Source organism: Nostoc sp. DedSLP03, from assembly GCF_034530815.1.
GTDB lineage: Bacteria > Cyanobacteriota > Cyanobacteriia > Cyanobacteriales > Nostocaceae > Nostoc.
The window spans coordinates 1-57671 of record NZ_JAVRCK010000026.1; the positions used below are offsets into that span (position 1 = coordinate 1).

Consider the following 57671-nt stretch of genomic DNA (forward strand, 5'->3'; position numbering starts at 1 on the left):
TTTTATCACCCAGTCAGTTTAAAAGATGTTGGTAATGACAAGCCTTTATAAGGGGGGACTAAGGGGGGTAATTGGACTTGTGTGTACGCTGTAGCCGATGCCTTGGGCAGGGAAGCGTTTGCTTTACTCAAATGCGGGGTAGGGTTCTTTATTTTTATTTATGCAAGAGACTTCATGAGTGGAACTCACAAGGAACAATAAAAATATCTCTTCCCCAGTCCCCAGTCCCCAGTCCCCAGTCCCCAGTCCCTATTTTTAAGGCAGGTTTAATCTAGACTCGATGCGGCAATGAATCTAAATTTCTAATTATCTTTGCCATTACTCGAAAAATTTAACGATTGCTCGTCATTGACCCAAATTGCTTGTTGAGGTACAGAGATGGAAATTCCCGCTTCGTCTAGGGCAACTTTTAGGCGGCGGCGAAATTCTCGTGCTACATCCCATTGTTTGAGGGGCAGTGTTTTAATCCAAACACGAATAATCAAACCGCGATCGCCAAATTGATCTATTCCCAAAACTTGCGGCGGTTCCAAAATTTTACTCTGCCATTGCATTTCTTGATTCATTTGATCGGCGATAGTTGCAATCAAGTTCAAAGCCTCTTCTGTATCGGCTTGGTAGGCGATGGGAATTGTTAAATCGGCTCGCGACCAACGACTAGAAAGATTGGCAACAACTTTAATTTCACCATTGGGAATTGTAATCAAGCGCCCTTCAGAATCCCGCACTTGGGTCATCCGCAGATTCAGATTTTCTACTAAGCCTCCCACGTTTCCGACATTAATCACATCGCCTAAAGCATACTGGTCTTCTAAAATAATCAAAAAACCGTTAATCGCATCTTTAATTAAGTTTTGCGATGCTAAAGACAATGCAACACCAACTAAACTCGCACCCGCTAGTAAAGGAACGATATCTATCCCCAAGGATACCAGCGCAATCAAGAAACCTACTCCTACCCAGATAACAGTAGTGATACTTTTAGTTACACCAGAAAATGTGGAAACACGCAGTTGCAACCGTGCAGAACTTTCTGGAGTGAGGAAAGCACTACTGCTAATCAGTGTGGAGGCAAAGCGGTCAATCAGGGCGTAGGTCAAACGAATTGCTACATAGGTTGCCAAGCAGACAACACCTAATCGCACAGGAAATTGGGCGGCTGTGAGAATTGCTACCTGAAAACCTCTTGTATAAGGAAATAGACCCAAAATAAAGAAGCTTCCACCTGCCCAAATTCCGGCTTGACTAAGCTGAAATAATCGTCTTTTGGCTTCTTGGAGATGTTGCTGTTGTCGTTGATTTAGTTGTGTTGTAATTGCTTGATCTGCTGGTTTTGAGTAGTTGAAGAGTTCCCTTTGGGATTGGGAGGCAATGGAGTTTTCTAAATTCTTTTGGGAACGCCGCTGCCAGCTATATACCCCCCAACTCATGACAATCATTGCTAGTCCGATACCGCCAGCAATTTTACCTTGGTCGATTAAAGATTGAATTTGCCTTTCTTGTTTGGCTTGTTGCAAGTCTTCTTGTAATGATTCGGCGACTTGATTTGCCGATGTCGATACATCTACTTGTCGCAGTTCCGCATCTTCCGAAGTAACGGTCATCAGATATTGACCGTTGACATAAATTACTGGTAATTCGTTTACTTTGCGAACTTCTACCTTGACTGGTGTGTTTGCTGGTGATTGAAAGTAATTTTGACCAATTTTCTCCAACTTCTTTTGAATATCTTCTGAACGCTCAGGAAAGTTGGTTCTTGTTGCCGCTATTTGAAATAACCGACGGCCATCTAAATAAATCCAGCCCGAAACAACTCTGTTATCTGAATCATTACTAATACTGCTGGGAGCTTGCAGTTGCGGTAACAAAGGTATCTGGGCTGTGGCTTTTGGCACAGATACAATGCCTATAGCCATTGAACTAGCGATGCCTACGGCGGGCAAAGCCAACGCCAAAAATTTAAAGCGCACTTAAACACCTCCTTAAGTAAAATCTATCAATTACTACTTTAACTATCCTGCTTAATACCTTTGGGTAGATGTACCTATCTAAAGTTGAAGTTTTCCCTTGAGTTGATGAAAATTTGATGTTTTTTTCTTTGTCTTCTATCTTGAGATAGATGACGAAAATTAGCAGGTCAGGGCAAAAAGAGTCTTACTCTTACCAAAGATAAAACAAAAAAGAAGAAGCTGGAGAGGAAGTTGACATTCCGGCGATCAAACGTCAAGCTAGTTTTGAGGATTCTTGACTAGTGATTTGCTTTTATCCAAGCAAAAATCGCCAGTAGTAGAATAACCTAGTAGAGTGCGTAAAACTTACGTAGCTTTTTTAATTTTTTGAGGTAACTTTTGATGACCGCAACTTCTCCCCGATTAAAGCACGAGGTTAAAGACCTCGGCCTAGCTGCCTTGGGAAGACAGCGCATTGAATGGGCTGGACGCGAAATGCCAGTTTTGAAGCAAATCCGCGATCGCTTTGCAACCGAAAAGCCCTTCGCTGGTTTACGCCTTGTAGCTTGTGCCCACATTACAACTGAAACAGCACATTTGGCGATCGCTCTGAAAGCCGGTGGTGCAGATGCGCTTTTAATTGCTAGCAATCCCTTATCAACTCAAGATGACGTAGCAGCTAGTCTCGTCGTCGATCATGAAATTCCCGTCTTTGCTCAAAAAGGCGAAGATAACGCCACTTATAACCGCCACGTCCAAATAGCTTTAGATCATCGCCCCAACATTATTGTTGATGACGGTAGCGATGTAGTTGCAACTTTAGTACAAGAACGCCAACACCAAATTGCTGATTTGATTGGTAGCACCGAAGAAACCACCACCGGGATCGTGCGGTTACGCGCCATGTTTAGAGAAGGCGTTCTCACCTTCCCCGCAGTCAACGTCAACGACGCGGACACCAAGCACTTCTTTGATAATCGCTATGGTACTGGGCAATCAACCCTAGATGGCATTATCCGCGCCACCAATATTTTGTTGGCTGGGAAGAATGTTGTGGTTGTCGGTTATGGCTGGTGTGGTAAAGGTACAGCCCTCCGCGCCCGTGGCATGGGTGCTAACGTCATCGTCACCGAAATCGACCCCATCAAGGCAATTGAAGCCGTAATGGATGGCTTCCGCGTCCTGCCAATGGCTGAAGCTGCACCCCAAGGTGATATATTTATCACTGTGACTGGTAACAAGCACGTCGTTCGCGGCGAACACTTCGATGTCATGAAAGATGGTGCGATCGTTTGTAACTCCGGTCACTTTGACTTGGAACTTGATTTGAAATACTTGGCTGCACAAGCTAAAGAAATCAAAGAAGTTCGGCCTTTCACCGAAGAATATAAATTGAAAAATGGTAAATCAGTTGTCGTTCTCGGACAAGGACGCTTGATTAACCTAGCTGCGGCTGAAGGACACCCCAGCGCGGTAATGGATATGAGTTTTGCCAACCAAGCTTTGGCTTGTGAATACCTGGTGAAGAATAAAGGTAAGTTGCAACCTGGTTTGCACTCGATTCCGGTTGAAGTCGATCAAGAAATTGCTCGGTTGAAGTTGCAGGCTATTGGGATTACCATTGATAGCCTAACAGCCGATCAAATTGAGTACATCAATTCTTGGACAAGTGGAACTTGATAGATTGATTAGTTGATTTTTGGAGGGATAAGCGTTTTGCTTATCCCTTTTTTTATAGCCATTTTTCTTTCAAATATTTGGTTTAATTTTGCTTATAAGGAGTTCATCAATATGCAATTTATTTTCGGAATTGTTATAATTGTATTGTTTTTATTTGTTTTCTTTTTGTATTCAATTCCATTATTATTCATAGAAATTTATCACAGTTCTATAGGCATAATTAAGTTAAGAAAAGCTGATGCATTTAAAGAAAGAGATTTTACTATTTATAGAAATAATGTAATAATTACTAGGACAAAAAATACTTATTATGACTCCTATTATTACCGTGAATACAATGGCATAGAATTTATTTTTGAAAATAGAAATAATAGAAGCGTAAAATTGCAATTTTTTTCAGGTACGTTTTTCGGATATGAAATTAAACCTTCATCTCAATATTTTGATATTATACTCAAACCAGGTGAAATGAAAAAATATCAATCAACCTTTACTGATGAAGACCATGATAGAGTAAAAATTACTATTTTGTAATTTTTATTTGCTTGAGCGAGTATTATATTTAGCAATATCTAAAGACATTTATCAAGAGTTTTTTATAGATTATTTTATTCAAAGTGTACTAGAACGGTATGAAATCAAATTATTCGTTTTTCATGCTCAGAAACAGGAGATAGTATTATGGAAAAATTAAATTATCAGGAATTAGTAAAAAGAATCATCTATAAATATGCAAATGAGCAACCCCAAGAAAATTTAGAAAATACTGAAATTGTTTTTGATACAGAACGCGATCGCTACTTATTAGTATATGTGGGATGGCATGATGAAGAAAGAGTGTATGGATGCCCAATTCATCTTAGTATCAAGGATGATAAAATTTGGATTCAGCGCGATTTTACAGAAGAAGGAATAGCTAATCAATTAGTAGAATTAGGTGTGCCGACAACCGATATTGTTTTAGGTTTTAGATCCCCTTATGTCCGGCAATTTACTGGTTTTGCATCTGTTTAAATTTTCTGTATTCTATCCCCTCTCCCATCTGTTAGAGGGGAGCTAGACATTCAATTCCCCTTCTCCCAAGGGAGAAGGGGTTAGGGGATGAGGGTGTAAGGGATTTGCAAAACGCCTGTCTGATATAGTTTTCGGCTTAAGTTTACACCAATGGCTTTTCGACCCACTGCACAAAATATTGAGAAAATTTTCATCTGCAAATTAGATGTGTTTTAGCTTATCTGAGTTTTGCACTTTGTACTTCTAGATTCTGTCGGTTGTATTCGCATCAAAATTGCAATATTCTTCATCAAGATTGCAATATGAATCATCAACATTGCAATCTTCCTCATCAACATTGCAACGTTCTTCATAAATATTGCAATGTTCCTCATCAAAATTGCAACGTTCCTCATCAACATTGCAATGTTCCTCATCAACATTGCAATGTTCCTCATCAATATTAAAGCAATTGCAAAGAAAAACAGCTAATAACTGGAAATATCGAGAAATTACTCAAATTGGTTGATTTTTTTTTAACAAATATAATGATCGCTAATTTTACTGAACCAAAAAACAGCTTTAGTAAGCCAAAGTAGCTTTAGAAACCTCTCTAAGGAATATATTGATGTCTCGTAAAAAACGTACATCCCGTGTTCTCGAAAAAGCTGAGTTGAGATCCGCTGGACTAAAAGCAATTGATTCAAATATGAGTTTTGGTGATGATTGCGATTTGCAAAACTTGAGTCAAGCAATTGAACAGCTAAGATCCATGCTTGATGCTTATAACACTGCCTTAACTGTAATTGATTCTTCTAAAACTAAAATTGATGCGATGGAGAAAACCCTAAGTAATCTTACAGATAAGATGGTTCGAGGGGTTGCTTTTAAATATGGCAAAGATAGCAGCGAATATGAAATGGCGGGTGGGATTCGGGAGAGTGAACGGATTCGCAAAAGCAGATTGAGCCGCTTGAAAGCTGCTGGTGGAGAAGCATCAGATAAAAATCCGAAAACTACCTAATACAGCCCGGATAAAAGCATAAAACAGCAGGGAAAGCAATGTTCTTACAAGGGATCTAGGGAAGGAACAAAGGCACTTGGCTGATTAAAATTATTTTCTCAATTATTGCAATTGTTTATGGTAAAGCATAACCTATTGCAATTTTTTATATTTACTAACGGTCTTTGATAAACAATAATTATATACAGCTACTATCATGCATCATCATGCATATTAGATCGGGCATTTTGTAGTTATATCTAATATTTTAGAATACTGAGACTCTTGCTGTATAGTGTTTTCAACCATTTTACTTGTCTAAATACTGATTAGAGTTTATAGTGATACGGTGTTTTCCGTTCCTTGTCTCGGCAGATTCATAACATGATTTATTCTGGCAAATTACACAAGTATTTTGCGGGCATTTCTTTGTCTGTAATTTTAGTAGGTGACTTAGTTCTCATACAAAAAACTGCTCCAGTTTTAGCTGAAACCATAAATACATCGGTCGGCGAACCTGTGACATTCAGTTGCAATGATAGTGAAGCGACAATCGCAGCTAAAAATGGCCCCAAAGTAGCTAATGGATCAGCAAGAATTTACATTGGTTATCAGCAATTCTCAAATAACAAAAACCCTATAACTATCCGCTTTAATAATGGGATAAAAGCATGGTGTCGTGATGATTACGAGACAACAGGCGATGATGGTACAGGTTACGGATTGTATTGGAATGGAAGTGATGTTTTATATGGCATTTACTCTTCTACAGGCAGTCAGACAGGTAATAATTTCAGCCGTTTTGCCAGTGGTCGATGGTTGTCTAGCTATGGTAATGGAGGCGGGCCAAAAGTCGCAGTGATAGCCCGAATTAATCCAGCGAATGGGCAGGTTAATTATGCCACATTTTTATCTTCTAAAAAGCCAGATAATGGACAAACGAACTCTTTACTCGTCCAGTCTCTATCATGGAATGGCGCAAATTTGACTGTGAAAGCAATGTCATGGTGGAATCCCCGTAACACCTATACAAATTCCATGAATTGCTCTGGTTCATCACCTTATCAATACACAGCCGCATTTACAAGCGATTTAAGAACAATGACCTCAGCTTCAGCCAGTACTTGTAGATAAAAGGAAAAAATTTAGCTTTCAAATTAAGGAAACATATTGTTTCCAGTTGTTTAATAATTAACAACAACCCTGGCAAATCGAATTTACAACCTTAAATCCCCAACTTCTTATGGATTTAAGGTTTTCTTGTTGTTCGCAAATGATTTAAAATTGACTTTGTAGAAACAGCGATTCATCGCGTCTCTTGCCTTAACCGAATTGAAAGTAACGCTTCATTTAGGGACACGAACGAAGTTTTGCGTCGGTTCGTGCCCTAGACACAATGGAATAACTATTGCTCCAGAATTCCCAGAGGTACCAACATGACTGTTATCACTCCTGATAGTCTCATCGTGGAGGAAAGTCCCTCTCACGCCGCGCATAAACCAAATCGTATGCTCTGGATCAGCGAAGCAGGAGGACTTACCCAGTTCGGCGCGTTCATCGAAGTCTTGCAGCCTGGCTCTCGTTCTTCAATCAAACATTGGCATAGTGCTGAGGATGAAATGGTCTATGTCCTCGAAGGCGAGATCGTGCTCATCGAAGGAGACACAAAGACTGTACTACGTCCTGGCGACGCCGCAACTTTTCAAGCAGGAGTGCCGATAGGCCACTTTCTCGAGAATCGTAGCTCCAAGGCAACGCAATGCCTGATAGTCGGCACTCGAGCGGAAGTAGACACAATCACGTATCCTGACCACGATCGGGTTTGTCACCGTGACCGATCGCTGCCAGACGACATTTGGACTAACGGCGCGGGAGAACCTGCCTCGAGTCCCTACTAGAAATGATTGCTGGATGCTTTTTGTACGCGCAGCGTGCGGCTGTGTAGAAATGCCCGACAATGTTCTCGCTAGGTGCACTATCAAAGCGTCGCCTAACAAGTTGCTGCACCGGAACGCCACAAGTTGGTCGGTTGAGTTGCCAAGGTTGTCTGCGTCCGGTGAGTTTGGTCGTTAAACACCCAGATTTTGCTGCATCTGTTCCTAATTGTTCCCATTTGGACGCTGAATAATTGTCTCCACCACACGCCGCTTGGCTTTGGGATCGATACCTACTAAGCGCACATACTCACCGCTATATTCTGCCAGAGTTGCCTCCAAATTTGAGATGGCATCAGTCTCAGCATCAATGTGGCTATGAACACAAGTTTGCCAAGAACCTGTGCGGAAGCGGCGCTCATCTACGTGTTCAATACTAATTTTGTAACCTTGAGCCAATAATTCCCTAATTTGAGCTTGTGTATCTAGAGTCAAATGTGGACTGGATGCTTCCTGTTTCTGAAATCCATTTGTTTTTACTTCTTGGGTTGGGCTATTTAACGGCTGACTAATTGGTTTAATTGGTGTTACTACAGCAGGTGGTGTGGATTGAGAATTTCTACCTCGATTGAGTCGATTGTAATCATCAACCAAATGAGAATTTTCCACCCGTTTTTGTTCGCCAACCAGGAAGTTACCAGACTCGATTAAGTGAGACAGTCTGAAATCTGGCTTTTGAAATTGTGGCGGGCCTTTAGCGCTGTTAACGACACTCAAGGATATCTGCTCAAAACCTACTTTATGAATGTAGTTGCGGATTTGTTCGTCATAAATGCGCGATCGCAAAGCGCTAAAAAAGTCAATGGACTGATTGACAAAAGTATCAACTAGCTGTTCAACTTCCTTCTGTGAGAGTCCATCCTGTTCAAAAATCCCCTTGACAATTCCCACTTTATCGTCTCTATTTGGTTCCCAGTAGAATTTCTCCATCCGTCCATCCCGAATTAACGGTGCATAGAGGGTGGAAAAATCATTACCTGTGACAATAATCGGCACACGATGTAAAGGTGTGGAATCATAGCTTCCCGGCAACTGCACATCTGTGGGATTATCAGCAATATTCATCAGTGTGGCATTCACCAACTGCGTGTTTACAGTATATTGAGTCCCTTCATCAAAGCGTCCAGCACCAGCATCTAAATCGTTAATCATCAGTACGCACATTTTGCCGCGTACTTTGATCAGTTCTGCTGTTTCCCGATAGCGCAACCGAATCAACCGCGCTGGATCTCCGGCATCTGGACTTTCCAATTCGCCACCAGATATGTTAGTGACTTCGATACCCATTTTCTCGAAGACTAATTGACATTGAAATGTTTTACCTTCTCCTTTGCGTCCATGAATACCTAGTATCACGGGAACTCGCACGCCAGGAAGCTTCAGGAAGTTTTTGGTAATGTGGACAGCAAGTTTGTCCAAAAAGCGGGGAGCGATGTAGTAACCCATGAGTTTATGTGATAAAAAATTAACACTTCTAAGGTTAATGTTAATTTTTTTTGGGGATAGCGATCGCTTTTCTTTCAAACAAGCTTGTGTTTGTTCATCTGTTGGGTTGATTAGACATCTCGCAAAAGTAACAAATGCCAAGATATTGGAGAAAGGTTACTGGGTTTGGGAAAATTCCATACCTTTACCCTTTTCCCCACAATGACAAGAAGTCTATTATCTGTTGCCAAAGTTGAACGCACACCCAAGTATGGAAGGAGTGAAAACTGCTGTTATTTGGTAGTGCCAAAGATTTGATTACAATATCAAATGACTTTAATAAGCCATTTGTATAATTCCAGAATTACTTATATTAGCCTATTTTTGAGAATAGAGCGTGTTTTCAAACACGCCCCAGTATTGCATATCACTACAGTTAATGGAAATCGTTTGTATCTCCTAAGTAGGTAGACATAATATAAAATAAACTCCTAGTTTGTAGTGAGCGATTTATCGCTCAGAGTAAGGATTATCAGGACTAAAGTCCTTACTACAAACTTGTAATTTATTTCTGCCTAGAGACTTACGTCTCATTACCCGAAATTTCTTTTAAAGCAGACAACGCCTCTTCTGTTAATATGTCTGGGTTGTTAGGATCTTTAGGCAATATAATACCACGCTTTTCAAGAGCAGCAAGAATTTCAGGCGTTAGTCGCGAAACAGGAGGCGTTGCGCCACCGTATACACTTTTCAATTCCTGCTCGTCTATTACTTCTTCAATAAACATAACTGGAGCTAGATTTAAATCGACGTTATATTTGATTTTGTTTTTAGTCATAAATCACATTTCAATTACGCATTGTTAGCTAATTATTGAATGCATACTTAATGTATCATTTCAAAAAAGCAAAAATCAAGGGTTGATATCGAAAAAACCTACTTTTATAACTAATTTTGCTATTTTTTGGATTAATGTAATTAGGCAAGGTCTGAGGACGCGATCGCGCTTTTTGGCAGTGTGCCAGTTGAAAAATGTTTAGCCCAATGCTGTCGGTGGCTTTTCATATTATGGCAAAAACGATTGTAAAAAACCTTGAAAGTGTAGTCTCAACGTTAAAATTGATCCAATACTTTATTTGCACTTGTTGTGCTTTAACATCACTTTTGATTTAATTTTACTTCTGTAATGCTGATGGATACTTATAATATGGTAATTAAAATTTAACTATGGAAACACAACCGATAGAAGTAATTGGAGGTGGACTAGCTGGGACAGAAGCAGCTTGGCAAATAGCGCAAGCTGGAGTGCCAGTAATTCTGCATGAAATGCGTCCAAAGCGATTTAGTCCGGCTCATCATACAGAACATTTAGCAGAATTAGTGTGTAGTAATTCCTTTGGGGCAATGGCAAGCGATCGCGCGGCGGGATTATTGCACGAAGAGTTACGCCAACTCGGTTCGATTGTGATCTCAAAAGCTGATGAACACGCCGTACCGGCTGGTGGGGCGCTAGCCGTAGACAGGGGACAATTTGGCCAAGATTTAACAGAAACTTTAGCGAGTCATCCTTTAGTTGAATTCCGTCGGGGTGAAGTGTCTGCGATTCCTGAAGGAATTGTGGTTTTAGCAACCGGGCCTTTAACTAGTCCCGACTTAGCAGAAGATTTGCGCCGCTTTACGGGCATGGAATACCTCAGCTTTTTTGATGCAGCCAGTCCGATTATCGTCGGAGAATCGATTAATCGTGACATTGCTTTTATGGCATCACGTTATGACAAAGGTGAAGCTGCTTATCTCAACTGCCCAATGAATAAAGAGCAGTACTTGCACTTTCGGGAAGAACTCTGTAAAGCTGAACAAACAGAACTCAAGGGTTTTGAACGAGAAACGGCGAAATTTTTTGAAGCCTGTTTGCCCATAGAAGAACTAGCCCAGCGCGGGGAAGATACCATGCGTTACGGCCCTCTAAAGCCAGTGGGATTGTCAGATACTCGCACAGGAGAACGTCCTTATGCTGTGGTGCAGTTACGACAAGAAGATAAAGCTGGTCAATTGTGGAACATGGTAGGATTTCAAACTAATCTGCGTTGGGGCGAACAAAAGCGAATCTTTCAATTAATTCCCAGTTTAGAAAAAGCAGAGTTTGTCAGGCTGGGAGTAATGCACCGCAACACTTTTATTAATGCTCCCCAATTAATGCATCCTACTTTGCAATTTAAAGAGCGTCCGACATTGTTAGCGGCTGGACAATTGATTGGTACTGAAGGTTATACTGCGGCGGCTGCGGGTGGTTGCTTGGCGGGAATTAATGCCGCGCGATTAGCCTTGGGTAAAGAAGCTTTGGTTTTACCACCAACAACAATGATTGGTGCATTATTAGAATTTATTAGTTCTGCTTCCCCCAAGCATTTCCAACCAATGCCGCCTAACTTTGGGATTTTCCCCGATTTAGGAATGAAAATCAAAAGTAAACCAGAGCGTTATGGACGTTACCGCGATCGCTCTTTAGCTGATTTGGCAACCTGGAAAGCTAATTGTAATTAATGGGCATTGGGCATGGGGTAAGGGGAAAGGGTAAGGGGAAAAGGGGAAAGATTAAATTTATTCCTTTTCCCTTTAACCTTTAACATGCACCCCTGCTCCGGCTGCCCCCATTTCCCCATCTCCCCATCTCTATCTATTTTTTAATAGTGACTAATCCATGTATGCCAAGCGCTGTAATTACACCTCCTAGCAATCCCCAGGTACCATCGGCAAATACGTTAATGCGATGAATGTAGGTGCGATGATAGGCATACTCCAACTGTCTATCATTTACTTTTCCGACCTCTACCAGGTTTTCCACATACTTTTCAGCTTTGATCAGTGCTGCATAATCGAGATTAAACCAATACAACGATACTCCCACCACCGCCAAACCTGGAAAAACTAAGGTAATTAAAAGAATTGCTATGCGTGCGTTCATACATCTCAGCTGCTAATAAACCTGCTCAATGCTGACATACTTAGAATTCTTGTGTTACAACTTGGCAGGCCAATTTGATAATGCGTTGGAGTAAGTGAATCAGATTTTGGGAATAATCCTCATAGTGTTTGAAAGCATCGTTTTAATTAGGTTCGCACTATGAGAGGGCGATTTCTAGAAAAAAAGCAGATTTATTGCTGTTTATCTATTGCATTTTGCTGTATTTTGTGGATTTGTTTGGCATTAATTCCAGCCGACGCAACATCTACAGAGTCTATTGAGACTCTGCGACAACAGCAGCAACAAATGAACCAGCAGCATCAGGGTGTAGTTGGAGAGCGCGATCGCTTAACTAATCTCCAACAAGAGGCGCAGAAACACCTCACTGGTTTGAAGCAAAATTTGCAAACTACAGATAGCTATCTTCAAGAGAGCGAATCACGATTACAACTTGCTAGCCAACGCCTCCAGCAATTAGAAGCTGATTTAGATGTGGCAGAACGTTCGTATCAGGAGCAGCAAATCGCAACAGTAGCACGATTGCGTTACCTCCAGCGATCGCCTGCTTTTGCGGGATGGGCAGTTTTGCTCGAAAGTGAAAATATCAGCGACTTTTTCAGCCGTCGTCATCAGTTGAAGTTAGTGTTTCAAGCAGACCAGAAAATTTTGGTAAAACTCAACACCCAAGCAAACTCAATCGATAAACAAAAAACGGAAGTAGAACAGCAAAAAAACGAAATTGGCTTAATTCGCGAGCAACTGTTGGCACAAAAAGCTGATTATCAAACCCAGGCGCAATCGCAATCAGAATTGATTCAACGCCTGAATAGCGATCGCCTCGCCTTGGAAGCAGCGCAAAATCAGCTAGAAAGAGAATCCAAAAATCTAGAAGTCTTGATTCAACAAAAGGTAGCAGAAGCCCAAGCAAAAACCAACAGCCGAACAAGTATCATCATTCGGGGAACTGGTATAATGGCATATCCTAGCGATGCTCCTACTAGCAGTCCCTTCGGCTGGCGGATACACCCAATTCTTGGCTATCGTCGCTTTCATGCCGGGTTAGATTTTGCCGCCAGCTATGGTAGTAAAATTCGAGCAGCCGATTCAGGAACAGTAATTTTTGCTGGCTGGTATGGTGGTTATGGCAGAGCGGTAATTATCGACCACGGCAATGGTATGACTACACTCTACGGGCATACCAGCGAGTTATATGTTTCTGAGGGACAAGCAGTTGAACGCGGACAAGCGATCGCAGCTGTCGGTTCCACAGGTTTCTCAACTGGCCCCCACCTCCACTTTGAAGTTCGTCGCAATGGTACACCCGTAGACCCAGCTAATTATCTTTAAAGCTGCGAATTTGATCGCAGACGTGCTATAATATTGAAGAATGAGGGCGCGTGGCTCAGTGGATAGAGCAACAGATTCCGGTTCTGTGGGTCGGGGGTTCAAATCCCTCCGCGCTCGTTACCTTTACAGACAAACCACAAAATCGAGAGGTCATTTTCTCTCATAGGCTAAACCTAATTTACCCTATGAGACAGAATCGCAATGGATAGTCTGGAATACAAAAATTAGTGTACGTATGTGGTGATTGATATAACGCTACACTACAGGTTTTGTTTTCTCATTCAGTCTCTCACCCGAATGGCACGCTTGTAAAGCCCAAAGGCTTGTATCATCTTGTTCCTAGCCTGGAGGCTGGGAATCTTTTAAAAGAGGCTCTGCCTCTTGTCAAGCTACTGGAGGCGGCAGCCCTTCCAGAATGGGTTTCCTGCCTAGAGGCTCTTAACCAGTCAGAGCAAGGGCTGTATCTTTTCTTCGTGCCATTAGTCTCTCACCCCTATTACCTACCTCAAAATTGTTTTAAAAAATCAAACAATGGGGCATTTGTTGGAGAAATTCTTAAAGTAGAGGTAGATGTTAATCTTCTCTATTAGTAGCACATGGATTTGATGCAACTAGGATTTTTGTGGAGCGTAATTAATTATGACTGCTTTAACCTTACAATTACCTGCTAATCTGCAATTTACTGATGAGGAATTTGCACAAATTGTCGCTGTGAATAAAGAATTACGACTAGAGTTAACTGGTGAAGGGGAATTAATTATCATGTCACCTACTGGGGGAGAAACGGGAAACCGTAATTTTGAACTGTATCTTGATTTAGGAGTTTGGAACAGACAGAACAAGCTCGGAAAAGCTTTCGATTCTTCTACTGGGTTTAAACTGCCAAATGGCGCAACTCGTTCACCTGATGCTTCTTGGATAAGGATAGAAAGATGGGATGCTCTTACTCCAGAACAAAGAAAGAAATTTCTTCCTTTGTGTCCTGATTTTGCAGTGGAATTAGTTTCTGAAACTGATGATGTGGAAGATACTAAAGCCAAAATGACAGAATATTTAGCAAATGGCTTACAACTGGGTTGGTTAATTAATCCTAAAGAGAAACAAGTAATAATTTATCGCCCAAATCTGGTACCTGAAGTTTTACAATCTTCCACAAATTTGTCGGGTGAAGATGTTCTCCCTGGTTTTGTTTTAAATTTACAGCAGATTTTTGCATAGATAACTGATTATCTTGATTTTATTTCTACTCAAATTCGCTTAAACCATCGACACTCCCTTTAAAGCTCAAACCAGATTCGACACCGCCACAAGCGCTGAGTGTAATAACTTTAGAAAAGTGAAAATCTTTTTTGATGGCGATCGCACTTCTTCAGCAAAAAAATCAACTAATTTAAAGCCAATATGGGTTTCCAGTACACTAACGCATTTGTCACCATAGCATCAGTTAATTTTGAGAAGTTAGTGAATTTCTATACCAACTTGCTGGAGCAAAAGCCAGTTATTTTGATTCCGAATGTTTATGCTGAGTTTAATTTAGTTAGTATGCGATTAGGTATTTTTAAACCAAAGAACACAAACGAATCAGAATTTGAAGCGATCGCCAAAAGTAAGATAAGTTTGTGTTTAGAAGTAAGTAACTTAGAAGATGCGATCGCTCACCTAACTGCTTTGGGCTATCCTCCATCAGGAGATATTTCCATTGCTTCCCACGGCAGAGAAATATATGCTTATGACCCTGATGGCAATCGTCTGATTTTACATCAAGCTGCTAGAGGGAGTCATTAGTCATTGGTCATTTGCAAAGGACAAATGACTAATGACAAAGGACAAAAAACAAATAACAAAGGACAAATAAAAAAATGGCTATAACTCAAAACTATAGATTAAACCTGATTCAATGGTATCCAGGTCATATTGCGAAAGCTGAAAAGAAGCTCAAAGAACAGCTAAAGCGTGTAGATGTGGTGTTTGAGGTACGAGATGCTCGGATTCCCTTAGCAACTCACCATCCCCAAATAGGTGAGTGGGTAGAAGGTAAAAAACGGGTGTTGATACTTAACCGAGTAGATATGATTACACCACAAATGCGATCGCTGTGGATCGATTGGTTTAAACGTCAAGGAGAAGTCCCTTATTTTACCAACGCTCAACATGGTAAAGGTATAGCAGAAGTAGCGCGGGCAGCGCAAGCTGCTGGGGTAGAACTCAATCAAAGAAGAAGCGATCGCGGGATGTTACCCCGTCCAGTCCGAGCTGTGGTGATTGGTTTTCCCAATGTCGGTAAATCAGCTTTAATTAACCGCCTGTTGGGAAAGCGAGTTGTGGAAAGTGCAGCTCGTCCTGGGGTAACTCGCCAACTACGCTGGGTGCGAATTTCCGAACATTTAGAATTGCTTGATGCTCCTGGTGTCATCCCTTTAAGATTAGAAGACCAAGACGCAGCCTTGAAATTAGCTATTTGTGATGATATCGGTGAAGCATCTTACGATAACCAGCTAGTAGCAGCAGCCTTAGTGGATTTACTCAACTATTTAGAAGCTGTAGCAGGAGATTTATTACCAAAAAAACCATTACAGTCTCGTTATCAACTCGATTCCACATCAGACACCGGAGATATCTATTTACACGCCTTGGCAGAGCATCGTTACAAAGGTGATGTAGAGCGAGCAGCAAGGCAACTTTTAACAGATTTTCGTAAGGGATTGTTGGGTGAAATGAGTTTAGAATTACCACCAAATTAAATCTAAATTCAAATAGTAAAAATTAGGAAATCTATTTGATTTTTAACAGGACTTACGCAAGTGTCACAAGCAATGGCGCGGCTATGTTGTCCTGCGCGCCAAACAACTAGGCGATAAACATGATAACGTCTTGACTTTTAATTGCAAAGATAAATAATTTGATAAATATTTTGACCAGTTTTATAAGCTAAATCTTTGAGTTTAAACCAGACTAAAATAACACAGTCAATATGATTTATGGGAGTAGCACATAGTTACTGAAAAATGCGATCGCGCGCGTTAGATACTGCCACTCACTAACTAAATTAGAGATTTCCAAGAAATAAATTATCCAAATAAACGCAGACGCATACTTCTACAAAGAAGCAAGCTACGTAAAGCGTCTCTCTGCGACACACTGTTCGCGTTCTTAGAAAAGCGGCTACTCTACGAAAACGCCAAAGGCGAAGCCGCAGGCTACCACTCCAAGCGCAGAGAACACAAAAAGAGAAGAAATAGAAAGAATTTTTGCATCAGTTTTGAGATATTTTTATTTGGAAGTTTCTTAATACTTTTTTAATGTTGCCTCATGCCTTTCTTTGTCAGATCAAAAACTCTTTGACGGAGTTCTGATACTACTTTGGAAAATCATCAAAATGCCTTCCCCACATCTACAAAAAGGTGTTTGCCTTCCTACTCTTTGGCTCCAGTGCCCTATACCAATGTAACTTTTCTAATGGTTGTTACCCAATTTATGGTAGCGGGAATTATAACACTAGTATAAAGAGATTTTCGTAAAAGTTTATGAGCGCAAAAGTTGATGGAACTTTAAGGATTGCTGGCTGCCAAATCATCGAGCAGCTTTATTCAGGTTCTCGTACTCAAGTGTATCGGGCAATTCGAGAATGCGTAGGCGCAGCCCGCCGCAGGCATCGCCTACCAGTTGTCATCAAACTCTTAAAACGAAAATACCCAACTTTTAGCGAATTAGTCCAGTTTCGCAACCAATATGCGATCGCTAAAAATCTAGATATTCCCGGCATTATCAAACCCTACAGCCTAGAAGCCCATCATAATGGCTATGCCTTAGTCATGGAAGACTTTGGTGGTGTTTCCTTGCGGCAATTTACTCAAGGAAAAATACTGACATTAGAGCAATTCTTACCCATTGCTCTGCAACTACTAGAAATCTTACACCAGTTACATCAACAGCGCGTCATTCACAAAGACATCAAGCCAGCCAACATCCTGATTCACCCTGACACGAACCAAATCAAGCTGATTGACTTTAGTATTGCCTCGCTCTTACCACGAGAAACCCAGGAACTTCAGAGCCTCAATGGACTAGAGGGAACGCTAGCCTATCTGTCGCCAGAGCAAACCGGACGGATGAACAGAGGCATTGACTACCGCAGTGACTTCTATTCTTTAGGTGTGACTTTCTTTGAATTACTGAGTGGAAAATTGCCCTTTGAGTCCTATGAACCGATGGAGTTGGTGCATTACCACATTGCAAAACTTCCACCTAGCCTGTGCGATTTCAACCCCAAATTGCCCTTGATGCTGGGCGAAATTGTCCGCAAACTGATGGCGAAGAACGCCGAAGACCGCTATCAAAGTGCGCTAGGACTTAAACATGACCTTGTTACCTGCTTAGAACAGTGGCGAGAAACAGGCAAACACACCTGGTTTGATTTAGGACAGCGAGATATCAGCGATCGCTTTCTGATACCCGAAAAACTCTACGGACGGGAATCGGAGGTACAAACGTTACTAGAAGCATTTGGTTATGTTGCCAATGGTGGCTCCCAACTGATGTTAGTGGCAGGTTTTTCTGGTATTGGCAAAACCGCAGTCGTCAATGAAGTGCATAAACCGATTGTCCGCTGGAACGGCTACTTCATCAAGGGCAAATACGACCAGTTCAACCGCAACATTCCTCTGTCTGCTTTTGTACAAGCCTTTCGCGATTTGATGGGACAGTTGCTTAGGGAAAGCGATACTCAACTGGAGCAATGGCAGAGCAAGATTTTAGCGGCAGTTGGAGAGAATGGGCAAGTCCTGATCGAGGTGATTCCTGAACTGGAGCAGCTGATCGGCAAACAGCCTGCGATCGCTGAACTATCAGGCGGTGCGGCACAACACCGTTTCAATCTGCTGTTCCAAAAGTTCATTCAGGTGTTCGCGACCAGAGAGCATCCGTTGGTAATATTTCTCGATGACTTGCAGTGGGCAGATTCGGCATCGCTGAATTTGCTGAAGTTGTTAATGTCTCAGAACGATTGCAGCTATCTATTCATTATTGGCGCATACCGCAATAACGAGGTGTTTGCGGCTCATCCACTGATGTTGACGCTAGATGAAATTGAAAAAACTTCTTCTGGCATCAAAACCTTGAACCTAGCTCCCTTAAGTCAAGCAGATGTGAACCATTTGATCGCTGACTCGCTCAGTTGTGCAACAAAACAAGCACTGCCGTTGACAGAGTTGGTTTATCAAAAAGCCAAAGGCAATCCTTTTTTCACAACTCAGTTTTTGAAAGCGTTACATGAGGATGGGCTGATTACCTTTAATTGGGAGGCAGGTTTTTGGCAGTGTGATGTAGCGCAAGTGCGATCGCTGGCTCTGACTGATGATGTGGTGGAATTTATGGCACAACAACTTCAAAAATTGCCCAACATCACTCAAAATGTTCTGAAACTGGCAGCCTGTATCGGCAATCAGTTCGATTTGGCGACGTTAGCGATCGTTTATGAAAAGTCGCAGGCAGAAACCGCTTCAGACTTGTGGAAAGCATTGCAAGAAGGATTTATCATTCCTACCAATGAAATTTACAAGTTTTATCAGGATTCCTCATTGGCGATCGGTCATTTGCAAATGACAAATGACGAAGGACAAATGACGGTTTACAAATTCTTGCACGATCGCGTCCAGCAAGCTGCTTATTTCCTGATTCCAGAGGAACAAAAACAGATCGCTCACCTCAAAATTGGGCAACTATTACTGACTCATACACCTGTTAGCAAACAAGACGAAAAATTATTTGAAATTGTTAACCAACTTAATATTGGCAAATCCCTAATTGTCGATTTATCTAAGCAAATAGAACTCGCCCAACTCAATCTGAAAGCTGGACAAAAAGCCAGAGTTACAACTGCCTATACAGCTGCATCTGAGTATTGCACTACAGGCATCGCCTTGTTAACTGAAGATATGTGGCAAACGCAGTATGAGTTAACCTTAGCCCTCTATGAAGCTGCCACTGAAGCCGCTTACCTGAGCGGCAACTTTGAACAGATGACACAATTGGCCGCAGTCATAATAGAACACTCTAGAAATCTGTTGGATACGGTCAAGGTCTATGAAGTTCAAATTCAAGCTGCTCAAGCCCAACATCAATTTATAGAAGCAGTAGAGATTGCCCTGAAGATTGTAGAGCGTCTAGGAAACAGCCTTCCAAAGCAACCCAGTCAATCAGATATTGCCAAAGCATTCGAGACGACTAAATCCATTTTGGCTGGAAGGCAACCGCTGGATTTAATCAATTTGCCCCAAATGACAGATCCTAACAAGTTAGCAGTTGTACGGATTCTTGCCGCTGTCACTTCTGCTGCTTTTGTTGTCACTCCAGCGCTGTTACCGTTTATTGTCGTCGAACAGGTCAATTTATCCGTTCAATATGGCAATAGCTCATTTTCGGCAATTGGCTATGGCTACTATGGAATGATACTTTGTGGGATGACAGGAGAGATTGACTTTGGGTATGAGTTTGCACAACTAGCACACTTGTTGCTGGAACATTTCAATGCCAAAGAATTGAAATCCAGAGTCTATGTCGGAATTTACTGTTGCGTGTGGCATTGGAAAGAGCCGCTCAAGAACTCCTTACCATTTCTCCGGGAAGGCTACGAAGTTGGATTGGAAACGGGAGATTTAGAATCAGCTGCTATTTGCGGATTCATTTACATCTCATATTGTTGGTTTCTGGGCAAAGAATTAAGCGATCTCAACCGAGAGAGCGCTGCCTTCCGAGATCAGCTTGGGCAGCTCAACCAAGAAGGTCTTACCAGCCATCTGACCGTTTTTCAGCAACCAATTTTGAATATGCTTGGCGATTCTGCTGAACCTTGGCAGCTGACTGGAAATGCCTTTAATCGAGAGGAAATTGTGCCAGCCCTCCAGCGATCGGGCGATCAAACTGCGCTGTATTATTTCTATGCCAACCAACTTGGTCTGTGTTACATGTTTGGCAAGTTTGAGTTGGCGGTGTCAGCCGCGATCGCCGCTGAAAACTATATAGGTGGTGCTACAGGCTTATTCATAGTTCCGCTCTGCTACACCTATGATTCTCTAGCCCATCTGGCAATCTATTCTCAGGTTTGTGAGGCACAACAGCAAAACATTCTGCAACGGGTGGCTAAAAATCAGGAAAAAATGAAAAAGTGGGCTGACCATGCTCCAGAAAATTACCTGCACAAATTTTATTTAGTTGAAGCCGACCGATACCGAGTCTTAGGGCAGAAATCAGAGGCAATAGATTTGTACGATCGCGCCATAACTCTAGCCAAAGAACACGGCTACACCCAAGAAGAAGCCCTCGCCAATGAACTGGCCGCTAAATTCTACCTCAATTGGTCTAAAGAGCGCATTGCTCAGTCATATATGACCCAAGCCTACTATGGCTATGCTCGTTGGGGCGCTAAAGCCAAAGTCGCCGATTTGGAACGACGCTATTCTCAACTCCTCGCCCCCATCTTAGAGCAAACCCGTTCTCCCTTCTCAACTAACGAAACTATCTTCATCTTGGAGAGTGTTACCTCCACCAGTTCCGCCACTTCCAATAGTAGCAACGTCTCTGTTGCTTTAGATTTAGCTACCATTCTCAAAGCTTCCCAAACTCTTTCTAGGGAAATCGAACTTGAAAAACTGCTTTCAGCTTTGCTGCATATCGTCATTGAAAATGCTGGAGCTGATAAATGTGTATTTATGCTTTTGCAGTCAGAGCGGTTGCTAGTTCAGGCTTTAGCACAACTTTCCCTGAGCAGTCTACAGAACCAAGCTGCCAAAGTTGATTTTTACCCGATGTTATTCAACCCACAGCCTGTTGAAGACTCAGTTGATGTACCAGTTAACTTAATTAATAACGTCAAACGCAACTTACAACCAGCAGTAATTACTGATGCCACGGTGCATCCGCAATTAATCAATGACCCGTATATTCAGCAACAGCAACCCAAGAGTATCTTGTGCAGCCCGATTTTGAATCAGGGTAAGTTGTTGGGCATATTGTACCTGGAAAATAATTTGGCAACCGGAGCTTTTACAAGCGATCGCGTCGAACTGCTGAACTTGCTTTGTGCCCAAGCCGCAATTTCTCTGGAAAATGCCCGAATTTACGAAAATTCTCAGAATTATGCGCAACAGTTGGCACAATCTCTGGTAAAATTGCAGGCAAGTGAAATCCGCTTCCAAAATTTGGCAAATAATATTCCTGGGATGGTGTACCAATTCCGTCTGGAGGTGGATGGTTCAACTTCAACACCCTACGTTAGTTCTGGCTGTCTCGACTTATATGGCTTAGAGCCAGAGTTGGTAATGGCAGGGACGCATAGCGTTTACGCCATGAATCATCCTGACGATCGCCCGGCTATTGCCCAAGCGCTCGCTTACTCTGCCCAAAATCTCACACCCTTTGAGCAAGAATGGCGGATTATCCTGCCTTCAGGAACCGTGAAATGGATTCAATCTGCGGCTCGGCCAGAGCGACAAGCCGATGGGGCAATTGTATGGGATGGGGTAGTAATTGATATTAGCGATCGCAAACAGGCCGAAGCATCTCTAGCCAAAGAAAGAGAATTTTTAAATGCCATCATTCACAATATTACTGATGGAATTGTTGTTTGCGATGCAAGTGGCAAATTGACTCTATTTAACAAAGCAACTTGTGAATTTCATGGTCTACCAGTAGAATCATTACCACCAAAACAATGGGCAGAACACTTCGATCTCTATCAACCTGATGGTCAAACACCTCTATCAACCACGGAAATTCCTTTATTTCGCGCCTTGCAAGGAGAAATCGTCGAAAATGCGGAAATGGTAATTGCACCGAAACATGGCTCTAGGAGAATTTTGTTAGCTAGCGGACAAGCGATCTTCGATGCTTCAGGTAATAAACTCGGTGCAGTAGTTGTCATGCGAGATATTAGCGAAAGGGCGCGGCTTGAAGCCGAACGCAAACTTGCTGAACTTGCCTTGCAGCAAAAATCACTTGATTTAGAACAAGCGCTAACCGATTTGCAAAACGCCCAATTACAAATGGTGCAAAGTGAGAAAATGTCTGCACTAGGGAATTTAGTTGCTGGTGTCGCTCACGAAATGAATAATCCTCTCGGTTTTATTGCTGCTAGTCTCAAACAAGCTAAACCTACTTTTACAGATGTAATTGAACACTTAAAACTCTATCAATCAAGCTTACCCAATGCAAGTGATGAAATCAAAGACCATGCCGAAGAAATCGACTTGGATTATAGCTTAGAAGACTTGCCTAAAATGATTGATGCCATGTCGATGGCGTGCGATCGCCTGAAAAATATCAGCACCAGTTTACGAACTTTCTCGCGTGCCGATAAAGATTATAAAGTACCATTTAATATTCACCAAGGCATCGACAGCACGATTTTAATTTTGAAACATCGTCTCAAGGCTAACGATCAACGTCCAGCAATTGAAGTGATAACTGAATACACCACTTTACCTCAAGTTGAGTGTTTCCCTGGACAACTAAATCAAGTATTTATGAATTTACTAGCAAATGCTATTGATGCCTTGGAGGAATCGAATATTGGTCGAAGTTTTGACGAAATTAAAGCAAATCCCAACTGCATTGCAATTACCACTACAGTAGAAAATAATTTAGTGAAAATTACAATCGCTGATAATGGTAAGGGTATCGAGGAAGAAGTCAAACAAAAAATGTTTGACCATTTATTTACGACAAAAGCTGTCGGTAAAGGCACGGGATTAGGACTTGCGATCGCTCGTCAAATCGTTGAAGAGATCCACAACGGAAAATTGCATTTCAACTCAGTTCTGGGTAAGGGAACAGAATTTATCATTGAAATTCCAGTATAATTTTTAGCTCTTGTCACTCGGCGTAACTTTCTACAAATTACTTACAGGAGGATTGGGATTGGCGTAGACGCTTCATCGGCTTGCAGCAGGCATTGCCGATCAAATTATTATATAAAAACATGGCAAAGCGATCGAAGTGAATTCTAAACTTGGAGAAGGAACTGAATTTGTGATTCAGCTACCGTTATCGGTATAATTAAATTTTAGCTTTCTTAAGTATGGTATTCAGATGGAGTCTGAACCCCCATCTGATTTGTATCTTTGTACCCTTCTTCAAGCTTTCCCCGCTACCACCGAGTTTTTCTTCAAAAGTTCCACAGCGGCTTGATATTGCAAATCCGCTTCAGTACCAATCTGTTCGCGGTTAATGGCTGGTTGGGAAATAACTTTATCTGGCTTAATACCTAGTTTGTTAATATCCCGGTGTTCAGGAGTTTCATACTTAGCAATTGTGACTGCTAAACCCGAACCATCTGATAATTCAAACAAGGATTGAATTAATCCCTTGCCAAAGGTAGTCTCGCCTACCAACTCGGCACGACCGTTATCTTGGAGTGCGCCAGCAAGAATCTCACTGGCACTGGCAGTTCCTTGATTTACCAAAATCACCAGAGGATCTTTCGTCAGAGCTGGCCCAAAGGCTTCAAAACTACCTTGAATACCTTGTCGGTTAACAGTGTAAACAATAGTGCCAGAATCTAACCAGAGACGGGCAATTTCAATTCCTGATTGCAATAATCCCCCAGGATTATTTCGTAAATCTAGAATGTAGGCAGCAGCGCCTTTTTTTTCTAGACTAGAAATAGCGTGTGCCAACTCTGTTGAAGCGTTGGCATTAAATTGTGTAAGACGTAGGTAGCCAATGGGTGTACCCTCAGCAGAAACACGCAAATCTGAAACCACAGGGTTAAGGGCAATGCGATCGCGTGTCAGTCTAATTTCCGTTTCTGCCTCTCCGTCTCGTTCGATTACGAGAGTCACAAGGCTGCCACTGGGGCCGCGCATTCTGGTAGCAGCTTCATCAAGGGTGAGATTTTCTGTGGAAACACCTTCAATTTTGAGAATGCGATCGCGTGGTCGAATCCCCGCTTTATCTGCCGGTGAACCGGCGATAGGAGCCACTACTTCTAACTTCCCATTCTCAGAATTCAAGGCAATTTGCAATCCTACCCCAGTCAGTTCCCCAGAAGTATTGACCTGCAAGCTGCGGTACTGTTCTGGATCTAAAAAGCGGGTAAAAGGATCGTCGAGGCTCTTGAGCATCTTCCCAATTGCCTCATAACTGGCATTTGAATCTGGCAGTGGTTTTTCTAGAACCTTTTGCCGCACAGCCGCCCAGTTTTGATGATTAAATGTCTCATCTAGATAAGTACGATTAACAATTCGCCAAACTTCCGAAACCAGCTTTTGTTCTCCAGTCAAAGCCAGCGATGGCTGAGTGAGCGTACCCAACGCCAAGCAAACCGCCATTAACAATGAAAATCCAACCCGAAAGACTTGTTTATTCATGAACCCCATTATCAATTCCACCTCAACCCAAATTGCCTAGATAATGCCCACTTCTTCTGTTGTTGATGAAATCTATCTCTCGATTATGTTACTTTTTTTATAGAAGTGGTGCATTTTTCTCATCAAGTTGTTCAGTCAACTGATGCATCGTATCCACTCACCAAAGGATAAAATCTACTTTGTGTCCACCATTTTGTGTGTAGGGGCGTAAAGAGATCGCAATATATTCCATCTTTACAGAGTGTAAAGTTTCTGAAGTCTCTTAGCACACTGAAAGCTAAAAAGCAAAGAAAAAAAACTCCTCTTTACTAAAATCCCAAAATTGTTAATTGGGAGAGAAGTCTGAGCGAAGGCTTCTGCCGATTCAGAACTTCGGGATTTATCAACCGCAACCGACTTTTAGGAACTTGAGATTGTATGGCTAACGTTTACGACTGGTTTGAGGAACGCCTGGAAATTCAGGCACTCGCCGAAGACGTTACTAGCAAGTACGTCCCTCCCCACGTCAATATCTTTTACTGCCTGGGTGGAATTACCCTGGTTTGCTTTCTTATCCAGTTTGCTACTGGATTTGCCATGACGTTCTACTACAGGCCAACAGTTACTGAAGCTTTCTCCTCAGTGCAGTACATCATGACTGATGTAAACTTCGGTTGGCTAATTCGCTCCATTCATCGCTGGTCTGCCAGCATGATGGTGTTGATGATGATTTTGCACGTCTTCCGGGTTTATCTCACTGGTGGTTTCAAAAAGCCCCGCGAATTGACCTGGGTAAGTGGTGTAATCCTAGCTGTGATCACCGTTTCCTTCGGAGTTACAGGCTATTCTCTACCTTGGGATCAAGTTGGCTACTGGGCTGTGAAAATCGTTAGCGGCGTACCAGAAGCAATTCCTGTGGTTGGAGTTCTGATTTCCGACCTATTGCGCGGTGGTTCCAGTGTTGGTCAAGCAACACTAACTCGTTACTACAGCGCACACACATTTGTACTGCCTTGGTTGATTGCAGTATTCATGCTGTTTCACTTCTTGATGATCCGCAAGCAAGGCATTTCCGGGCCTTTGTAATCTCAGCTATTAGCGAAAGGCAACATTTGTCAGTTTTCAGATCGAGTTGTTTGTTTTAAACTTATGAAACACAAGAAATTAATTGCACATAAGTTCCAAAAAACAAATACTTATATCTGGAGCGTAAAGCTGTAGAAAACTTCAGGCGGATGACTGTAGATACAGAAACGCTGTTTCTCGCCTTTTGGTTGCCTAGTAGCTGATAGCTTTCACAAATGCTTTAATTTAACTTAAGCAAGAGAGCACATTTCAAAATGTCAACACAAAAAAAACCTGACCTGAGCGATCCTCAGTTAAGAGCCAAACTCGCTAAAGGCATGGGTCACAACTACTATGGTGAACCCGCTTGGCCAAATGACTTACTTTACGTCTTTCCAATTGTGATCATGGGTTCCTTCGCAGCGATTGTGGCTCTAGCCGTGCTAGATCCCGCAATGACAGGTGAACCAGCAAATCCTTTCGCTACACCATTGGAAATTTTGCCAGAGTGGTACTTATATCCAGTCTTCCAAATTTTGCGATCGCTTCCTAACAAACTTTTAGGAGTGTTAGCAATGGGTTCTGTACCAGTAGGTCTAATCCTCGTTCCCTTTATTGAGAACGTGAATAAGTTCCAAAACCCCTTCCGTCGTCCAGTCGCAACCACAGTATTCCTCTTTGGTACCCTTGTCACCTTGTGGCTAGGTATTGGTGCTGCTTTGCCATTGGATAAATCTTTGACCTTGGGACTATTCTAAATTAGTCACCACAAAGTTCTTTGACGCCTGTGAGTTTCAAGAGCAGATGCAGATGTGCTTTTGAAAACAATCAACAGGCGTCAATTTTAACAGGAAATGAATTCAGAATTCAGAAGCCAGAATGGGCTAAACGCCCCGAAGAGAGCTAACAGAATTAAATTGTGAACGAAAAAGCGGATAACGCCACCCAAACTGAGTCCGTGTATCTTACGGGAAAACAAGTTATGCATAGCGTCTTATAGATACTGTCTGCATAAATGGGTTTAAGTTCCCCACTAAATATCCTTTTTTTAGCGGTCAACAATGATAGTGTTGGATCTGTAGCCAAATCCCCCAGTGTATCCCTCACTGATTTCCTTCTGTTAGCGGATAGCTAAGGTTTAGCCCATTCTGAATTCTTTATTCTGTATTCTTCTTCAAGAGTTCAGATTGCTTCTGGGATTTGCAGTTTTGGATAGAAAAGCTATTCCAAAATCTCAAATCATCAAAAGTCAACAAATACAAACATTTCTTACTTACTTAACGTAAGTTGCTAGTTACAACCCTCGTCAATGCCAAAATCATTCATGTTTTGTATTTTGGTACATAGAATATGTCAATTTAGATTTTTTTATGTCAGAGAAATTTTGCGAATAGCGCAGAATTTAATAACTAGCAACTTGGGTTTACTTATATTCAATTCACAGTGAATGCTTAGTATAGTGCAGCAAGACCATCTGACGGTTAAGAGCGAACTCAGGCTCTTAAACCAAGTGCAAGAATGGTTTGAGCAATTTTGTCTGCAACACTTGTCTCAACTTGGCTGGTCAAAAACCCAACTCGATCGCCTCAATTTAGCATTAGCAGAAGGCTTTACCAATGCTGTTCGTCACGCTCATCATGCTTTACCGCCAGAAACAATCATTGAAATTAACGTTTATCTGTGGATTGACCGACTAGAGATTAGAATTTGGGATTATGGAAAACCTTTCAATCCTGATGCGATCGTAGAGCCAGCCCCAGGTACTCTGCAAGTAGGTGGGTATGGATGGTTTCTTCTGAGGCGGTTGGCTGACAAGGTTGTATACGAACGTGGTGCGGATGGTAGAAATTGCCTACTCATTGTCAAGTACTCTGTAGAAGCACAAAAGTAACAGTGAAATAGTCAAGGCTAAAGGAAAGAATAATTCTGATGTCAATTTTGGCTTGCGATCGGAGTGATCGTAGGGAAGGAGTCTCGACAAAAAAACGAGGGCTTTTCTTCTCTACAACACTCTCTTGTACTTAGCAGGCAAACAAATAAAACTTCTATATAGCCGTCATCAAGCTAATGAAGACATTGCCCCAAATTGAGCTACAAACTTTCAAACAGAAGCGGTTTTTGTTAAAATACATTGTTATTTGATTGATAAAAGTATACTCCTTTTTCAAGGTTATTTAAATTGGAGAAATATATTTTTTACGTGAAATTGCCGATCGTAATTATGATTTTTTTGTAAATTTTTCAGTAAAGTTCTTGTATAAAAAGAACTAGTGAATATAGTAAAAATAGCATTCGACCTACACTAGCTGCCTTGTTAAGATTTGTCAGCAGTGTTGAGAGTCTTAATATTTGTTCTCCAACAAGTGCCATTTCGTGATTAAAGAGATAGACAGAATAGGGGAACAAAATATTATGACTAAGACAGCCCTAATTACAGGAATTACTGGTCAAGATGGCTACTATCTCAGCCATTTGCTCCTCAACCGTGGTTATCGAGTTGTCGGATTAGTACCCCCACATCGACAACCTAATTTAACAAAACTGGGAATACTGGCAAATCAAGTAGAAATTTTTACGGTTGACTTGAGGGATAATGCGGCACTGTTGACCGCAGTTGAACAACTGCGTCCTCAAGAGATTTACAATTTGGCGGCTCCCAGTTTTGTACCCGACTCCTGGAACGATCCATTGGGAACTTTGGATTTAATAACTGGTACAGCTACTAGGCTCTTGGAAGCAGTACGAAAAGTCGGTTTGTCTACCAGATTTTATCAAGCCAGCAGTTCAGAAATGTTTGGCGATGTATTCCTCTCGCCTCAAGATGAGGAAACCGCTTTTCGTCCCAAAAATCCTTATGCTGCGGCTAAAATGCACGCTCACTGGACGATGGTACATCATAGACAGCGCTATGGACTATTTGCCTGTAGCGGAATTTTATATAATCACGAGTCTCCTCTACGCGCACCTGGGTTTGTCACACGCAAAGTTTCTTTGGCGGCTGCATCAATTAAATTGGGTTTAACTGACACTTTAGAAATGGGTAATCTGGATGCCAAACGTGATTGGGGCTTTGCAGGTGATTATGTAGAGGCAATGTGGCGAATGTTGCAAGTTGATGAACCAGAAGAATATGTGATTGGCACTGGTAAACTACACAGTGTGAGAGATTTGGTTGCCACAGCCTTTGAGTCTGTCGGCTTGGATTGGAAGCAGTATGTAGTTTTAAATACTAGCTTGTTGCGACAAGATGAGCATTTTCAACTAGTAGCTAACCCCAGCAAGGCTAAAAAAAACCTCGGCTGGGAACCCCAAGTAAGCTTTGAGGAACTTTTAGAAAAAATGGTAAAAACAGATTTGGAGCGGTTACAAAGCGGTGCAATCGCGCCCTTATCGCAAGTGTAAATAATCTAAGATGCAAATCACTACAGTGACAAAAAACCTGAATTTAGGTAATAAAGTTAATAAACAAACTAACCATGTCTTCGTGTTTTTAGAAATTTTTGCTCATGAAGGTGGTATTCAATCCTATATAAAAGATATTTTTCGCGCCTATTTGGCATTGGATCAAGACTACAAAGCAGAAGTATTTTTGCTGCGAGATAGTGGTGATAGCTTAAATCCGTTTGAAGACGAGAACTTAAAATTTCATTACTTTAAAAATCAGTCTCCCTATTTGGGGAGATTGCAAATGGCAGCAGCTTTACTGAAATGTCTGTTGCAGAGCCGTCCGCAGCAGGTTTTCTGCGGTCACATTAACTTAGCAGTATTAATCCAAACACTTTGCCAGCCCTTGGGGATTCCTTACACCGTGCTAACTTACGGCAAAGAGGTCTGGGAAACGTTGAAAAATCAGGAACGTCGTGCCCTGATATCAGCAGAGAGAATTTGGACAATTAGTCGCTACAGCCGCGATCGCGCTTGTGTTGCCAATAGTCTAAACCCAAACATGGTACAGATGATGCCTTGTGCAATTGATGCAGATAAATTTACTCCTGGTTCCAAACAACCAGAATTAATCCAGAAGTATGGCTTAACTGGCGCGAAAGTGTTAATGACAGTAGCGCGGTTATGGTCAGGAGATATTTACAAGGGTGTAGATGTCACCATTCGCGCATTACCACAAATCGCTGAAGTTTTCCCAGAAGTGCAATATTTGGTAATTGGTCGCGGCGATGACCAACCGCGATTAGCTAAACTTGCTGCATATTTAGGTGTGAGCGATCGCGTCGTGTTTGCTGGTTTCGTTGCCACGGAAGAATTAATGGAACATTATCGCCTTGCTGACGCCTATATTATGCCTTCGCAAGAAGGCTTTGGCATAGTTTATCTAGAAGCAATGGCTTGTGGAGTGCCGGTGTTATCTGGTGACGATGATGGTTCCGCTGACCCCTTGCAAGATGGTAAACTGGGATGGCGAGTCCCACACCGCAATCCTGATGCTGTAGCAGCAGCTTGTATAGAAATGCTTCAAGGGGATGACCAGCGATGTGATGGAGAGTGGCTAAGAGAACAGGCGATCGCTCTGTTTGGCTTAAATGCCTTTCAACAGCACTTACACAAAATGCTGCTATCCTCAGTAATAAAGTCCATTTGAGTCCAAATGACCAATGACAAATGACAAATGACAAATGACCAATGACTAAAATCGCTATCCTAGAAGGAGAGCAGGACGAAATTTATTAAAAATGAGCTTTAAGTCATTTCAATTGAATCTTTTAAATCTCCGCCCTTGGCTCACCCTGCTGGCAGTTATTTGGCTGCTGGCATCAGTGGGCTTGGGTTGGTTAGTTAATTCATTGCTAATTATTTTCGGGTTACTGTTGTTAGCACCTATTGTGGCTTTTTTTGGCTTTCGTTGGTGGCTGCAACGCAACTTGGTTGCCGATCAATGTCCCGTTTGTGGATATGAATTTACAGGTTTAAATAACAGTCAGTTGCAATGTCCTAACTGTAAGGAATTACTGTTAGTGCAAAATAGTCATTTTCAGCGCTTCACACCAGAAGGCACAATTGATGTCACTGCTGTCGAAGTTCCCGCTAAATCACTGGAAGAATAGTCAAGATCGTTAGTCATTAGCAAAGTATAAATGACTAATGACTATTTATTTTTTTGTGAGATTGAGAGGTTGTAAGTATACTGTTGCTGGGATAGTTCGCCCACATACAGCGAGTATTTTCCTGCCTGCCAATAACCAGAAAGTTCTGACTTACCTCCAGAGTAACTATCTGCTAATACACAAAAGCGCCCTCCAGGCCCATCGATCAGGAGTGTTGGCTTTCCTTGACTCTCTACTGTTAATCGCAAATAAGGTAGTGACTCTGTAACTTGGATAACTTGACTAGGTTCAGTGGTAATATTGCCACAATTACTTTTGACAGTTCCCCCAGACTTTCCCTTCAAAACCAGTGGATCTGGTTGGAAATTTCGACCAATTTGAATTGTTGGTGTCTGTGCCAAATTAGCCTCAGTGAAAGCCAAACTCATCGCCAAAGCTGTGGGAATAATTGCAAGTAGCCTCAGAGTCTTCATTTTAATTAATGCTCCAGATTTTTTTTAGAGCAATATTGTTCAGTCCGATCTATATAGACGACAGGAATTCCTCTTGGTTCCAAAAACTCCCGTATAAAGTAATACTAGTTAGTTAAGGATTATTTGTGAAGATTTGATAGGTGTATGTAGAGAGGTTGCATTGCAACGTCTCTACAATTGATGTCTAAAGGTCTTGCATCCACAGACATTAGCTAAAATCACAAAGACAACCACCAAAAATAGAATTTGATTAGTCTATTGTTGAATAAGTATGCTAATGAGTTAGGAAAGATTGATGAATCCTCAACCAGAAGAAGACTTACAGCGTCGTCTCAATCAGCTAGACGCAGAGATTAATTCCCCGCCTGGGGTGGTTTCACAAGAACAAAAACAAACGTCTCAGTCTGTTTTTGCCAGCTTCAACTTGCAACTGGAGCGGTTTCAGATTTGGTTCAACAGCTTATCTGGGGCAAAAAAGCTGGTAGTTTCAGGTGTGACGGTGCTAGTAGGCTTGGCGATACTGCAAGCAGTGTTTAAACTAGTTGCATCTGTAATCAGTCTGGCACTTTTGGCAGTGTTAGTGTATGTTGGATACAAAATTTTTGTGTCTGGTAGCTTTCAACGTAAGCAATAAGTTGATATGCATTTACTTTGCACTCTGCCCAAAGTTATGAAAGTTAGGAGCCGAAATAAAAACGGCTTCTGACTTACAGAGGATTTCCAGGAAGTTGAAGTACACAAGCTAAGTGTCAAAACTAGGTATAAAGCCTATTTGATTTCTGTTAGGGCAGCCCATTCAGACTCCAAAATTCTGCTGCATAACTCCTAAATCCTATTTCAATATGCTTTTCTTTTTGCTGACGAGCTTAGTCTATTTTAATTGTGCCGATCGCGGCGTAGAAATAATATCAAAGGAAATTATACGATGACCTCACCAATTGTCAGAAGAACTAGCGATCAATCTGGTCAGTCAAAAAAATCGGAAAGAGCCAATTCGCTGCTGCTAGCAAGTAGGCGTTTTGCTGCTTGGGCGGCTGAAATCACACTAGTGGTGACTAGCGGGTTGATTCCCTTCGGCCTTGGTGTCTATGCCAATTCTAGAAGCGATCTCAACCGAGTACCGCTTAACCCCGTGCTGGTAGTCACTGAAAGAGCGATCGCCAGACCTTTAGCTCTACCTGTGAGCTATGGCATCCGTAACGTTGCATGGCCGACTAATATTTTGTGGACAATCGCCTTGTTAGCGCCTGTAACTCTCTCGTGGTGGCAATTGTATTTATTAGCTAAGACTGGTAGCACAATTCCTAAACGTTGGTTAAAAGTGCGGGTTGTCAACGAGCAAGGGAAGCCACCGGGATTGGGGGCAGTTGCAATCAGAGAAGGAGTTGGACGTTGGACAGTACCCATTTCCATTGCCTATCTACTGTGGCGCTACAGCTTTGCTTTTCCCAATTTAGGATTATTCACATTTTTGTCTTTATTAATGATTGTGGGTGAAGGGATTGGCTTACCGTCACGTCAAGGGCGTCGCGCACTCCACGATCGACTCGCAGGTACTTATACAATCGATGCAATCTTAGCTAGCAACAGACAAGCTCAGTCTGCTGACGGTAATGAAGAAGCAGAATGGCAAGAGGGAGAAGAATTAGCGGCAGATCGAACCAGCCAGTCACCTAATTTGTGGCGGCGAATACAGCAAAATCCCAATCTGACTTTGTTCGGGGTAGGGCTGACGAGTATGACTGCTGTGTTGGCAACTTTAATCGGCACTCAAGTTTATATCCAAATTCAACAATCCCAGCGAGCAACCAAGCAAATCAACAGCCAACAATTCCTCGAACTTGTCAAACAATTGACTCCCAACTCTGGGGCGACTAATGAGCAACGCCAAAGTGCAATTCTGGCTATGGGTGGTCTTAATGACCCCCAATCCATTAAATTTCTGGCGGATTTATTAGTTAGCGAAACTGACCCCAGCCTTCTGGATACAATTCAACAAGCTTTGACAACTGTCGGGCCCCAAGCCATCCCGGAACTTAAAAATAAGAATCAGTTTTTGGTGAGCGAACTGGAATCTGTAGGTAGCACTGCAACCAAAGAGCGCGAATTACGCCAAGGTCGGTTACAAAGAAACCAACGAACAATCAACAAGATTCTCTCTGTTTATAGCGGTAAAAAAATCGACGGTGTTGACCTTAGTAGAACCCAATTAGGTCAAAGTGGTACTCCAGGAAGTTCCTTCTTCAATTTGGTACTGGACAATCTTGATTTATCAGGAGTCAAGTTTAAATCTGCAAATCTTAACCAAGCCAGCTTTAAGGGTACCCGCTTTCGGAGTGTAGGTGAAGATGGACGCTGGGATACCTACGACGATGTAATGGCTGATTTAAGCCAAGCTCAGTTGCAGCAAGCTAATCTTACTGATGCTAACCTCAGTCGCGTCTTGATGAACCGCATCGATTTGAGTCGTGCCACTCTTAACAGAGCCAACTTATCCAACGCGCGTCTATATGATGCTAAACTCAACAGCACCCAACTAGTAGGAGCCGATCTGCGAAACGCAGTTTTGGAAAAAGCTAGCTTGACTGGGGCTGATTTAGGCGATGCCAAATTGAACGAAGCCAATCTGTATGCAGCGCGTTTAGGTCGCGCCACTGCGATCGGCACGCAATTATCTTTTGCCAACTTAATTAACACTGATTGGCAAGGGGCAGATTTATCAGGAGCTTATTTGGATCGTGCTAATCTCAGCAATGCTAACTTCAGCGCTACTCGTTTAACTGGTGCTGTTTTACGTTCTGCTCAAATGGAAAACGTTAACTTGCAAAATGCTGACCTGAGTCTTGCAGATTTACGAGGGGCAAATGTTGCTGGAGCAGATTTTAAAGGAGCAATTCTCGCTCCTAGCAAACAAGATCCAGCAGATCAATTTGTCCAAACCCCAGATTTAGGCTCAGTATCTGCCGTAGTCCAAGGGGTTGATTTTTCTCAAGCCAAAAATTTAGATGCCAAGCAATTAGCATACATTTGTACTCAAGGAGGGATTCATCCCCGTTGCCCGTAGAATGAGAGAGGGAGCAGGGGGGCAATCAATTCAAAATTCAAAATTCAAAATTCAAAATTCAAACATTTTAGAACTCCTGCCTTCTGCCTCCTCTTTCCCAATGACAAATGACTAATGACTAATGACTAATGACAAATTGGTGTGAGGAGTTGGTTATGAAGTATATTCCATCTTTGGTTTCAGTTTTGGGAGCTGGTTTGGTCTTGAGTCTGGTGAGTACGAAACCAGCACAAGCTCAAGTAGCTTATGGCAGTTATATTGGTATTGGCCCCACTGTTGGTTTTACCGATGGTATCCAATTGGGGGGAGTAATCGCGGGGCGCTACAAGCTTTTGGAAGCACCAATTTCACTCCGCGCTCAAGTGTTAATTGGTAATAATACGGCTGTTGTACCAACGGTTTCTTACGATATCCCCCTCAACTGGCAAGCTGATGCCTACCTGGGTGCGGGATTAGTTTTAGCTGGTGGTGGTGATTCTTCTCCTGTAGGCGACAAAATAAGTTTTGCCTTACAACCGGGTATTGATTATATGATCCCAAATAGCAATACTGTCCTTTTTGGCAATGCCATTATTGCTTTTGATGCTTACCGAGATAGCAGTGGTACAGCTATCTCCGTACAAGGTGGCGTTGGTTTAAGATTTTGAGGGACACGCTATCTTGCTATAAGCGTTAAACTTCATTGCAAATTAAGAAGTTAGTCCAAACAACGTGATAATTTTTGGTCATGAAGAGAGACAGCATAGGATTAACACAGGAGAACACAGTGGCAATGGAATCAAATTTATTAACGGATGCGGGCGCAGATGAAATGAATCAAGATTTCAGTGAATATGTTGCCAACTTGCAACTTCACATGACTCTGCAAGCTCGTAATCTTGTTCCAACGCTGAAGCAAACACTGGTAGATAGTCGCCACCAATTACTCCATCAAACCCAAGCCAACTTTGAAAAGCTAGTTTCTCGGCAAGGGTTATAAAATATATACAAATTTTAATCAAAATTCAAATAAAATAAGGGCAGATGTTGTTGGGTCAATGCCAATGGTGTTCTCACAAGGTCTGCTTTTTCTGCTTTTTAAGTATTAAGTTACTAAAATCACCCTTTTGGCACAATAGTAGAGAGCAGAAACTAGTTAAGATTATTGCAAGTTCCTTCCTTTGAAGAGCAGTTAGTTAAGGCTAAATGGCGGCTCGAATAAAAATGACTTCATTACTTCCTAGAAACCTCAGCGTTATTATCCGACCAGTCCAATATCGGGATCTGGACGGAATTGAGCGCATAACTCAAGAGTCATTAGCAGCCCTTACTCCGAAGGGAGCAGGTTTTGCCATCAGCCAGATGCAAAGGCTGCGTCGCTGGTATGGATTACTCAAATTTTTAAGTTGGTTTCCTAACCCGCTACAGTATCGCCTTTGTGCTTTCGTTGCAGAGCAAGGGCGGATACTTTTAGGAATGATTCAAGTGTCACCCTTTAACCGCACACGTAGCACTTGGCGGATCGATCGAGTCTTGCTAGAGCGTGGTGTTGATAAACAAGGAATTGGTTCGCCACTTTTGCGTCATTGCTTTGAATCGATTCTGGAAGCTCGGACTTGGTTACTGGAAGTTAATATCAATGACATAGAGGCGCTGGCATTATATCGACAAAATGGATTCCAGCGTCTAGCAGAAATGACATACTGGGAAATTGGACCAGAATTACTGGCTGAATTGGCACAAGCAGAACCAGACTTGCCCAACCTCTTGCCTATAAGTAATGCTGATGCCCAGTTGCTATATCAACTAGATACGGCATCGATGCCACCTTTGGTACGTCAGGTTTTTGACCGCAATACCCGCGACTTTAAAACCAGTTTGTTTGGCGCTTTAACTGATGCAGTGAAGCAGTGGCTGACCAAAACAGAAGTAGTCAGTGGTTACGTATTTGAACCGCAACGCAAAGCTGCGATCGGCTATTTTCAGGTGCAACTCGATCGCAAGGGTGAAGTTCCCCATGCTGCAACGCTAACAGTTCATCCTGCTTACACCTGGCTTTATCCAGAATTACTATCTCAACTGGCTCGTATTGCCCAAGATTTTCCCCAGCAAGGGTTACAATTAGCCTCCTCAGACTATCAGGCAGAGCGAGAAGAATATTTGGAGCGAATTGGAGCAAAACGCATAGAACATACATTAGTGATGTCTCGCTCTGTGTGGCACAAGCTACGAGAGTCGAAATTCGTCTCCTTAGAAGGAATCCAATGGACTGATATGCTGCAAGGTTTACAACCAACTCGTAAACCTATACCAGGTGGAATGTCATGGATACAACCAGGGAAGCTGCCATCCTCAGATAAACCACTGCCAATCAAGCCAGAACCGATTAACTTTCCGGTAAAAAACCCTGGCATAGAAACATCGCCGATTACTGAATCAGCAGATGGACAGCAGGAGAATTAGTGTGATATCCCAAGAGCAACCAAAACCGTTTATTTCCGCCTTGGGACTAGATTTTGGTCGCAAGCGGATTGGTGTGGCTGGATGCGATCGCACGGGTTTAATTGCCACGGGTATCACTACAATTGAGCGCACATCTTTTGAGCAGGATGTCGAGCAAATCCGACAAATCGTTAATGAACGTGAGGTGCAAATTCTAGTTATGGGCTTACCTTATTCAATGGATGGCTCACTAGGATTTCAGGCTCGTCAAGTTCAGAAATTTACTAAAAGACTTGCTAAAGCACTAAACTTGCCTGTGGAATATATGGATGAGCGATTAACTTCATTTCAAGCAGAGCAACTGCTGATAGCTGAAAACCGCTCTCCATCACGCCATAAAGGTTTAATTGATCGCAAGGCAGCCGCTTTAATTTTGCAACAATGGCTGGATGTTAAACGTGCCAACTCTCCTAGCTCAGTCGCGGTTATTGAATATTGATACCTTTTAACATGATATTCTGAAAACGATTAGCCAGCAGTTGTATCTACGTATAAAGCTATTTGTTTGACATAACATGTCATTAACTATAGTTAAACGATTTTCAAACTTGCTGGTATTTATTAAATTTCTACATTTCGGCTATGTTTTCCTCTCCATTTCCTGAAGAAAATGATAACGCTCATGCGGGTTCCATCACTTTAACCGATGACAAAGGGCGATCGCTCGACTGTTATATAGAGCATTCCCTAGAGGTAGATGGACAAGAATACGTTTTGCTTCTTCCTGTAGACTCACCTGTAGAAATTTTTTCTTGGGAAGGTGATGGTGAGGAAGAAGAAGCGGTTCTGGTAGAAGATGACACCATCATCGAGCAAATTTTTGCTAATGCCCAAGCTGTACTATCTGAGCAGAACTTGGTACTGAAGAACACAGCCTATGCTCTGACAGTTGCAGGTGATTTACCACCAGTTGAAGAATCAGAACTCTTCACCTTAGAAATCGAAGACGAAGAGGCAGATTTAGAGCCTGAGCAATTACAGCTACTTGCTAGCTTTTATGAGGAAGATCAGGAGTATGCAATTTATACACCCCTAGATCCCCTGTTGTTTTTTGCACGGATAACAAAAACAGGTGAGCCGGAATTACTTTCTCCAGAAGAGTTTCGGAAAGTGCAACCTTTGTTAGAAGAACATCTTTTTAATGAAGTGGAATAAGATGAAAAATTCAAAATGAAAATATTGCATTTTGAATTTTTCATTGAGAATTTTCATTGTAATTAAAATCTACCTAAACCTTTTACCATGTCCCATAAAATGTGGAAGCTATGAAACATTGACACTAAATTGGGACAATTAGTATTGTTTAAAATTATGAAACAAGCATTTTGGTCGTGATTTTCAATTCCATTATCTAAATCTAAAAGTGGTATGAGGTGCTGAAAATGACTTATAGCGATTTTACATTAAGTAAATTTAAAAAGTCATTCAGCATCCGCATTGATGAAGAAACTGATTTATGTGCTGACATACAACCTTTACAGGCAAGTGAGAAACTCAAAAATTCTTTAGAAGAAACTACAGAACTGGCTTTAGCAATTAATACTGAAAAAGCTCGATCAGAAATGATTATCACTCCGATCTTGTTGGAGATAAGACGCAGAGCGAGTTATCCAATTAGCTTATTTTTGGGAACAGATTTTAATGTCGATGCAGAAAAAGGTCTAAATGGATACTGTGACTTTATCATCAGTCGTTCTAAAGAGCAGCTAACAATTAATGTGCCAGTGGTGGTTATTATTGAAGCCAAAAATAAAAATATTAAAGGTGGATTAGGTCAATGTGCAGCCGCAATGTTGGCAGCCCAATTGTTTAATCAACAAGAAGGAAATGAAATCAGAAAAATTTATGGTGCGGTAACAACAGGCGATATTTGGAAGTTTTTGAAGTTAGAACAAAACGATATATTTATTGATTTGAGTAATTATTACATCAAAGAAATAGATCAGATTTTAGGGATTTTATTTCAAAATGTTCAAGGAGAGATTCCAGGATGGAGTTCGACTAACTAAACTATATTGGGTTATGCTCATTTGTCTTAGCTATCTACATTTGACTGTTGACTATGTTCTGGAACAATCTTTTACAGCCTGATTTGATTTTAGAGGGTTCAGTATTGAACCTAACACCAGATATTATCCAAAAATACGGGCTTAAAGGGCTGGTATTGGATGTAGATGAAACTTTAGTACCCTTTACAGTCGGGATAGCTTCCCCAGAACTACAAGAGTGGGTAGAACAAATCCGTACCTGTACTGCACTGTGCTTGGTGAGTAATAACCTCAGTGAAGCGCGAATTGGTGGAATTGCGCGATCGCTCAATTTACCTTACTACTTAGGTGCAGCCAAGCCTTCCCGACGAAAAATTAGAGCCGCATTAAGGGGAATGGATCTACCAGTGCATCAAGTGGGGATGGTAGGCGATCGCTTATTTACCGATGTTTTAGCAGGTAATCGTCTGGGAATGTTTACCATTCTAGTGGAACCGATTGTTCATGCCGATGCGGCTTTGCGCTCTCATCCCGTCCGCAACTTTGAAGTTTGGATATCTGAAATTCTGGGAGCCTCTATTACACCCAAGAAAAAGAAGATTCACAAAAGTTGAAAAATCGTCAGGAAAGTAAATCTAAAGAAATGCTTAAGGAATCTTACTGGAAGCAAAAAATCGGGGATCATAAGTATTAATAACATGGGGTCAGCCAAAAAAGACCCTAACTCATACTAAGTAAATATACTTCCGTAAAGCGTCAACCTTCACTATAGAGGGATTGGCGCTTTACAATTGTTTTAGTCATTTGTCCTTTGTCATTTGTCCTACCCTGCGGGAAGCCGCAGAAGCGTCTATGTCATTCGTCAGTTACTAATGACCAATGACTAATGACCAATGACTAATAACCAATGATTAATGACTAATGACCAATGGCTAAAACAATTGTTGTCAAAATCGGCACCTCCAGCCTAACTCAACCAGAAACGGGACAATTAGCACTTTCTACCATCGCTACTTTGGCGGAAACACTCTGCCATTTAAGACGCCAAGGACATCGGGTGATTTTGGTTTCTTCTGGCGCTGTCGGCGTGGGTTGTGCGCGATTGGGTTTAACTGAACGTCCGAAAGCGATCGCACTCAAACAGGCTGTAGCAGCAGTTGGACAAGGCAGATTAATTCGGATATATGATGATTTATTTACTACCTTGCAACAGGCGATCGCTCAAGTATTACTGACACGCAGTGACTTGGTGCAGCGCAGCCGCTATCTCAACGCCTACAATACTTTTCAGGAACTATTAGGACTGGGAGTTATCCCTGTAGTCAATGAAAATGATACCGTAGTCATAGACGAACTAAAATTTGGTGATAATGACACCCTTTCGGCATTAGTTGCCAGCTTAGTAGAAGCAGATTGGCTATTTTTGCTCACTGATGTCGATCGGCTATACTCAGCCGATCCCCGTTCCGTGCCAGATGCGCGGCCGATCGCGTTAGTGAGTAGCATTAAGGAATTAACTCAATTACAAATACAAACAGGTTCCCAAGGTTCTCAGTGGGGTACTGGCGGTATGGTGACAAAGATTTCGGCTGCGAGAATTGCCATTGCTGCGGGAGTGCGTACCGTAATTACCCAAGGGCGATTTCCCCGGAATATCGAAAAAATTATTCAAGGAGAACTTATTGGGACGCATTTTGAGCCGCAACCCGAACCAACTTCGGCGCGTAAACGTTGGATAGCTTACGGACTTGTACCTGCGGGTAAATTGTATTTAGATGAAGGTGCGATCGCGGCAATTTCTTTAGGGGGAAAATCGTTATTAGCGGCTGGAATTAAGCTAGTAGAAGGAGAGTTTCGCACACAGGATGCTGTGCAATTGTGTGACAGCAATGGTAACGAAATTGCTAGAGGACTTGTGAATTACAACAGCGATGAATTGCAAAAGATTTCTGGGCGTCATTCACGAGAAATTTTCACAATTTTAGGTTATGCCGGTGCAGAAACCGTAATTCATCGGGATAATTTGGTGTTGACTTAGTAAAGTCAAGAGAATAAATTAAAGCAAAAATTGAAACTGACATGGTTATTTACACTGAAGATAAGTGTATACTATAATTTATGTCAACAACTTTATATGCTTTTAGACAAAAGTTTGAAGCTATATATACTTAGCCTACTTGTGTAAGCTAGTAACTTTATAGCGGTTTCTGATCTAGTAAGGTATGTTTTAAAAGCTACTAACCTTGCTAAAAAAGATTTATGTGTACTTAAATTGCTTAGGAAACGCTATATAAAGTTAATTTAATTAACCCGATTCATTTCAGTAGCAGATGCAGGATAATTCTGAAGTTACGTTAAATTGGTTTGAATCTTATGATGACTCCCCAGAAGAGGAATCATACACGATAAATGAGTATGAGATAACAACATCTCCTAATGATTTTAATACTCGAACAATGTATGACTTTATGGAATCTGGTGCAATTAAGATCCCGGCTTTTCAGCGTAACTATGTATGGGATATTAAACGAGCTTCAAAATTAATTGAATCTATTATTATTGGTTTACCTATTCCACAAATATTCCTGTATGAAGAGTCAAGAAATAGTTTTCTTGTGATAGATGGACAGCAACGCTTGATGTCCATTTTTTATTTTATAAAGCAAAGATTTCCTAAAAAAGATAAAAGAAATTTTCTGAGGAGAGTTTTTGAACAAAATGGTAAAATACCTGACAACGTTCTTAATGATGATGAATATTTTACGAACTTCAATCTACAGTTACCTGTAAACACACCTCTACAACCAAATAAATTAAACAAACTCAATTATTCTACACTTGCTGAATATAAATTTGCATTTGATTTAAGAACCATTAGAAATGTTTTTATTAAGCAAAACTTTCCTGAAAATGATGATTCATGTATATATGAAATATTTAATAGACTTAATTCTGGCGGTGTCAATTTAAAGCCTCAAGAAATACGAATGAGTCTTTACTATTCAGACTTTTACACAATGCTCTACAAACTGAATACTCTTCCAGAGTGGCGTAAAATCATTGGTGTGAATGAACCAGACTTGAATATGAAAGATATTGAAACCCTATTGAGAGGATTTGCAATATTGATGGAATGGGAAGGATATCAATCTTCAATGGTTAAGTTTCTTAATGACTTTTCCAGGAAATGTAAGAAATTGAGTAAAGAACAAATAAATTATCTTGAAGTTTTATTCAACTCTTTCTTACTAACCTGTTCAAATTTACCTGAAAAAGCTTTTTATTTAAAGACAACGAAGAAATTTAATATATCTATGTTTGAGGCTGTGTTTTTTGCTCAATGCAGCAGTGCATTTAAAGAACAACGCTTAGTAGAAAGAAAGATAAATCCTGAAAAGCTTGAATCGCTAAAAAATGATACAGAATTTATAACAGCTATTCAATCTCAGACAACAAGTAAAGAAAACGTAAAAAAAAGGCTTGAAAGGGCAATGAGTATTTTGTGTGAGCAAACACTATCTTAAGGTAAAATGGGAGACACTATTGTTGATCGCATATATAAAGATAACTTAGAATTACTCGAATATCTGAACCAACAAAAAGAAATATCTTTTGCTAGTCAGTTCGATGTAACTTTTAAAAAATCCCTTTTGTTGTCATCAGCAAGCTTTTTTGAGGAAGAAATTTGTAAAATCGTTCAGGCTTTTGTTGAGCGTAAGACTAGTAATGATAAGTGTATAACTTCTTTAGTTAAACGGAAAGTAATTGAAAGGCAATATCATACTTACTTTGAATGGGATGCCAAGAATGCAAATAAATTTTTTGGATTATTTGGTGATGATTTTAAAAATAAATTATTACAAAAAATAAAAAAAGAGCCTAGATTGGATGTCGCGATAAAAGCTTTTTTAGAGTTAGGCAATATAAGGAATTGTCTAGTTCATCAGAACTTTGCAAACTATACAATTGATAAGACTGCCCAAGAAGTATATGGCTTATATCAAGAGGCTATGATATTTGTGCAATGGCTATCTGATAATTTCGATAATTCCTAAATTTTGTCAACGCATTTATTTTGGATCAAGGAAGTATAAATATCCAGGTTAAAAGTTTTTTACAGTAGTGATTCAGTGATTTTTATGATCTACTTTATTCAGCCATTCTGATTTCAGCCAATCTCACAGCTCCCCACAACGGTGCATCATCCCCTAGAACCGCCGGCACAATTTCAAAATCAACTTCCGGCAAAGCCGTCTCCCGCGCCACCTGACGCACTACCCGCCAAAAATCCTCCCCCGCTTTCGTCACCCCGCCTCCCAACACAAAGCGTTGGGGATTCATCAAATTCGCCACATTCCCAATACCCACACCCAACGCCCAAGCAGCTTTGTGTAAAACTTGCTTCGCCAAACCATCTCCAGCCGCCGCCGCCTCACTTACCAACTGTCCCGTCAGCAACGTTAAATTATCCCCCACCAAACCCCTCAAAATCTCTCCATCTCTGAGTCCTTTGCGCCTCTGCGGTTCCTTTTCCAAAATTTCCTTAGCATTTTGCGCCATATAAGGCCCCGAAGCCAAACGTTCGACACATCCCCGCTTCCCACACAAACAAACTGGCCCAGCCGGATCGACAACGATATGTCCAATTTCGCCAGCCATCCCACCAGCACCCCGCCAAGGCTGGCCGTTGAGTATCCAACCACCACCCACGCCAGTGCTGACAGTAATGTAAAACAGGCTATCGTATCCCTGTCCCGCACCAAAACGGTGTTCGCCCAAAGCCGCAACGTTAGCGTCATTATCTACACCAACAGCAACGCCAAATTCCTCCTCCAACAAGGCTTTAAGAGGAATATTTTCCCATCCAGCCACATGATGAGATAGTCGCACCGTCCCAGTGGAAGCATCAACCGGGCCGCCAAAGCTAATACCGATCGCAGCAGGTTTTGTGTCTTGCAGCAGAGAGTAAATGAGCGATCGCATAATTTCCAAGTCAGTGCTAGCATCTGCACCTACTGGCGATAGACGACGTTCGTAACGCAACCACTTTCTCGAACCGATATTGACTGTTGCTGCTGCCAGCTTAGTTCCGCCAAAATCGAGAGCTAAAATTAATGTCATAGTTTTTTATACCTATAAGTGGTTTCTTTCTCAAGAAAGATGTTTGCAAGCAAAATAAATTCAACACTAAAGAAAATGGCATACTAATTTAGTAAATTATGACTTCCGATCAACCCGATCCACTTATCGATTTCTCTCAGGCCAAAGAACCTCCTAGCTCTCTTGATGTTAATACTCAAGAGGCAGATCCCATTGAACCAGAAGAAGTTAGCGGAGAGAGTAAGCAAAATCCCACTCCTGATGATTTGAATCGCGAAGATGAAGATCCCAGAATCGGGGGTAGTCAAATAATCAGTGGAAATATTTCAGCTGGATAAATAGTTACTTATTTATTTGTGAGTTGAGTACTCCATCAATAAACTGTTGTAATCGTTCATAATGTGAACCTTTCCAATAAATGCGATCGCAGTCTTGGCAACGCTGGAATTGATCGATCTGCGATCGCACCTTTTCTGGCACTTGTTCAATAATGGATTGCTTATCTACAGTTTCTAATAATCCATTGCAACGCAAACACCGTTTAAATGGTGAGATTAATTTAAACAAGTCGAAGCGTTGCAGTACTTCTAGGATTTGTTGTTCAGGGTTAGTGTTTCTCACATAATACCCATACGTTACCAAACTACGCATCAATAGACCTTTATCACGAGTCAAGAGAATCCGCGCTTGAGTATAGGATATTTGGGCTAATTTCTCGTCCTCGTAGTCATTGCGATATAAAGTATCAAAACCTAAAAGTCGTAAAGATGTCGCCAGCTTCCCCAAATGAATATCTACAACAAAGCGGATAATACTGAGTGGTTTTGGCAGAACAGAAACGCTTGGTATAATAACATTCCTAGTTGAAATTGGATAAACATTGATAATGTCTCCATCAGAAACTATGTAAGAAAAATTTACATATTCACCATTAACATTTATAGAATCCACCTCTGGATGAGGGACACCCAACGACTCAATCATGTCTTTAATAGAGGCTTTTTCCTCAAACACATGAGAGATTCTTACCTGTTTGTGATGCCGTGGTAAAAAATGATTCAATTCTGCATGAAAGTAGAAATATGCGATCGCCATAGCTAGAGATATTTGAACTAGTAAGTACGCCTTTACTAGCAACAATTTGTCACAATTGCAAAACTTTATCTATTATATTGAAACTCTCAATGCCTGTTGTAGTGGGCTATCCTGACTATGAAATACCTGTTCACCTTGATTTAAGCAATGTCCTAGAGGCAACAAACTATAAAGAAATCATAAAAATTCTTAAAAACTTGCATTTATTATTGACTTCAGTTACAGTCAAAGCAGATGCCTATCATCAAACCCTGACACTATCTTCGGGAAGTTAGATTAGGTAAAACGCTAAATACCAAATTTGTTAATGTTAATGTCAGTGACACTGCTAATAATTAGTCACTACTTTTAATTATTAACTTATCGCAGATGGAGTATGGGGAAGTAAAGCATTTACCCCTAATTTGACTTTTTTTATTTTCTCAACCTATTGAGAATTATTTGCAATATGGAGAATTCGAGAGATAAATTGAAAGCAGATAATGTGGAAGAACTCTTAAAACAGTATTGGCTTATCAAAGCGATCGCTGTTTATTAAATGTTTCCGCATCTCCCTTTAGGAATACATTTTCCAGATGAGCGGTATAGAATTATATCTTTATATGTAAAAACAGGATATGTAATTAGCTATGTAGATAATTTCAGCAAAACTTTAAACAACTAGGTTGCTGCTAGGAACATTTTTGATTGTAGTATCAGCTACATCAATATTGTAAGCAAGTTAATCGTCGGTAACTCTCCTAGTCGCTTTGCGTCTATGTACCAGGTTTATATGTACCAGGTTTAATATATTTGATTTTGCCAAAGAGACCAAATTCAGAAAAACTGAGTTTCCGGTAATGAAAATTTATTAAATACCAAATAACAATAAAACTAGATACAAAATTAACGCCACTCATACGGAAAAATATCTCTTGACACTATTTATCTTTATTGTGGAGAATTTATTAACCAGGAAGACCTCAATCGATAATGATGTTATAAAGTGGCTACCTAGTTTTAACTGGGAAATGAATATTGTTCTTTTTTATCTCCTTGAATCAAGGATATTGTAGCTAAGAACACAATTGTATTTTGTAATACCTTTTGTCCATAAAATATGCTAATGAGTACAGCCAGATGAATACTTTTTTTTGTTCTGATGATTCGCGGCAAGTAGGAGAAGATGTTATTGGTAGTGCCACCAATTATCAAACTTATATTTTAGTTGAGTGTCCTTTACCTTGGACATCAGAAGCCTTGAACTCCAAGTGGGTGCCTCAGAATTTGAGGATTTTGGTAGAAGAAGTGAAGCGTGCAAAACTGCCGATTAGATTTCTCTTAATTGCTAATGATTTATCACACAAAGTAAATCACACTACGCTTTTGATTTATCAAAAACAAGAGGGGCTAAGTAATGGATACCAGAAACAGGAGTTTCAGCTAGCAAATATTGAGCAAGTAGCAGGAGTTGTCCAAAAATGGATATGGGGTATCGATTCTAATTTGGAAGTAGAAACTAGTAAAACTAGAGATATTTTAGTTTGTACCCACGGCAGCCATGATAAGTGTTGTGCGAGATATGGCGCTCCTTTTTATTTCCAAATAACAGCTAGTAATGCTGATTTGTGCTTAGAGAATGTGCGAATTTGGAAATCATCGCACTTTGGTGGACATCGGTTTGCACCAACAGTTATAGACTTGCCAGAAGGAAGATACTATGGTCGTCTCGATCGAGATTCATTTAGATCGATTTTGACTCGTACTGGTGATATTCAATGCTTACATCAAGTCTATCGAGGCTGGGGAATTCTGCCTGCTGCACTTCAAGTTTTGGAAAGAGAGCTAATTCTCTATAAAGGATGGGATTGGTTTAATTACAAAGTTGCAGGTAAAATTCTAGAGCAAAGTTTAGATAATAATACTATTTTAGCTGAAATTAGTGTTGAACAACCTTGTGGTTCTCTCTATACTTACCAGGCTAAACTTGTGAAAGATGAAACGAAGACTCAACAACTGAAAAGTTCATGCAATGCGACACGAGAGTTAGTAGTTACTAAATATGCTGTTGGTAGTTTTTGGATTACCTCTAGTAAGGTAATGAGTTATAGTACACAGAAGTAAAGAGAGATAGTTTTTAAACGCAGAGGAACGCCAAGGGAAGCGCAGAGGAACGCAGAGTATTACTAAATTTAGTTTGCTACAAATTAATTAAATACTGTATTTAGTATAACGCTACACAAATTCGTAATAAAATCTTTGCGTCCTTCTGCATTTAAATTCCAAATCAAGATGAAGGCATATTTAAAACTTTTCGTAACAGTACTTGGTCTTCTAATTTGGCTTTTAAACGACCATTCTCGATATCTCGAATCCAGCTTTGGCTTTTACCTGTGAGTTTTGCCAATTCTCTTTGGGAGAGATTCAAGTTTTTTCGCGCTTGCAAAATCTGTTCGCCTAGCAAATCGTTTGTAGCTTTGGGTTTCTTTTTGGCTTTAGCAGTTCTTGTTTTCTTTTTTTCCGATTCTGAGATTTGCTGTTCCCATTCTGGCGGGAGTTCAAAAGCCAAAATCCGCGCATTCATTAGCAGATTCCATTTACCACGGGGGCCTGTGTCTGTGAGGCGAGTTTCAGCACCACCGTCATTAGTCCAAAATTCTAATGCTTCATCTGGATCTTCGGGAATATCGATTAATTTCGCCCACAAAGGTTGAATTTCTGGTGGGTAAGTAACTGGATCGAAAAGTGGTTTCATTCCATAGTGATTGAGAATTTCTAAATCGCTTTCAAAGGTTCGCAGCAGACGTTTACGTTCTTCCCGTTGTCTGGATGCAAGGGCGACTTTTTCCTCACCGTAAGCAATACGCAGCAGGGTAGGAATGGTGATGCGTTGTTCTTTACCCATTTTGGTTTTAAACAGCAACCACAGCATTAGTCGAACTGCGCCTTCATGTTGCTGCCAAATACTCATAACTGTGGTTAGCAGCGTTTTAGGGAGACTGCCGTATTGATAGAATGCAGTTCGTTCTTTACACGCTTGTTTGTTTAAGAAATATTGCGCCCATAAGCCTGCTTTGACTTTAAAAGTTAGTCCAATCAGATATTTGCATCCGAGATTGTCTTCTTGGAAGTGGTGCTGAATATCTACTAAGTGCCATAAACGGCTACCGACAAGAGAGAATCCGTTAATTCGGCCTTGTTGTGGCCAGTCAATGGAGATAATCAGGGAGCAAGCTTGTTGAACGATATTTTTCATTAAAGCTAGCTTGGCAGCTTTGCTTAAGTCTTTGCGTTTCTCCATCCCCAAATATTTCTCAATTTGTCGCTCATCGATCGCAAATTCTTGCTCCCAAGGTTGCTCTAAAGCTGTAGCATAAGCTGCAAAAATTAGATGTATGCAAGCGGCTCTGATGTCAAGCCCCTCAATTGCTGCGATATCTGTGGCTTTGTCGTTCACTTTCAAGGGATCTTGGATATGAAAAGCGATCGCACCTCGGCCTTGGTTAACTTGTCGGCTATAACTGATGTACCCTTCTTCATCAATTTCCCAGTGTAGGGATGTACGCTGCGCTAATACATTACAAGCTTCCCAAATTGCGATCGCTGAAGCAAATGGATTATTCTTGCCATTAGAAAATAAGTCTAAGCTGCTAGCATCTCTTGGTTCAACTTTGCATCTTCCCTTTTTCGCCTGCCAAGGAATCGGAGAATTAGTTGGACAAGCTATTACACATTGGGGTTCTGAATAATAGCCCTCACAATTATTACAAAGACCAGGATCGACCCAGTATTCATTGTCTTCTATTCTGATTGCACCCGTAGGACATTGGGGGCGGCAGTTGTCACATCCAACGCAACTGTTGTTAGGAATTGTATAAGGCATTTGGCTCTTTTCCCACTCTAATCGTTGAGATGTCTGGCTCAGGTCTCCCCTGGATGAGTCCTGTTTATTCATGACTCGCTACCACACGATATTTCTAGTGAGAATAATCTTTTCTCACCACATTCAATTCCCACATCCACTTGTTAAATTCATATTCAAATGCAAGCTATTTAAGATTTAAAAAATAGCCTTATAAAACTTCTTATTAACTATACATTTCATGAGCAAAATGATTAATTTGTTCGGATTGAGCTTAGAAAAAATCTTTACATTTATTTAATTTAGTACTTGATGAACATTTTAGTTTTGACGATAAAATCTTACACAAAATATTTTTCTTCAATCTTTGAGCCTCCTATACTTGAGCTTCCTCTGATTTGTTAATAATTTTAATATTTAAAGCACGATCGGATTCTGCCATCAACTTTACAGTTCCTTTATAAATTATTTTTGTGTATTCAGATGAAATGAAAATATTCCTTTTGTCATCATTTATTTAAATATTTAAATCAAATAAAATTGAAAATTGTTGCTTTCTAAAATACATATTGCATATATCAAAATGTCAATAATGAACATTTATTTTGGTATAGCTGTATACTGTTTATATAAATTTATTTGCCCAAGCCTATAAATATTTGAAAAAAAATATCATTATTCTTAGAGCTACAATCGCATTTGCTGTAAATAAAAGTTAAATCGGCAGGTATAAATCACATATACATGAGGCTTTACTTATCTGTATAGGTTTCAAATCCTCAACTTTTTACTTATCCTCGGTATGGAAATTGCCGATCGTGGGCTGCTTGCTGCCTCTAGTCAGACAATGCATTTCCATGTAGAGCATGTAAACGAAGAATACTAAATATTCATAAGAATTATTTGCAATAACTTTTATTTATAAATTGATATAAAAAACAATTATTCATTGTGTTCAGAGTCATCGAAAGTTAATGTGATAAAAGTAAACTTTGAATATAAAACAATAAAAGATTAGGATAATATGATGATTAATGCACAAACAGATTAACAGGCAAAATTGCTGAGGATTTATTCATGGCACAACTAACAGGTTTGACATTTGGCGGTAAGGCATGGACACCAAAATTTGCTCAGGAAATCGACAAGGACAAATGTATCGGCTGTGGCAGATGCATTAAGGTATGCGGATACAATGTGCTTGGTTTGAAGGCACTCAATGAAGAAGGCGAATTTGTGGAAGATGAAGATGATGAAGAAATTGAACGGAAAGTAATGGCAGTTACTTCTCCAGACAACTGTATTGGTTGTGAAGCTTGTTCGCGGATTTGTCCAAAGAACTGCTACACACACGTTGCTTTAAATAATTAAGGTTTTTGGAGTTAGTCAAAATTGTTGTTCGTTGCAAGAGGCACTGTTTGAATAAAGCGCAAATCCGCTAGGCAAGGTAACTTGAGGGGAATACTAAATATTTACTGGAACTAATAAAAAGTTCACGGTAAACAAATCGTAAATCGCAAAATGTTAGCTATTAACAAATTTAAACTTGCTGTTAATATAGCCTAATCAATATTAGGTCTAACAGTGCCCTTTTAGAACAATTAGCTTGTCTGAAAGCAGGGGGCTAACTTTGTGGTATGAGTTCAACTATAATTTGTCATTTTTTGGGGGAAAGATATGGAAAAAATCTGGAAGTTTCCCCCATTTTTTATGGCTACACGTTAGAAAGTTAATAAGTGAAAAGGGAAAAGGGAATTGGGACTGGGGAATAGGGACTAGGAAGACAAAGAATAGTTTTTCTAATACCTAATACCTAATCCCCATTACCCCTTATCCCCAGAGGGGGCCCCACCTTCCCCAGTACCCAATACCCAGTACCAATAAAAGACTGTTTACACAGGTAGCATGTATGCAACAAGTTCCTGTTTCACTATGGACTCTGGTTGCTGGGATAGTAGTTACAGCAATCAGTATTTGGATCGGTCACAACCACACTCTCATGCCAGTGCAGGCATCGTTACAAGCGCCTTTGGTAGACGGTTTTTTCAACGTCATGTTTACCATTGCGATCGCACTCTTCTTGGTGGTAGAAGGAACAATTATAGTTTTTTTGGTTAAGTTTCGTCGCCGTCGCGGTGATGATACCGATGGTTTGCCAATCGAAGGCAACGTTCCCTTAGAAATCTTTTGGACAGCAATTCCCACAGTGATTGTCCTCGGTTTGGGCATCTACAGCGTAGATGTTTTTAACCGAATGGGCGGCTTTGAGCCTGCTGGTCATCCTCATTCAGCTGCTCATGTTGCGCATATACCGGGGAGTGCTTTGGCAGCTACATTAAGCGATACTGAAGCAACAACAGCCCCAGCAATAGCCCCAACAATCGGTATTGGCGCGTCTCCTCAAACTCTAAACAAACCAGCCGATTTAGTTGTTGATGTCAAAGGCATACAATACGCCTGGTTATTTAGCTACCCTGATAGTGGCATTACCTCTGGGGAATTACACATACCCGTTGGTGCTGATGTGCAACTCAACCTTTCAGCACAAGATGTAATTCATTCATTCTGGGTGCCAAACTTCCGCTTGAAACAAGATGCACTTCCCGGTATCCCTACCGAACTGCGATTTGTCGCCACCAAACCAGGTACATATCCTGTAGTTTGTGCTGAGTTGTGCGGTGGTTATCACGGTTCAATGCGGACACAGGTAATTGTCCACACGCCAGAAGAATATGATAGCTGGCGGACAGAAAACCAAATTGCTCAACAGCAAAACCCAAATCAAGTCGTTGCAATTAATCCAGCCGACTTATCAACATCAGAGTTTCTCGCGCCCCACACCCATGATATGGGAATTAGTGCAGCAACTCTAGAGTCATTGGTCATTAGTCATTAGTCATTGGTCATTGGTCATTAGTCATTGGTCATTAGTTATTGGTAACTGACAAATGACAACGGACAAAAGACAACGGACAAAAGACAGAAGACAAATGACAAACGACAAAGGATAAAAATATGACGCAGGTAGAATTTCCGCGGAATACTCCACCAGAAGAAAATAAACCGGAAACTCTGGTGATTTCCCACACCTCTCATCCGAAGGCGTGGAAATGGCAAGACTATTTTACATTTAATGTTGACCACAAGGTTATTGGTATCCAATACCTGGTGACAGCGTTTGTGTTTTATCTAATCGGTGGGCTGATGGCTGTTGCTCTCCGTGTGGAATTAGCAACACCAGATGCAGACTTCCTCGACCCCAATCTGTATAACGCTTTCATGACCAATCACGGGACGATCATGATCTTCCTGTGGATTGTCCCTAGCGCCATTGGGGGATTTGGTAACTATTTAGTGCCGTTGATGGTTGGTGCCAGGGATATGGCGTTTCCGAAGCTGAACGCGATCGCCTTTTGGTTAAATCCACCAGCAGGTGCGCTGATTTTAGGTAGTTTCATTTTCGGCGGTTCCCAATCTGGTTGGACAGCTTACCCACCTTTGAGCTTAGTGACAGCACCAATCGCTCAAAGTATGTGGATATTAGCGATCGTTTTGGTGGGAACTTCCTCAATTTTGGGTTCGCTGAACTTTGTAATCACCATTTTGATGATGAAGGTTCCGAGCATGAAATGGGTGCAAGTCCCCCTATTTTGCTGGGCAATCTTGGCAACCTCCCTGTTAGCACTTCTCTCCACACCTGTATTAGCAGCCGGTTTAGTGCTGCTGTTGTTTGACCTCAACTTTGGCACCTCCTTCTTTAAACCAGATGCAGGTGGTAACGTTGTAATTTATCAACACTTGTTCTGGTTTTATTCTCACCCGGCAGTATATTTAATGATTCTGCCCATCTTCGGCATCATGTCCGAGGTAATTCCAGTTCACTCGCGCAAGCCAATCTTTGGTTATAAAGCGATCGCTTATTCTAGCGTAGCCATCTGCGTTGTTGGTTTGTTCGTCTGGGTACACCACATGTTCACCAGTGGCACACCCGGTTGGATGCGGATGTTCTTCACTATCTCCACTCTTATCGTTGCAGTTCCCACTGGCGTGAAGATTTTTGCCTGGGTTGCTACCCTTTGGGGTGGTAAAATCCGCTTCACAGGTGCGATGCTTTTCGCCATTGGCTTGTTGTCCATGTTTGTGATGGGCGGCTTAAGTGGTGTGACGATGGGAACAGCCCCTTTTGATGTTCACGTCCACGACACATATTATGTAGTCGGACATTTCCATTACGTTCTGTTTGGCGGTTCCGTGTTTGGCATCTACGCCGGTATTTATCACTGGTTCCCCAAAATGACCGGACGAATGTTGAATGAAAACTTGGCACGCATTCACTTTGCCCTGACCTTCATCGGCACTAATCTGACCTTTTTACCCATGCACGAATTGGGTTTAAAAGGAATGCCGCGAAGAGTGGCAATGTACGATCCCCAATTTATCGACCTCAATCAAATTTGTACCTTTGGTTCATTTGTTTTGGCGATATCGGTAATTCCTTTCACCATCAACATGATTTATAGTTGGCTGAAAGGGCCTTTGGCTGGTGATAATCCTTGGCAAGCTTTGACTTTAGAATGGACAACTAGCTCACCACCTGCAATTGAAAACTGGGAAGTGTTGCCGGTTGTAACTCATGGCCCTTATGACTACGGTCACGAGCATAGAACTGAATTACAGTCATCAGCAACGCCAGAAGCTAGTGCTTAGTACAGCTTTGTTTACGTAAGTAAAAACGTAGCGTTTTAAATGCAAGCCGATGCAAGCCAATGCATTCACAATGCAAGCCGATGCATTCACAATGCAAGCCAATGCATTCACAATGCAAGCCAATGCATTCACATTGTCAGGTATTGCCAAATTTAATTCGCTACGAATTAATGAAATGCTGTACTTAGTTAAAAAATAACTCTTGTGGGCTTGGACATCTGAAAACCCATCCCACAAGAAAATCAAGATTGTGAAGAATTCAATTGCCCGACGCTTCACCTTTAAGGGTAAACAATATGACTATAGCTACAACCACAAGCGAAGAACACAGTGCCGGACACGAAGAACATCCAGATTTAAGAGTTTGGGGACTGTTGACGTTCCTCGCCTCTGAATCCCTGATGTTTGGGGGATTCTTTGCCACTTATTTGTTTTTCCGAAGCAGTACAGCCGTTTGGCCTCCAGAAGGAAGTGAAGTAGAACTACTTGTACCGACAATTAACACCATTATTCTGGTGTCTAGTAGTTTCGTGATTCACTTCGGTGATACGGCGATTAAAAAGAATAACGTTAAGGGAATGCAACTGTGGTACGCAATTACTGCAATCATGGGGGCAATTTTCTTAGGTGGTCAGGTTTATGAGTATTCAACATTAGGATACGGACTGACTACCAACGTCTTCGCCAACTGCTTTTATATCATGACTGGGTTCCACGGTTTGCACGTTTTTGTGGGACTGTTATTGATATTACGTGCATTGTGGCGATCGCGTCTTCCCGGTGAATATTCTGCAACCAATCATACTTTCATCGAAATGACAGAAATTTACTGGCACTTCGTAGACATTATTTGGATTGTATTATTCACCTTGGTGTACATTCTCACTTTGTTTTAACAAAAGTTAGGAGTGAGGGGCCAGAAGTTAAGAGTTAATAATTTATAACTTCTAACTAGTAATTCACAACTTCTAACTCCTAACTCCTAACTCCTAACTTTCCAGGACTTTCTTATGCAAGCCAATACAAACCAATTCTCATGGTTCCAGGTTCCAGAGGATATTAAAAACTTATTAGTTTTAGCTGCACAAAACTGGGAAAATACATCAAAATCAGAAAAATATATTCAACAAGCTTTAGCACAAACTGGTGAAAATACAGATGTCTTGGTAGCAGCTTATAGATTTTTCTATTATAAAAATAATTATTCTCTTGCATTACAAACAACAGTCAAATTATTAGATAAAATTAAAGAAATAGAAAATTTTCCTGATGACTGGGAGCAACTTCAGCCGATACTAGTCAATCGCAAAGAAGAACCACAAATTCGATTGTACTTAAATGCTTATGCTGCTTCTGGGTTAGTACTAGCAAAGTTAGGAGAAATCGAGCAAGCCAAAGAAATCAGCACCAGAGTCAAACAGATAGACGAAAAGCATGATTTTGGTTCTGGTCTTCTGCTGGATATTTTGACACGTCCAGCAGAAGAAGACGATTAATTAGTCAATGCAATTTTCAACAAGAAAGAGTAGGGAGTGGGGAGAAAAACTCTTAACTCCTAACTCAGCACTGTTTTGCCCCATTCCCAATACCCAATGACGGCAGTTGCTCTACTTGGGAAAACCCCTTGGCGCTAGCCTCTCCCTTTGGGAGAAGACCGCACTGCCTCCCCAATGCCCTTTTTGTGAACAATCATGAACAATTGGTTATCTACCACATCGTATTCCTCTTACTCCTTATTAGGAGCAGCTACTAATAGCAACTCTATCATTCCTCCGATCACCATACCTACTAAACTTCCTGGAGACAATAATGTTCCAAATGTCTCTCCGATCATCATCATCCAATCTTCTCCCTTATCAATTTAAATGTTATGAAAGGTAGAGATTGGCTGCTAACAGGAGATGGTCAGTATCAAGCCTGTAAATCTGTAAGAGCATGGGATTTATTGAGAGAAAATTACCGCCTTTATCGGTTTTTAACTGAGGTGGAAGATGTTCTCAATAGCAGCGACAATGAAACCAATTGTCTGCCAGAAATACGGATGCTCGTAAGGCGTTTGATTGTAAATTCCTACTGGGTACGAAGTCAAACTTTAGAGCCTTCACCCAAAACGGGAACCTCTGTTTTACTCCTATACGACGAATTGGGTTTTCCCTTAACTGTGCAAACAGTAACATTTGCACCGGGAACCCGATCGAACATTCATAATCATGGGACATGGGGAATAGTTGCGGTGTTAAAAGGTCAGGAAAAAAATACTTTTTGGCAACGCACTAATAGCCCAGAATTTCAGGACAAAATTGAAGCAACGGGAGAGGTAACTCTATTACCAGGAGATATTATTAGCTTTACTCCCGATGCAATTCACTGTGTAGAAGCAGTGGGTGATGAACCAACTGTGACTTTTAATATCTACGGTGAAACCGATCCCAATGAGAGATTTGAGTTTGACCCGATTAAGTATAGTGCTAAAAACTTTTAGCATCACGCAGTAGGGGCACACAGCCATGCGCCCCTACAAACGAATCGTATTCTACTAAGAGGTAGTTAAATGGCAAGAGTAATTTTCTATAGCAAACCAGGCTGTAAAGGTGGTACTAAGCAAAAAGTTTTGCTCACAGCTGCCGGTCATGAAGTGATACCAGAGAATCTGCTAACAGAACCTTGGACAATTGAGCGGTTGCGTTCTTTTTTTGGCGATCGCCCCGTAGCCGAATGGTTTAATTTTTCCGCCCCTAAGGTAAAATCTGGTGAGGTGGTTCCTGAAAAAATCGATGCCCAAACCGCCTTGACGTTGATGCTAAAAGAGCCACTGTTAATTCGCCGTCCTTTGTTAGAAGTAGGCGATCGCCGTGAGGTAGGATTTGATGTCCAAAAGATTGATACTTGGATTGGCTTACAAGCTGTGGATGAATCCTTGCAAGAAATCAGCGACAAGCTGATGAAGCAAGATTTGCAAAACTGCTCCCACGGTCATGGTCATCATCACCATAATCATTAGGATGGCTGTAACCATCATGGCGAACAACATCAAAAGCAAGCCAGCTTGTAGTCATTAGATTTCTTCCAAAAGTCCATAAATAACACTCTAGCCCTGCCAAGGTTACTTTTATTACCTTGACAGGGCTAGTACAGTACGGCGTAAATAAGCCACCTATTTAAAATGTCTAAAACTCTCACACAATGGTAATTAAAAATTACGAAAAGTGTTAGTAGTCTTAGAGGATGTTTGAAAAATCTTAGTCTTTAGCTAACTTCTTGTTGGATGTGTAGTAAACCTTACTACCACTATCAGGTACAAAATGGCAGCTGACACATGAATTCCATAACGACTTCCAAATAGGTTCTTCCGATTTGTGGAAATACTCACCCATAACTGGTTTTATCGCCTCAGTTGCCTTCAGCAAATTGTAGTGAGGGATGTTAAGGAATATATGGTGAGCAACATGAGTACCGATATCGTGATGAATATGATTAACTAAACCATAATCACGGTCAATACTAGAAATTGCGCCTTTGAGGAAAGTCCAATCTTCTCCACGATACCAGGGAAGCTCTGGCTCAGTGTGGTGCAAAAATGTCACCAAATCTAGCCAAATTATGAATACAAGGTAGGGCACAGCATAATATTTCAGCAACCACATCCAACCCCATTGGTATGTGAGGAAACCCAGCAAACCTACCATGCCAATCAAAAGTACAGTACTTGTGATGACATCCCATTTTTCTGATGCTTTGAAAAGCGGACTGCTGGGCAAAAAGTGGGAGCCTTCTTTATTAGGAGAACGCTTAAACAGATACAGAGGATAAGCCAAGAGAAAAATATAATATCGGACTATCTTTTGGGCTAAAGGCATCTCTTTGTATTCTGATTCTGTCACAGGATACCAGCTTTCATCGTTATCGATATTGCCAGTATTTTTGTGATGGGTTCTGTGGCTGATCCGCCAACCATGATAAGGAACAAGTATTGGTGTGTGAGAAAGATGTCCAATCAAATCATTGAGCCATTTATGCTTAGAAAAAGATTGGTGTCCGCAGTCATGCCCGACTACAAACAAAGCCCAAAACATCGTTCCTTGCATTAGCCAGAAAATCGGAAAGAAAAGCCAAGAATCCAGGTAATTAGCTACGGCATAAAGCAGACCGATAATTAGAATGT

53 protein-coding genes and 1 tRNA gene (1 of these 54 running past the window's edge) are annotated in these 57671 nt (G+C 41.1%); 43 read left to right on the forward strand and 11 right to left on the reverse strand.

The annotated features are described in order from the left end of the window. Positions 1-302 precede the first annotated feature (302 nt). Positions 303-1916 (reverse strand): mechanosensitive ion channel family protein, encoded by a 1614-nt coding sequence (locus tag RM368_RS14555; RefSeq protein WP_322694780.1) that lies wholly within the window; start codon positions 1914-1916, stop codon positions 303-305. Between the two features lie 435 nt (positions 1917-2351). Between RM368_RS14555 and ahcY the strand changes: the two genes are divergently transcribed. The 7 genes from ahcY to RM368_RS14590 all read left to right on the forward strand — a co-directional run bounded on the left by ahcY (position 2352) and on the right by RM368_RS14590 (position 7523). Then, on the forward strand, positions 2352-3629 hold the full coding sequence (ahcY, locus tag RM368_RS14560; protein ID WP_322694711.1) for an adenosylhomocysteinase: 1278 nt from the start codon (positions 2352-2354) through the stop codon (positions 3627-3629). 111 nt (positions 3630-3740) lie between these two features. Next, positions 3741-4163, forward strand: a complete 423-nt coding sequence (locus RM368_RS14565) for a hypothetical protein (RefSeq protein ID WP_322694712.1) — start codon at positions 3741-3743, stop codon at positions 4161-4163. A 7-nt stretch (positions 4164-4170) separates the two neighbouring features. After that, positions 4171-4323 carry an element excision factor XisH family protein gene (locus RM368_RS14570; RefSeq protein ID WP_322694713.1) on the forward strand — a complete coding sequence of 51 codons (153 nt, stop codon included), beginning with the start codon at positions 4171-4173 and terminating at the stop codon, positions 4321-4323. After that, positions 4311-4643, forward strand: a complete 333-nt coding sequence (locus RM368_RS14575) for a XisI protein (RefSeq protein WP_322655316.1) — start codon at positions 4311-4313, stop codon at positions 4641-4643. Before RM368_RS14570 ends, RM368_RS14575 begins: the two co-directional genes overlap by 13 nt. A 607-nt stretch (positions 4644-5250) precedes the next feature. Beyond that, complete coding sequence (locus RM368_RS14580; RefSeq protein WP_322694714.1) at positions 5251-5646, forward strand: hypothetical protein; 396 nt, start codon at positions 5251-5253, stop codon at positions 5644-5646. A gap of 363 nt (positions 5647-6009) precedes the next feature. After that, positions 6010-6759, forward strand: coding sequence for a hypothetical protein (locus RM368_RS14585; RefSeq protein WP_322694715.1), 750 nt, complete (start codon positions 6010-6012; stop codon positions 6757-6759). A gap of 374 nt (positions 6760-7133) precedes the next feature. Then, positions 7134-7523, forward strand: coding sequence for a cupin domain-containing protein (locus RM368_RS14590; protein WP_322694781.1), 390 nt, complete (start codon positions 7134-7136; stop codon positions 7521-7523). Between the two features lie 92 nt (positions 7524-7615). On the opposite strand, the gene RM368_RS14595 is transcribed toward RM368_RS14590, so the two are convergent. From RM368_RS14595 to RM368_RS14605, 3 genes are all read right to left on the reverse strand, one after another. After that, positions 7616-7738, reverse strand: a complete 123-nt coding sequence (locus RM368_RS14595) for a hypothetical protein (protein WP_322682833.1) — start codon at positions 7736-7738, stop codon at positions 7616-7618. Then, a complete protein-coding gene (locus tag RM368_RS14600; RefSeq protein WP_322694782.1) occupies positions 7725-9005 on the reverse strand; it encodes a ribulose bisphosphate carboxylase small subunit in 1281 nt (426 codons plus the stop codon). Before RM368_RS14600 ends, RM368_RS14595 begins: the two co-directional genes overlap by 14 nt. A 562-nt stretch (positions 9006-9567) precedes the next feature. Next, positions 9568-9822, reverse strand: a complete 255-nt coding sequence (locus RM368_RS14605) for a hypothetical protein (RefSeq protein WP_322694716.1) — start codon at positions 9820-9822, stop codon at positions 9568-9570. A 389-nt stretch (positions 9823-10211) separates the two neighbouring features. On the opposite strand from RM368_RS14605, the gene trmFO reads away from it, so the two are divergent. Further along, positions 10212-11528 carry an FADH(2)-oxidizing methylenetetrahydrofolate--tRNA-(uracil(54)-C(5))-methyltransferase TrmFO gene (gene trmFO, locus RM368_RS14610; protein ID WP_322694717.1) on the forward strand — a complete coding sequence of 439 codons (1317 nt, stop codon included), beginning with the start codon at positions 10212-10214 and terminating at the stop codon, positions 11526-11528. Between the two features lie 133 nt (positions 11529-11661). Here trmFO and RM368_RS14615 read toward each other — a convergent pair whose 3' ends face one another. Next, entirely contained in the window at positions 11662-11949 is a 288-nt protein-coding gene (locus RM368_RS14615) for a hypothetical protein (RefSeq protein ID WP_322694718.1), read from the reverse strand. A 159-nt stretch (positions 11950-12108) separates the two neighbouring features. Between RM368_RS14615 and RM368_RS14620 the strand changes: the two genes are divergently transcribed. The 7 genes from RM368_RS14620 (at position 12109) to RM368_RS14650 (ending at position 23150) form a co-directional block, all read left to right on the forward strand. Beyond that, positions 12109-13296, forward strand: coding sequence for a murein hydrolase activator EnvC family protein (locus RM368_RS14620; RefSeq protein ID WP_322694719.1), 1188 nt, complete (start codon positions 12109-12111; stop codon positions 13294-13296). 44 nt (positions 13297-13340) lie between these two features. Beyond that, positions 13341-13413, forward strand: a tRNA-Arg gene (locus tag RM368_RS14625). Positions 13414-13565: 152 nt separating this feature from the next. After that, positions 13566-13886: a hypothetical protein gene (locus RM368_RS14630; RefSeq protein ID WP_322694720.1), complete on the forward strand. Its 321-nt coding sequence runs from the start codon at positions 13566-13568 to the stop codon at positions 13884-13886. A 49-nt stretch (positions 13887-13935) separates the two neighbouring features. Beyond that, complete coding sequence (locus RM368_RS14635) at positions 13936-14514, forward strand: Uma2 family endonuclease (RefSeq protein ID WP_322694721.1); 579 nt, start codon at positions 13936-13938, stop codon at positions 14512-14514. Between the two features lie 183 nt (positions 14515-14697). Further along, on the forward strand, positions 14698-15081 hold the full coding sequence (locus RM368_RS14640; RefSeq protein WP_322694722.1) for a VOC family protein: 384 nt from the start codon (positions 14698-14700) through the stop codon (positions 15079-15081). A gap of 74 nt (positions 15082-15155) precedes the next feature. Beyond that, positions 15156-16037, forward strand: coding sequence for a ribosome biogenesis GTPase YlqF (ylqF, locus tag RM368_RS14645; protein ID WP_322694723.1), 882 nt, complete (start codon positions 15156-15158; stop codon positions 16035-16037). Between the two features lie 783 nt (positions 16038-16820). Further along, a complete protein-coding gene (locus RM368_RS14650; RefSeq protein ID WP_322694724.1) occupies positions 16821-23150 on the forward strand; it encodes an AAA family ATPase in 6330 nt (2109 codons plus the stop codon). 273 nt (positions 23151-23423) lie between these two features. Here the strand turns inward: RM368_RS14650 and ctpA are convergent, their stop codons facing one another. Then, positions 23424-24668, reverse strand: coding sequence for a carboxyl-terminal processing protease CtpA (ctpA, locus tag RM368_RS14655; protein ID WP_322694725.1), 1245 nt, complete (start codon positions 24666-24668; stop codon positions 23424-23426). A 408-nt stretch (positions 24669-25076) separates the two neighbouring features. Here ctpA and petB point away from each other — a divergent pair, with 408 nt between their 5' ends. The 6 genes from petB to RM368_RS14685 all read left to right on the forward strand — a co-directional run bounded on the left by petB (position 25077) and on the right by RM368_RS14685 (position 30760). Beyond that, positions 25077-25724, forward strand: coding sequence for a cytochrome b6 (petB, locus tag RM368_RS14660; RefSeq protein WP_322675438.1), 648 nt, complete (start codon positions 25077-25079; stop codon positions 25722-25724). Between the two features lie 254 nt (positions 25725-25978). Further along, positions 25979-26461, forward strand: coding sequence for a cytochrome b6-f complex subunit IV (gene petD, locus RM368_RS14665; RefSeq protein ID WP_069068452.1), 483 nt, complete (start codon positions 25979-25981; stop codon positions 26459-26461). Between the two features lie 689 nt (positions 26462-27150). Then, entirely contained in the window at positions 27151-27594 is a 444-nt protein-coding gene (locus tag RM368_RS14670; protein ID WP_322694726.1) for an anti-sigma regulatory factor, read from the forward strand. Positions 27595-28115: 521 nt separating this feature from the next. Then, positions 28116-29105 carry a GDP-mannose 4,6-dehydratase gene (locus RM368_RS14675; protein ID WP_322694727.1) on the forward strand — a complete coding sequence of 330 codons (990 nt, stop codon included), beginning with the start codon at positions 28116-28118 and terminating at the stop codon, positions 29103-29105. 10 nt (positions 29106-29115) lie between these two features. Beyond that, on the forward strand, positions 29116-30297 hold the full coding sequence (locus tag RM368_RS14680) for a glycosyltransferase family 4 protein (protein WP_322694728.1): 1182 nt from the start codon (positions 29116-29118) through the stop codon (positions 30295-30297). Positions 30298-30388: 91 nt separating this feature from the next. Then, the gene (locus RM368_RS14685; protein ID WP_292784505.1) at positions 30389-30760 is read left to right on the forward strand and encodes a hypothetical protein; all 372 of its coding nucleotides are present in this window, start codon (positions 30389-30391) and stop codon (positions 30758-30760) included. Positions 30761-30801: 41 nt separating this feature from the next. Here RM368_RS14685 and RM368_RS14690 read toward each other — a convergent pair whose 3' ends face one another. Further along, a complete protein-coding gene (locus RM368_RS14690) occupies positions 30802-31233 on the reverse strand; it encodes a hypothetical protein (protein ID WP_322694729.1) in 432 nt (143 codons plus the stop codon). Positions 31234-31528: 295 nt separating this feature from the next. Here RM368_RS14690 and RM368_RS14695 point away from each other — a divergent pair, with 295 nt between their 5' ends. From RM368_RS14695 to RM368_RS14750, 12 genes are all read left to right on the forward strand, one after another. Beyond that, positions 31529-31867: a hypothetical protein gene (locus RM368_RS14695; protein WP_322694730.1), complete on the forward strand. Its 339-nt coding sequence runs from the start codon at positions 31529-31531 to the stop codon at positions 31865-31867. A gap of 291 nt (positions 31868-32158) precedes the next feature. Beyond that, positions 32159-34297, forward strand: coding sequence for a pentapeptide repeat-containing protein (locus RM368_RS14700; RefSeq protein ID WP_322694731.1), 2139 nt, complete (start codon positions 32159-32161; stop codon positions 34295-34297). 155 nt (positions 34298-34452) lie between these two features. Next, complete coding sequence (locus RM368_RS14705; RefSeq protein ID WP_322675431.1) at positions 34453-34944, forward strand: hypothetical protein; 492 nt, start codon at positions 34453-34455, stop codon at positions 34942-34944. A gap of 125 nt (positions 34945-35069) precedes the next feature. Further along, positions 35070-35276: a hypothetical protein gene (locus RM368_RS14710; RefSeq protein ID WP_322690484.1), complete on the forward strand. Its 207-nt coding sequence runs from the start codon at positions 35070-35072 to the stop codon at positions 35274-35276. Between the two features lie 206 nt (positions 35277-35482). Beyond that, positions 35483-36739: a GNAT family N-acetyltransferase gene (locus RM368_RS14715; protein WP_322694732.1), complete on the forward strand. Its 1257-nt coding sequence runs from the start codon at positions 35483-35485 to the stop codon at positions 36737-36739. Beyond that, entirely contained in the window at positions 36720-37217 is a 498-nt protein-coding gene (ruvX, locus tag RM368_RS14720; RefSeq protein ID WP_322694733.1) for a Holliday junction resolvase RuvX, read from the forward strand. The genes RM368_RS14715 and ruvX overlap by 20 nt, the downstream gene beginning before the upstream one ends. A 143-nt stretch (positions 37218-37360) precedes the next feature. After that, on the forward strand, positions 37361-37933 hold the full coding sequence (locus RM368_RS14725) for a DUF3727 domain-containing protein (RefSeq protein ID WP_322682818.1): 573 nt from the start codon (positions 37361-37363) through the stop codon (positions 37931-37933). 227 nt (positions 37934-38160) lie between these two features. After that, positions 38161-38787 (forward strand): hypothetical protein, encoded by a 627-nt coding sequence (locus tag RM368_RS14730; RefSeq protein ID WP_322694734.1) that lies wholly within the window; start codon positions 38161-38163, stop codon positions 38785-38787. 53 nt (positions 38788-38840) lie between these two features. Then, positions 38841-39380 carry a YqeG family HAD IIIA-type phosphatase gene (locus RM368_RS14735; protein WP_322675426.1) on the forward strand — a complete coding sequence of 180 codons (540 nt, stop codon included), beginning with the start codon at positions 38841-38843 and terminating at the stop codon, positions 39378-39380. 314 nt (positions 39381-39694) lie between these two features. After that, positions 39695-40804: a glutamate 5-kinase gene (proB, locus tag RM368_RS14740; RefSeq protein ID WP_322694735.1), complete on the forward strand. Its 1110-nt coding sequence runs from the start codon at positions 39695-39697 to the stop codon at positions 40802-40804. A gap of 292 nt (positions 40805-41096) precedes the next feature. Then, positions 41097-42290: a DUF262 domain-containing protein gene (locus RM368_RS14745; protein WP_322694736.1), complete on the forward strand. Its 1194-nt coding sequence runs from the start codon at positions 41097-41099 to the stop codon at positions 42288-42290. Between the two features lie 6 nt (positions 42291-42296). Further along, on the forward strand, positions 42297-42821 hold the full coding sequence (locus tag RM368_RS14750; RefSeq protein ID WP_322694737.1) for a HEPN domain-containing protein: 525 nt from the start codon (positions 42297-42299) through the stop codon (positions 42819-42821). A 94-nt stretch (positions 42822-42915) separates the two neighbouring features. Here the strand turns inward: RM368_RS14750 and RM368_RS14755 are convergent, their stop codons facing one another. Continuing rightward, positions 42916-43887, reverse strand: coding sequence for an ROK family protein (locus RM368_RS14755; RefSeq protein WP_322694738.1), 972 nt, complete (start codon positions 43885-43887; stop codon positions 42916-42918). Positions 43888-43985: 98 nt separating this feature from the next. On the opposite strand from RM368_RS14755, the gene RM368_RS14760 reads away from it, so the two are divergent. Continuing rightward, positions 43986-44204: a hypothetical protein gene (locus RM368_RS14760; RefSeq protein ID WP_322694739.1), complete on the forward strand. Its 219-nt coding sequence runs from the start codon at positions 43986-43988 to the stop codon at positions 44202-44204. 4 nt (positions 44205-44208) lie between these two features. On the opposite strand, the gene RM368_RS14765 is transcribed toward RM368_RS14760, so the two are convergent. After that, on the reverse strand, positions 44209-44961 hold the full coding sequence (locus RM368_RS14765) for a Mut7-C RNAse domain-containing protein (RefSeq protein WP_322694783.1): 753 nt from the start codon (positions 44959-44961) through the stop codon (positions 44209-44211). Positions 44962-45050: 89 nt separating this feature from the next. On the opposite strand from RM368_RS14765, the gene RM368_RS14770 reads away from it, so the two are divergent. Both RM368_RS14770 and RM368_RS14775 read left to right on the forward strand, forming a co-directional pair. Further along, on the forward strand, positions 45051-45236 hold the full coding sequence (locus tag RM368_RS14770; RefSeq protein WP_322694740.1) for a hypothetical protein: 186 nt from the start codon (positions 45051-45053) through the stop codon (positions 45234-45236). A gap of 844 nt (positions 45237-46080) precedes the next feature. Then, entirely contained in the window at positions 46081-47064 is a 984-nt protein-coding gene (locus RM368_RS14775; RefSeq protein ID WP_322694741.1) for a sucrase ferredoxin, read from the forward strand. Positions 47065-47227: 163 nt separating this feature from the next. Here the strand turns inward: RM368_RS14775 and RM368_RS14780 are convergent, their stop codons facing one another. Continuing rightward, positions 47228-48823, reverse strand: a complete 1596-nt coding sequence (locus tag RM368_RS14780) for a helix-turn-helix domain-containing protein (protein WP_322694742.1) — start codon at positions 48821-48823, stop codon at positions 47228-47230. A 1056-nt stretch (positions 48824-49879) separates the two neighbouring features. Between RM368_RS14780 and fdxB the strand changes: the two genes are divergently transcribed. The 7 genes from fdxB to RM368_RS14815 all read left to right on the forward strand — a co-directional run bounded on the left by fdxB (position 49880) and on the right by RM368_RS14815 (position 56510). Continuing rightward, entirely contained in the window at positions 49880-50173 is a 294-nt protein-coding gene (fdxB, locus tag RM368_RS14785; RefSeq protein WP_322694743.1) for a ferredoxin III, nif-specific, read from the forward strand. Between the two features lie 538 nt (positions 50174-50711). Continuing rightward, the gene (locus tag RM368_RS14790) at positions 50712-51698 is read left to right on the forward strand and encodes a cytochrome c oxidase subunit II (protein ID WP_322694744.1); all 987 of its coding nucleotides are present in this window, start codon (positions 50712-50714) and stop codon (positions 51696-51698) included. Between the two features lie 119 nt (positions 51699-51817). Beyond that, entirely contained in the window at positions 51818-53509 is a 1692-nt protein-coding gene (gene ctaD / locus RM368_RS14795; RefSeq protein ID WP_322694745.1) for a cytochrome c oxidase subunit I, read from the forward strand. Between the two features lie 296 nt (positions 53510-53805). Continuing rightward, the gene (locus RM368_RS14800) at positions 53806-54405 is read left to right on the forward strand and encodes a heme-copper oxidase subunit III (protein ID WP_322694746.1); all 600 of its coding nucleotides are present in this window, start codon (positions 53806-53808) and stop codon (positions 54403-54405) included. Between the two features lie 114 nt (positions 54406-54519). Further along, entirely contained in the window at positions 54520-55005 is a 486-nt protein-coding gene (locus RM368_RS14805; protein ID WP_322694747.1) for a hypothetical protein, read from the forward strand. A 374-nt stretch (positions 55006-55379) separates the two neighbouring features. After that, positions 55380-55991 carry a cupin gene (locus RM368_RS14810; protein ID WP_322694748.1) on the forward strand — a complete coding sequence of 204 codons (612 nt, stop codon included), beginning with the start codon at positions 55380-55382 and terminating at the stop codon, positions 55989-55991. Positions 55992-56060: 69 nt separating this feature from the next. Further along, complete coding sequence (locus RM368_RS14815; RefSeq protein ID WP_322694749.1) at positions 56061-56510, forward strand: ArsC/Spx/MgsR family protein; 450 nt, start codon at positions 56061-56063, stop codon at positions 56508-56510. Between the two features lie 238 nt (positions 56511-56748). On the opposite strand, the gene RM368_RS14820 is transcribed toward RM368_RS14815, so the two are convergent. Continuing rightward, positions 56749-57671, reverse strand: partial view of a fatty acid desaturase gene (locus tag RM368_RS14820; RefSeq protein ID WP_322694750.1) — the 3' portion only. Its footprint extends 157 nt past the window's final position; 923 of the gene's 1080 nt are visible here — the last part of the coding sequence; the start codon falls outside the window, past its right edge; the stop codon is at positions 56749-56751.

Coding starts and splice junctions, on each gene's coding strand:
- RM368_RS14555 (WP_322694780.1), bottom strand. CDS start 1,916: ATGGCTATAGGCATTGTATCTGTGCCAAAAGCCACAGCCCAGATACCT.
- RM368_RS14735 (WP_322675426.1), top strand. CDS start 38,841: ATGTTCTGGAACAATCTTTTACAGCCTGATTTGATTTTAGAGGGTTCA.
- RM368_RS14790 (WP_322694744.1), top strand. CDS start 50,712: ATGCAACAAGTTCCTGTTTCACTATGGACTCTGGTTGCTGGGATAGTA.
- RM368_RS14705 (WP_322675431.1), top strand. CDS start 34,453: ATGAAGTATATTCCATCTTTGGTTTCAGTTTTGGGAGCTGGTTTGGTC.
- RM368_RS14725 (WP_322682818.1), top strand. CDS start 37,361: ATGTTTTCCTCTCCATTTCCTGAAGAAAATGATAACGCTCATGCGGGT.
- RM368_RS14670 (WP_322694726.1), top strand. CDS start 27,151: ATGCTTAGTATAGTGCAGCAAGACCATCTGACGGTTAAGAGCGAACTC.
- RM368_RS14605 (WP_322694716.1), bottom strand. CDS start 9,822: ATGACTAAAAACAAAATCAAATATAACGTCGATTTAAATCTAGCTCCA.
- RM368_RS14680 (WP_322694728.1), top strand. CDS start 29,116: ATGCAAATCACTACAGTGACAAAAAACCTGAATTTAGGTAATAAAGTT.
- RM368_RS14675 (WP_322694727.1), top strand. CDS start 28,116: ATGACTAAGACAGCCCTAATTACAGGAATTACTGGTCAAGATGGCTAC.
- RM368_RS14710 (WP_322690484.1), top strand. CDS start 35,070: ATGGAATCAAATTTATTAACGGATGCGGGCGCAGATGAAATGAATCAA.
- RM368_RS14565 (WP_322694712.1), top strand. CDS start 3,741: ATGCAATTTATTTTCGGAATTGTTATAATTGTATTGTTTTTATTTGTT.
- ylqF (WP_322694723.1), top strand. CDS start 15,156: ATGGCTATAACTCAAAACTATAGATTAAACCTGATTCAATGGTATCCA.
- RM368_RS14595 (WP_322682833.1), bottom strand. CDS start 7,738: ATGGGAACAATTAGGAACAGATGCAGCAAAATCTGGGTGTTTAACGAC.
- RM368_RS14700 (WP_322694731.1), top strand. CDS start 32,159: ATGACCTCACCAATTGTCAGAAGAACTAGCGATCAATCTGGTCAGTCA.
- RM368_RS14730 (WP_322694734.1), top strand. CDS start 38,161: ATGACTTATAGCGATTTTACATTAAGTAAATTTAAAAAGTCATTCAGC.
- RM368_RS14815 (WP_322694749.1), top strand. CDS start 56,061: ATGGCAAGAGTAATTTTCTATAGCAAACCAGGCTGTAAAGGTGGTACT.
- RM368_RS14810 (WP_322694748.1), top strand. CDS start 55,380: ATGAAAGGTAGAGATTGGCTGCTAACAGGAGATGGTCAGTATCAAGCC.
- trmFO (WP_322694717.1), top strand. CDS start 10,212: ATGGAAACACAACCGATAGAAGTAATTGGAGGTGGACTAGCTGGGACA.
- RM368_RS14775 (WP_322694741.1), top strand. CDS start 46,081: ATGAATACTTTTTTTTGTTCTGATGATTCGCGGCAAGTAGGAGAAGAT.
- petD (WP_069068452.1), top strand. CDS start 25,979: ATGTCAACACAAAAAAAACCTGACCTGAGCGATCCTCAGTTAAGAGCC.
- RM368_RS14615 (WP_322694718.1), bottom strand. CDS start 11,949: ATGAACGCACGCATAGCAATTCTTTTAATTACCTTAGTTTTTCCAGGT.
- RM368_RS14690 (WP_322694729.1), bottom strand. CDS start 31,233: ATGAAGACTCTGAGGCTACTTGCAATTATTCCCACAGCTTTGGCGATG.
- RM368_RS14750 (WP_322694737.1), top strand. CDS start 42,297: ATGGGAGACACTATTGTTGATCGCATATATAAAGATAACTTAGAATTA.
- petB (WP_322675438.1), top strand. CDS start 25,077: ATGGCTAACGTTTACGACTGGTTTGAGGAACGCCTGGAAATTCAGGCA.
- RM368_RS14780 (WP_322694742.1), bottom strand. CDS start 48,823: ATGCCTTATACAATTCCTAACAACAGTTGCGTTGGATGTGACAACTGC.
- RM368_RS14620 (WP_322694719.1), top strand. CDS start 12,109: ATGAGAGGGCGATTTCTAGAAAAAAAGCAGATTTATTGCTGTTTATCT.
- RM368_RS14640 (WP_322694722.1), top strand. CDS start 14,698: ATGGGTTTCCAGTACACTAACGCATTTGTCACCATAGCATCAGTTAAT.
- RM368_RS14585 (WP_322694715.1), top strand. CDS start 6,010: ATGATTTATTCTGGCAAATTACACAAGTATTTTGCGGGCATTTCTTTG.
- ctaD (WP_322694745.1), top strand. CDS start 51,818: ATGACGCAGGTAGAATTTCCGCGGAATACTCCACCAGAAGAAAATAAA.
- proB (WP_322694735.1), top strand. CDS start 39,695: ATGGCTAAAACAATTGTTGTCAAAATCGGCACCTCCAGCCTAACTCAA.
- RM368_RS14600 (WP_322694782.1), bottom strand. CDS start 9,005: ATGGGTTACTACATCGCTCCCCGCTTTTTGGACAAACTTGCTGTCCAC.
- RM368_RS14650 (WP_322694724.1), top strand. CDS start 16,821: ATGAGCGCAAAAGTTGATGGAACTTTAAGGATTGCTGGCTGCCAAATC.
- RM368_RS14760 (WP_322694739.1), top strand. CDS start 43,986: ATGACTTCCGATCAACCCGATCCACTTATCGATTTCTCTCAGGCCAAA.
- ruvX (WP_322694733.1), top strand. CDS start 36,720: ATGGACAGCAGGAGAATTAGTGTGATATCCCAAGAGCAACCAAAACCG.
- fdxB (WP_322694743.1), top strand. CDS start 49,880: ATGGCACAACTAACAGGTTTGACATTTGGCGGTAAGGCATGGACACCA.
- RM368_RS14695 (WP_322694730.1), top strand. CDS start 31,529: ATGAATCCTCAACCAGAAGAAGACTTACAGCGTCGTCTCAATCAGCTA.
- ahcY (WP_322694711.1), top strand. CDS start 2,352: ATGACCGCAACTTCTCCCCGATTAAAGCACGAGGTTAAAGACCTCGGC.
- RM368_RS14685 (WP_292784505.1), top strand. CDS start 30,389: ATGAGCTTTAAGTCATTTCAATTGAATCTTTTAAATCTCCGCCCTTGG.
- RM368_RS14575 (WP_322655316.1), top strand. CDS start 4,311: ATGGAAAAATTAAATTATCAGGAATTAGTAAAAAGAATCATCTATAAA.
- RM368_RS14765 (WP_322694783.1), bottom strand. CDS start 44,961: ATGGCGATCGCATATTTCTACTTTCATGCAGAATTGAATCATTTTTTA.
- ctpA (WP_322694725.1), bottom strand. CDS start 24,668: ATGGGGTTCATGAATAAACAAGTCTTTCGGGTTGGATTTTCATTGTTA.
- RM368_RS14805 (WP_322694747.1), top strand. CDS start 54,520: ATGCAAGCCAATACAAACCAATTCTCATGGTTCCAGGTTCCAGAGGAT.
- RM368_RS14755 (WP_322694738.1), bottom strand. CDS start 43,887: ATGACATTAATTTTAGCTCTCGATTTTGGCGGAACTAAGCTGGCAGCA.
- RM368_RS14590 (WP_322694781.1), top strand. CDS start 7,134: ATGCTCTGGATCAGCGAAGCAGGAGGACTTACCCAGTTCGGCGCGTTC.
- RM368_RS14770 (WP_322694740.1), top strand. CDS start 45,051: ATGCCTGTTGTAGTGGGCTATCCTGACTATGAAATACCTGTTCACCTT.
- RM368_RS14745 (WP_322694736.1), top strand. CDS start 41,097: ATGCAGGATAATTCTGAAGTTACGTTAAATTGGTTTGAATCTTATGAT.
- RM368_RS14635 (WP_322694721.1), top strand. CDS start 13,936: ATGACTGCTTTAACCTTACAATTACCTGCTAATCTGCAATTTACTGAT.
- RM368_RS14580 (WP_322694714.1), top strand. CDS start 5,251: ATGTCTCGTAAAAAACGTACATCCCGTGTTCTCGAAAAAGCTGAGTTG.
- RM368_RS14800 (WP_322694746.1), top strand. CDS start 53,806: ATGACTATAGCTACAACCACAAGCGAAGAACACAGTGCCGGACACGAA.
- RM368_RS14715 (WP_322694732.1), top strand. CDS start 35,483: ATGGCGGCTCGAATAAAAATGACTTCATTACTTCCTAGAAACCTCAGC.